Origin of the sequence: Duffyella gerundensis (genome assembly GCF_001517405.1) — a bacterium.
GTDB classification, from domain to species: domain Bacteria; phylum Pseudomonadota; class Gammaproteobacteria; order Enterobacterales; family Enterobacteriaceae; genus Duffyella; species Duffyella gerundensis.
Window position 1 is genome coordinate 1,032,150 of the sequence record NZ_LN907827.1, and the last position, 57,671, is coordinate 1,089,820.

Sequence of the window (57,671 nt, forward strand, 5' to 3'; positions counted from 1 at the left end):
CCAGTAATTCGTTTAGCTGCTGCCACTGATGCAGGCACTGCTCGTGCTCCTGCGTCAGCTCAAGCTGCTCGCGCGTCAGCTGTTGCTGCTGCATCTGCACGCCTTCCCGCAGCGCTTTTCTGGCACTGCCTTCTTCGCCCAACTGCTTCACTTCCTGTTCCAGCTGCTGCAATCGCAGCTGGTTTTCAGTGAGGGTTAAGGTCTGATAAGCGTCAATCGCCGGATGTTCACAGGCGCCGCAGAGCGGGCAGGGCGCGCCAGACGTTAGTTGGGCACGATAACCGGCGAGATCGGCAATCTGCTTTTCCAGCTCGCAGCGCTCACGCAGATCTTTTAGATGCTGATGTTTTTCTGCCCAGCGCTGACGCAGCAGCGCCAGCTGTTGTTCATGTTCCTGCTGCTGTTGCTGAAGCTGTTGCTGGCTGTGCTGCTGTTTCTGCTGGCGCGTTGTCAGCTGTCTCAGTTGCGGTGCCAGCAGGGCCAGCCGTTGCCGGGCCGGGCGCTGTTGCATCAGCCGCTCGCTGCTGGCCTGAAGCTGCTCTGGCGCATGCTGCTGGTGCAGCACCGCCAGCGCGCGCTCCGCCTCGGCTGCCTGCTGTTCGGCGATCTGCTGCTGGCTGAGCAGCGGCGCCATCGTTTGCTGCAAGGCATCAAGCTGCTGCTTGTGTTGTTGTCGATCGCGCTGCTGCTGGTTCAGCGCGGCGGTAAGTTCTGCCTGTTGCTGTTCCGCCTGCTGCAGCTGACGAAGCTGTTCACGCCAGGCGGGCAGCGCTTCGCCCCAACGCGCCAGATGCGGATGCGCCTCGCGCCACTGCTGTTGCCGCTGTTGCTGCGTCAGTAAATCCTGAAGGGTCTGCTGCTGCTCACGCTGAGCACGCTGCTGTGTTGCCACGCCAGCGGCATGATCGTCGCAGCTGGTGCGTAGCTGCGCGATCTGCTGATCGATGCGTTCTCGTTGGCTGTCCAGCGGAATCACCTGTTCAGTGAGATGCTGAACCGCTAACTGAGCGTCATACTGCTGCTGACGCCGCGCCGCCGCCAGCGCCAGCGCCTGTTGCAGTTGCTGCTGTTCCGCTTGCTGCTGTGTCATGCGCTGCTGCAATTGGCTTAGCTGCTGTTCAAGCTGCTGCAAATCCTCGTTGACCTGCTGGCGCTGTTGCCACACCGTGCGCAATGCTTCGGCCGGTGCGGCACGTGCCAGACGTTCGCGCTCGGGCGCCAGCTGTTGCCAGTGCTGCTGCGTCTGCTGCTGTTGCTGACTGGCAGCGTCGGCATCCTGCGCCAGCTGCTGCTGCTGTTCATGCCAGCGCTGCGCCTGACTGAGCTGCTCAATCTGCTGATTAAGCTGCTGTTCCTGTTCGCCCAGCACATCCAGCTGCTGTTGCAGATTAGCCACGCTGGCGCTATCCAGCAGCGCCATCGCCGAGGCGCGCGTGCGTAATGATTCCAGCGCCAGCCGTGCGCTTTTATGCCGTTCAAACACCGCTATCGACAGCTGACCATAGATTTCCGTGCCGGTCAGCTCCTCCAGCAGCTCGGCGCGTTCGCCCGCTTTAGCATTCAGAAAGGCGGCAAACTGACCCTGCGACAGCATCATCGATTTGGTGAAGCGAGCAAAATCGAGGCCAGAGAGCGTTTCGATCATCTTCAGCTTGTCGTTGACCTTATCGGCCACGATGACATTGTCATCGCAGCGCGCCAGCTCGACGCGCGGCGCCTGCAGCTTGCCATCCACCGCGCCGCGCGCGCGGTTCTGACTCCAGAAGGCGCGCCAGGCGACGCCTTTGACTTCAAATTCCACTTCGGCGAGACATTCGGCGGTATCACGGGTAATCAGTTCATTCTGCGTCTGCGATAGCGGGCCAAGGCGCGGCGTTTGATGATAAAGCGCCAGGCAGATGGCATCCAGCAGGGTGGTTTTGCCCGCGCCAGTGGGGCCGGTAATGGCAAACAGGCCGTTACTGGCAAACGGCTCGGCGCTGAAATCTATTTTCCATTCGCCGCGCAGTGAGTTGAGGTTTTTAAAACGCAGGGTCAATATTTTCATGTGGACGTCTCATCGTCATTCAGGCCATCAAGCGTTTGCGCAAAGAGCTGACGCAGCGTGGTTTGCTGCTGCTCAGAGAGCGACTCCTGCGCCAGACGCCGGGCAAAGACCTCATCGGGCTGCAGCTCGCTCAGGGTTTCGTTGAGATGGCTGGCGAAATGACGCTCGCGTTGTTCACGGCTGCGGCGAATCAGCAGCACTTCAACCGGCAGATCGGCGGTGAGCTGTTCAATGTGACGCTGCACATCATTGAGGTATTCCAGCGTGGCGATTTCAATATCCAGCCACACCGGTTGCGGATAGTCACCGTGACGGAACGGGGTCAGCTGTTGCTCAATCTCCGCCAGCGATCCTTTCAGAATCTGCATTGGCTGAAACACCGGCACCACCAGCGTCTCGATCTCATTAAGCCGATCGCCGCTGAATTCCAGCAGAAAAACGCTTTTTTCGCTGCCGCACTCGTCAAAGCTCAAAGGAATGGGCGAGCCGCTGTAACGAATAATCTCGCTGCCGCCGATGCGCTGCGCCCGATGAATGTGGCCGAGTGCAATGTAATCAGCGGGCGGAAACGCCTGCGCCGGAAAGGCGTCCAGCGTGCCGATATAGATGTCGCGGACCGCGTCACTTTTAGTCACGCCGACGGTGGTCAGATGGCCGGTGGCGACGATCGGCAGGCGATCGCCGCGGCGCTCGCGTTCGGTCAGCGCCTGCTGATAGCAGCGCTGATAGTGCTCGCTGATCGCTTCCAGCAGGCTCTGCTGTTTTTCACGACCGGACTGCCCAGCGCGGCTGCGCAGAATGTCACGCGGCCGCAAAAAGGGAATGGCGCAGAGCAGCGCGCCCGGCTGACCCTGGCGATCTTTCAGCAGCAGCACCTGATCGGCAGGATCGTCGCTGGCAGCGGCGATCACCCGGGTATTCAGGCAGGCGAGCAGTTCGCGCGACTCATTCAGGGTGGCAACGGAATCGTGATTGCCACCCAGCACCACCAACTCACAGCCGGTGGCCTGCAGCTGCACCACAAAGCGATTGTAGAGTTCGCGGGCGTAGCTCGGCGGCGAGCCGGTATCAAAAATGTCGCCCGCCACCACAATGGCATCCACCTGATGCTGCTCGACACACGCCAGCAGCCAGCTAAAAAAAGCCTGATGCTCCGGTGCGCGGCTTTTGGTGTAGAAAAACTGACCCAAATGCCAGTCGGAGGTGTGAATGATGCGCATGCTGATTCCCGGGCAATGAAAAGACACCGCCGATTATACCGACTGAAAATAAAAAGGGGCGAAGGAAAGCGGTAACAGAAGTGTTAAAAACCGTGCGGCACCCCCGTGCTTTTTTCATAAATCTGTCATAAAACTGACGCATAATGACGCCGCAAATCCCAGTGACCCGGGTCACATTCGCAGGAGCAATAATGGCTAAGCGTATTTTGGTTGTCGAAGATGAAGCCCCCATTCGTGAAATGTTGTGTTTTGTGCTGGAGCAGAACGACTACCAACCAATAGAAGCAGAAGATTACGACAGCGCGATCAATATGCTGATTGAACCCTGGCCGGACCTGATCCTGCTTGACTGGATGCTGCCAGGCGGCAGCGGCATTCAGTTCATTAAACACCTGAAGCGTGAAGCGATGACCCGGGATATTCCGGTGATGATGTTGACCGCGCGCGGTGAAGAGGAAGATCGGGTACGTGGCCTGGAAGTCGGCGCCGACGATTACATTACCAAGCCTTTTTCGCCAAAAGAGCTGATGGCGCGCATCAAAGCGGTAATGCGCCGTATTTCACCGATGGCGGTGGAAGAGGTGATTGAAATGCAGGGATTGAGCCTTGATCCTTCATCGCATCGGGTGATGTCAGAAACCACGCCGCTGGAAATGGGCCCTACTGAATACAAACTCTTGCACTTTTTCATGACGCATCCGGAACGGGTTTACAGCCGCGAACAGCTGCTGAATAACGTCTGGGGCACCAACGTCTACGTGGAAGATCGCACCGTGGACGTGCATATTCGGCGTTTGCGTAAGGCGCTGGAACTCTCCGGACACGATCGCATGGTACAAACCGTGCGTGGAACAGGGTATCGTTTCTCCGCCCGCTACTGATCCGGAGTCACACTCGTGCTGGAACGCCTCTCCTGGAAGAGATTATTGCTGGAATTACTGCTGGCGATTCTGCCAGCCGCTATTCTGGGTTTATTGCTGGGCGGTCTGGCCTGGTTTTTATTGTGTGCGGTGCTGGCCGTGCTGTTCTGGCATTTCTGGCAGTTGATGAAGCTCTCGAACTGGCTGTGGGTTGACCGCACCATGACGCCGCCTACCGGACGCGGCAGCTGGGAACCGCTGTTTTACGGGCTTTATCAGATGCAGTTACGTAACCGCCGCCGCCGCCGCGAGTTGGGCAATCTGATCAAACGCTTTCGCAGCGGAGCCGAGTCGCTGCCCGATGCGCTGGTGTTGACCACCGAAGAGGGCAATATTTTCTGGTGCAACGGCCTGGCGCAGCAACATCTGCGGCTGCGCTGGCCGGAAGATAATGGCCAGAATATCCTCAACCTGCTGCGCTATCCGGAATTCTCCCGCTATATTCGCCAGCGCGATTTTGCGAAACCGCTGACGCTGGTGATGAACAACCAGCGCCACCTCGAATTTCGCGTCATGCCTTACAGCGAAGGCCAGTGGCTGCTGGTGGCGCGCGACGTCACGCAGAAACATCAGCTGGAGGGCGCGCGGCGAAATTTCTTTGCCAACGTCAGTCACGAACTGCGTACGCCGCTTACCGTGCTGCAGGGGTATCTGGAAATGATGAACGATGCCGGCATGGCAGGACGCTCGCGGGATAAAGCGCTGCACACCATGCAGGAACAGACGCGGCGCATGGACAGCCTGGTTAAACAGCTGCTGACGCTGTCGCGTATTGAAGCCGCGCCGGTGGTCGATCTCTCTGAAAAAGTCGATGTGCCGATTATGCTGCGCCTGCTGCAACGCGAGGCGGAAACACTGAGCAGCGGCCGCCATACCATCAGCTTTGATTTTGACAGCGAGCTGAAGGTGTTCGGCAACGATGAGCAGCTGCGCAGCGCCATTTCAAACCTGGTGTACAACGCCGTTAACCATACGCCAGAAGGCACGCATATTCGCGTCAGCTGGCAGCGGGTGCGCGATGGCGTGCGCTTCAGCGTCAGCGATGACGGACCCGGTATCAGCGCAGAGCACCTGCCGCGGCTGACCGAACGTTTTTATCGTGTCGACAAAGCGCGATCGCGGGCAACCGGTGGCAGCGGCCTCGGGCTGGCGATCGTGAAGCATGCGCTCAGCCACCATAACGCCCGACTGGAGATCACCAGCCAGCCGGGTAAAGCCACTACCTTCAGCTTTACCTTGCCACCAGGCTTGATTGTGCAGGCGGATCTGGCTGAAAATGCCGTGCATTAACCCCTTGCAGGCATAACGATGAAAGCGTTGATTTTGGCTCTGCTGCTGCTGACGGGCCCGCTGGCGCAGGCAAAAGAAGGCATGCTGGCCGGCAATCTGACCAGCGTCGGTTCCGATACGCTCGGCTACTTGATGTCGCTGTGGGGCGAGGATTTTAACCGGCTCTATCCTGGCGTTAACGTGCAGGTGCAGGCGGCGGGGTCTTCTACCGCGCCGACCGCGCTGGCTGCCGGTGCCGCGCAGCTCGGCGCCATGAGTCGGCCCATGCAGGCCACGGAACGCCGCCTGTTTGAAGAAAAATATGGCTATCCGCCGCTGGCCATTCCGGTGGCGATGGATGCGCTGGTGGTGATGGTGAATCAGGACAATCCGCTGCAGCAGCTGAGCGTACAGCAGCTGGATGCGCTGTTTTCGGTCACTCGCCGCTGCGGTGGCACACATGTGCCGCAGCGCTGGGGCGATCTGCTGGCGCAGCCGCAATGGCAGAACCGCACGATTGCCCGTCAGGGCCGCAACTCCGCTTCTGGCACCTGGGGTTTTTTCAAGCAGCAGGCGCTGTGCGACGGCGATTTTCGCAACGACGTGGCGGAATTCCCCGGCTCTGCTGCTGTGGTGCAGGCGGTGGCCAGTAACCTTAACGCTATCGGCTATGCCAGCATGGGTTTTCATCTCAGCGGCGTGAAAATCGTGCCGCTGGTTGGTGACGCGGGTACGCCGGTTGCGCCCACCGTGGACGCGATCCGCAGCGGTCGCTATCCCTTTGCTCGTCCGCTCTATCTCTACGTCAATAAAGCACCGGGACATCCGCTTGAGCCGCGCACGCTCGCCTTCGTCAACTATGTGCTCTCGGCGCAAGGACAGGCGATGATTCCGCGCACCGGCTATCTGCCGCTTTCCACTGAGCAGGTGGTACAGGCGCAACGGCTGTTCAACACACCCTGACGCTCAACATGAATTAATTTCATGGGACATGAATTTTCCTCTATTGCGCCGCTGCGTACAGCATGTCAATCTGCCTCCAGACATATAGCCATCCAGATGGCTGTAAATAACAGTTGGTAATTATTTCCTGCCGCAATCACCGGCAGGAAGGATTCACTTTCAGGAGCCCGTTCATGAGCCAGTTCACCGCCCCTTTCCGTGCCGATACCGTTGGCAGCTTCCTGCGTCCACAGGCGATTAAACAGGCGCGCACGCAGTTTGCCGCTGGCGACATTGATGCCGCTACGCTGCGTCAGATTGAAGATGAACAGATTCTCGATGTGGTGAACAAGCAGCGAGCCAACGGCCTGCAGGTGGTCACTGACGGTGAGTTTCGTCGTGCCTGGTGGCACTTTGACTTTTTTGCCGGACTGGACGGCGTGGAGCTCTATGAAGCCGAGCAGGGCATTCAGTTCAACGGCGTGCAGACCAAAGCCCACGGCGTGCGCGTTACCGGCAAGCTCGGCTTCAGTCAGCACCCGATGCTGGAAGATTTCCGCTATCTGAAAAGCATCGCCGGTGATGCGGTGCCAAAAATGACCATTCCCAGCCCAAGCGTGCTGCACTTCCGCGGCGGTCGCAAAACCATTGATGCCGACGTCTATCCGAATATGGATGACTATTTTGACGATCTGGCGCTGACCTATCGCACGGCCATCGCCGCCTTTTACGAGGCAGGCTGCCGTTATTTGCAGCTCGATGACACCGTATGGGCCTATCTCTGTTCGGAAGATCAAAAGCGCCAAATCCGCGAGCGTGGCGACGATCCGGAAGAGCTGGCACGTATTTATGCCCGCGTGTTGAACAAGGCAATCGAAGGCAAACCGGACGATTTGATCATCGGTTTGCACGTCTGCCGCGGCAACTTCCGCTCAACCTGGATCTCCGAAGGCGGCTACGAGCCGGTGGCTGAGATTCTGTTTGGCAGCGTTAATATTGATGCTTTTTACCTGGAATATGACAATGAACGCGCCGGCGGCTTTGAACCGCTGCGCTTTATTAAGCCAGGCAAACAGCAGGTGGTACTGGGCTTAATCACCACCAAACAGGGCGAACTGGAAGACCCGGCGGTGGTGAAAGCGCGCCTGGCCGAAGCGGCGCAGTTTGTCGATCTGAGCCAGATCTGCCTCAGTCCGCAGTGTGGTTTTGCCTCAACTGAAGAGGGCAACAGCCTGACGGAAGCGCAGCAGTGGGCGAAGATTCGTCTGGTGGTCGATATCGCGCAACAAGTGTGGTGATGGCGTAAAGTTGTGCAGACAGGCGCGTAAACCGCGCCTTCTGTGCAACTGAATCGCTTCATATGACCGATATGCTCAGCGACTGTGTAAATAAACTACACATCATGTAATGCTTCTATTGAATAGTTTAAACGATTTCGCTAACTTTCTGCTCGCCCGCGCTATATCACTCTGCTTTTCCGATCCCGTATTGCCTTTCCCCGCTATAAACGATTTACTTGGCGCCGTTGTCCGCATATTGCACTGTGTAAATAACAGATCTGCTCGCTATTTCTGCGTTTAAAGCTCCGCATTATTTTGCCGCTTTTTCCCTGAAGGATGCTGCACGAAAACATCCACAGGCTGGACAACCCAAACATCACTCATCGCAACAACAGTACGGGCCGTCTATGAAACATCGTTTAACTTCCAGGGATATCCTCGCGCTGGGCTTTATGACCTTTGCCCTGTTCGTCGGCGCGGGCAATATTATCTTTCCTCCGGTTGTCGGCATGCAGTCAGGCGATCACGTCTGGGTGGCCGCTATCGGCTTTTTGATCACCGCGGTTGGGCTACCGGTGCTGACAGTCATCGCGCTGGCGCGCGTCGGGGGCGGCATTGACGCGCTCAGTTCGCCGATTGGTAAAGCGGCAGGCCTGCTGTTGGCCACCGTCTGCTACCTGGCGGTGGGCCCACTGTTCGCCACGCCACGTACCGCGACCGTCTCTTTTGCCGTCGGCATCGCGCCGCTGACCGGCGACGGCACCATGCCGCTGTTTGTCTACAGCCTGATCTATTTTGCGCTGGTAATCGCCATTTCGCTCTATCCGGGCAAACTGCTGGATACCGTGGGCCACTATCTGGCCCCGCTGAAAATCGTGGCGCTGACCGTGCTCGGTATCGCCGCGCTGGTTTGGCCAGCAGGCGGTTTGAAATCAGCGGCGGAGAGCTATCAGCACGCAGCGTTTTCCACCGGCTTCGTTAACGGCTATCTGACCATGGATACGCTGGGCGCGCTGGTGTTCGGCATCGTGATTGTCAATGCTGCCCGTTCGCGTGGTGTTGAGGACAGCAAGCTGCTGACCCGTTACACCATTATGGCTGGCCTGATTGCTGGCGTCGGCTTAACGCTGGTGTACCTGAGCCTGTTCCAGCTCGGTTCCGGCATCGGTTCGCTGGTGAAACCGGACGCTAACGGCGCCGAAATCCTGCATGCCTATGTGCAGCAGACCTTCGGCAACTACGGCTCGATTTTCCTTGCCGCGCTGATTTTTGTCGCCTGTATGGTGACGGCGATTGGCCTGACCTGCGCCTGTGCCGAGTTCTTTGCGCAATATTTGCCCTTATCTTACAAAACCCTGGTAATTATCCTTGGCCTCTTCTCGATGCTGGTGTCTAATCTCGGCCTGAGCCATTTAATCCAGATTTCTATCCCGGTTCTGACCGCAATTTATCCGCCGTGCATCGTGCTCGTCGTGCTGAGTTTTACCCTTAGCTGGTGGAATAAAAGTGCACGCATCGTGGCACCGGCTATGCTGGTAAGCCTGCTGTTTGGCATCGTTGATGCCATTAAAACCACCAGCTTTTCCGGCATGCTGCCAGACGTCATGACGCATTTGCCGCTGGCGGAGCAGGGGCTTTCCTGGCTGCCACCGTCACTGGTGATGCTGCTGATTGCGGCAGTGATCGACCGGGTTTTGGGTCGTCAGCAGGTTACTGCGCACCAGTAACCGGCAGTACGGTTTTACGGACCACGGGCTTGCCCGTGGTTTTTTCATTTACAGGTAACAGGTTGTTATGCAAGAGACCAATACGCTCAAACGCGGACTGAGCACGCGCCACATTCGCTTTATGGCGCTGGGATCGGCCATCGGCACCGGGTTGTTTTACGGTTCCGCCGATGCGATAAAAATGGCCGGGCCGAGCGTGCTGCTCGCCTATATTATCGGCGGCGCCATCGCTTACATCATCATGCGGGCGCTGGGCGAAATGTCGGTCAATAATCCGCAGGCCAGTTCGTTTTCACGCTACGCGCAGGAATACCTCGGCCCGATCGCCGGATATATCACCGGCTGGACCTACTGCTTCGAGATCCTTATCGTGGCGATTGCCGACGTTACGGCATTCGGTATTTATATGGGCGTCTGGTTTCCTGACGTGCCGCACTGGATTTGGGTGCTCAGCGTGGTGCTGATCATCGGCGGCATAAACCTGTTGAGCGTGAAGGTATTTGGCGAGGTGGAGTTCTGGTTCTCGTTCTTCAAAGTGGCCACCATCATCATCATGATTCTGGCCGGTTTCGGCATCATTATCTGGGGCATCGGCAACGGTGGCCAGGCGACCGGTATCCATAACCTGTGGAGCAACGGCGGCTTCTTTGCGCACGGTATCGTCGGCATGCTGCTGTCGTTGCAAATGGTGATGTTCGCCTACGGCGGCATTGAAATTATCGGTATTACCGCTGGCGAAGCGGACGATCCGGCCACCTCGATTCCACGCGCCATTAATTCGGTGCCGATGCGTATCCTGGTGTTTTATGTCGGCACGCTGTTTGTGATTATGTCTATTTATCCGTGGAATCAGGTAGGCACCGCAGGCAGTCCGTTTGTACTGACCTTCCAGCATCTCGGTATTGCCGCTGCGGCTTCACTGCTGAATTTTGTGGTGATTACCGCCTCATTGTCCGCGGTGAACAGTGATGTGTTTGGCGTCGGCCGCATGTTGCACGGCATGGCGGAGCAGGGGCACGCACCGAAAGTGTTTATGAAGGTCTCAAATCGCGGCATTCCGTGGGTCACGGTAGTGGTAATGATGATCGCCATGCTGGCGGCGGTTTACCTGAACTATCTGATGCCGGAAAGCGTATTCCTGGTCATCGCCTCGCTGGCAACCTTTGCCACGGTGTGGGTCTGGATCATGATTCTCTGCTCACAGATCGCCTTTCGCCGTAAGATTGGCCCGGAAGCGGCGAAGAAGCTGCAGTTTGCCCTGCCGGGTGGCAGCTATACCGCCGGTTTCGCGGTGATTTTCCTGCTGTTTATCATCGGGCTGATTGGCTATTTCCCCGATACGCGCGTGTCGCTCTATGTTGGCGCCGTGTGGATTGTACTGCTGCTGGCGGGATACAAGCTGGTACGTCGTCAGTCGTAATACGCTGACGGGGCGCAATGCCCCGTCGTCGTGGCGTTAAGCGGTTTCTCGTGATTAATCGTATTCCACCTGCGTGGTCGCGCTGTTATCCACAGCGGCACGCAGGTGCGTCATCATCGTGCTGTATGGGCAAAGCATGCCCGGTTCACGCTTCTCACATCCCTCTGGTGAAAACTCCTGTTCTAACGGTGGCTGCTGCGCGTTAAGCGGCGTCAGATTGCGCAGCTGATCCAGCGACTGTGCCTGAAAATAGATGCGCAGAAAGCGATCGCCGCTACGCGTATCGCGCCAGCGTTCAAACACCAGACGGCTGGCGGGCGGAATATTGCCGCGCGGATAGTTGCCAAGCTGCCAGTGAAAACCGAGCAGGGTGCGCAGATAGGCGATATTGGTGTCATGGCCGACCAGCACCAGCCAGCGGGTGGCGGGCGGGGCGTTAGCGGTGGCTTCCGACTGTAGCGCTTTGCTAACCTGATCGAGCAACACTGCACCGCGACGCTGCGCGATGTAAGGCACATCGTTGGTAAGATCGTAGTTTATGGTCAGCAGCGGCAGCAGGGCCGCGACGTCGTCGGCGCTGCGCACATGGCCGAACGCCACCTCCGACAGCGGATTGTGGTTGCTCCAGGCCAGCCGAATGCTTTCCGCCATGTCGGCCATATCGCGCAGCCCACGAATGCTGGCGCGACCGTCACCGCCTGGCTCAATTTGCCAGCGCTGGGCAAACGTCGGGCAGGGTTTGCCAGGCTGACAAACCGCCTGTTGCAAACGGGCGATATCAGCACGTAATCGATGTTGCAGCGTATTGAGATCGCCGCCGGCGGCCTGCAGGGTCGCGCGATGCACTTTGTGCGGGTCGAGCGCGGCGGCGGGCAGATGCTCACTCTGGAACAGCGGATCGTAGCCGCTGGCGACATGCACCGGCACCTTGCAGCCGGGGAAGGCGCCTTCAGCCAGCGCCTCGGCGGTAGCGCGGGTGCGCTGCAAGGGGCTGGCGCGAATATACACCGCATCATCATCGGGGCAGCCATCAGCCAGCATCCCGGACTCGCGCGCACTTTCTCCGGCATAGCGGCCGTGATTAACGGCCGCCTGATAGCCGTGCGCGGTAAGTTCGCCTGCGGCGGTCTGCCACGCTGGCCAGCGGCGATCGCTGCCCGCCTCCATTGCTTTCTGATTACCCACCGTCGGTGGCCGCACGCTGTGACGGTCGATTTCGACCACTTTTTCCAGCTGCCACGACGACGACGCCGCGGCAGCATTGATTACCAGCATGCTGGCCAGTGACAGAATCCCTGTTTTACGCATTTCTGACTCCTGCAATTTACTGCCGCGTAGTGTGAACCAGAACGGCAGCTATTGCAGTGTTCAATCCTCCTGGATTGAACAGTTCAGCGGAGGCGCGTTACGCCGTGGCGCTGCCGTCGCGTAATCCACTGGCCATCATGCGCATATCGTTGCCGGTTGGCGCCTGATGAACACGCAGACCAAAGGCGGGCAGAACGGCAAAAATATGGTCGAAAATATCCGCCTGAATCCCTTCATATTCGGCCCACGCCGTGGTGTTGGTAAAGGCGTAGATTTCCACCGGTAAACCATCTGCCCCCGGCGCCAGCTGGCGTACCATTAACGTCATCTCCTGATGAATCTGCGGATGTGCGTTAAGCCAGGCTTCCAGCCAGACACGGAAGGTGCCGACATTGGTCAGGCGACGGCCATTTAACGGTGAAGCGAGATCGTAGCCCAGCTGTGCATTGTACTGGCTGACTTCCTGCGTTTTCTGTTCGATGTACGGCACCAGAATGTGCGCGCGCTTTAGCTCGCTCATGTCGTGATCGGTGAGGAAGCGAATGCTGGTGGTATCGATATGCACACTGCGCTTGATGCGCCGCCCGCCCGATTCAGCCATGCCCCGCCAGTTTTTGAAGGAGTCGGAAATCAATGCATAGGTGGGAATGGTGGTGATGGTTTTATCCCAGTTTTGCACCTTCACGGTAGTCAGATTGATGTCGATAACGTCGCCATCTGCGCCATATTTTGGCATCTCCAGCCAGTCGCCGATCTTCAGCATATTGTTGGCAGAGAGCTGAATACCGGCCACCAGGCCGAGAATAGGATCTTTGAATACCAGCATCAGCACCGCGGTCATGGCACCGAGACCGGTGATCAATACCAGCGGGGATTTGCCGATCAGCACGGAGACGATCATGATGATCATCAGGATCGCCGCAATCAGCTTCAGGCTCTGAAAGATGCCGCGCAACGGCAGCTGCTGCGCAATCACGCTGTTAGCGGAAAGCGTCAACAGTACATCCAGCAGCGAGAAGAACACCAGCAGGGCGAAAATCATCATCCAGATTTGTGAGAAGACGATCAGCGCGTTGTGGATCTGAATGCTGTCATAGAGGAACAGCTCAGTTTGTAACTTCAGCAAAATGCCCTGTGCCAGCAGCGCGATGCGGCTGAACAGTTTGCACTGCATCAATGATTTTGCCCACTGATAACGGCCCGCTTCGGCGCGGCGGCGCAGGAATGGCAGTACGCTGCGGTGCAGAATGCTGTTGACCAACAGCGAGATCAGTAAAATAACCGCCAGCACCGCGGCCAGCGCAATAGGTTCGGCGTAGGGGATGGAAAACGCATCCAGCCAGTAGTGAATATAAGAAAGCATAAGTTCCCTGATAAATGTGCGAAAGCAATAAAGGCGGCAAGTCTACCCGCCCCGATGGGCGGATCGACAACAGACCGGTCTGGTTTTCTCAGTTATCAGGGCGATGCAGTTACAGCGTTTTTTGTTGCGCGTCGATCATCATGCGGGGATAAAACTGCCAGAAAAGGCGTTCAAGCAGGGCGTAGTTATCAACGAAGTCGTCATAAGAATCGCGCAGCGCCGCCAGCTTTGGCCGGCGGTTGGCCATACCGTTCAGCACCGGTTGCAGATAGGCGGCATCGGCATAGCGTTCCATCCAGCGCTCACGCCAGAGAATGTGATTGAGCTGCTGAAAGCCTTCGGGCGTACCGGCCAGCTGCGGCATAACTTCCGCTTCCGCCTGAGATAAAAAGTCGCGCAGACTCTGGGTTGGGCTGATCTGCTGCCAGTGGCGAGCGAGAAAATGGTCCCAGATGACGTCTAAGGTGATCGGCGCGACGCGCCGGGTCAGCGCCCGGAAATGGCTGCGCGCTTCACGCACTTCAGCCAGTGAATCCGTGCGGGCATCGATGCGTCGGTGCAGCGCAATGCCCTCGGCAATGGCATCGGGCCACTGAGGCACCGGGTTGCCGCGAATGTAATCTGCCATCAGATTGCCCAGCAGGGCGCTGTCGGCAAGACGAGCCAGATGCAGATGGGCGAGAAAGTTCATAGTGTTGGCGCGATCTCCTGTCAGGAATGGTTCAGAATGTTGAGCTTTTCCGCTAGACTATGCCGCCTGTTTCACACCAGTAAAGAAATAATCTATGCGCGTCGCTGATTTCGCTTTTGACCTACCTGATTCTCTTATCGCCCGCTATCCGCAAACCGAGCGTAGCGGCTGCCGTTTGCTGTCGCTGGATGGGCCGAGCGGTGAGCTGACGCACGGTCGTTTTACCGACGTGCTGGATAAGCTTAATCGTGGCGACCTGCTGGTTTTTAACAATACGCGGGTGATTCCGGCGCGCGTATTTGGCCGCAAGGCGAGCGGCGGTAAAATTGAAGTGCTGGTTGAACGCATGCTGGATGACAAACGTGTATTGGCACATGTGCGCGCTTCCAAAGCGCCGAAGCCGGGCGCGGCGTTGCTGCTGGGCGAAGATGAGAGCGTGAAAGCCACCATGGTCGCGCGCCACGATGCGCTATTTGAGATCGTTTTTGAAGACGATCGCGCGGTGCTGGATATTCTGAATGCGGTAGGGCACATGCCGCTGCCGCCTTATATCGATCGCCCGGACGAAGCCTCCGATCGTGAGCTTTACCAAACGGTATACAGCGAGCGCCCTGGCGCCGTTGCCGCTCCGACCGCCGGCCTGCATTTTGATGAGCCGCTGCTGGCGGCACTGCGCGAAAAAGGCGTAGAGATGGCGTTTGTTACGCTGCACGTTGGCGCTGGGACTTTTCAGCCGGTACGCGTGGATACCATTGAAGAGCACATCATGCATGCCGAATATGCCGAAGTGCCGCAGGAGGTTGTGGATGCGGTGCTGGCCTGTAAGGCGCGCGGTAACAAGGTTGTCGCGGTAGGTACCACTTCGGTGCGCTCGCTGGAAAGCGCGGCACAAGCCAGTGAACAGGCGCTAATTGCCCCGTTCTTTGATGACACCAAAATTTTCATCTATCCGGGCTATCGCTATCAGGTGATCGACGCGCTGATTACCAATTTCCACCTGCCGGAATCGACGCTGATCATGCTGGTTTCCGCCTTCGCCGGTTATCGTCATACCATGCACGCCTATCAACAGGCGGTGGCCGAAGCCTATCGCTTCTTCAGCTACGGCGATGCGATGTATATCACCATGAATCCTCAGGCGATCGACGAAAAGGTCGGCGACTGATTCTCCCGGCAGGGCGTTTCCTGCCGATATCAACATTTACATCAGACTGTTTCTCTGGTGGAGGTAACGTGAAGTTTGAACTGGATACTACAGACGGGCGCGCACGCCGTGGCCGCCTGATTTTTGATCGTGGCGTAGTCGAAACCCCTGCGTTTATGCCGGTCGGCACTTACGGCACGGTGAAAGGCATGACGCCGGAAGAAGTGCTGGAAACCGGCGCGCAAATTATTCTCGGTAACACGTTCCATCTCTGGCTGCGTCCGGGGCAGGAAGTGATGAAGCTGCACGGCGATCTGCACGATTTTATGCAGTGGAAAGGGCCGATTCTTACCGACTCCGGCGGCTTCCAGGTATTTAGCCTGGGCGATATCCGTAAAATCACCGAAGCGGGCGTGCATTTCCGCAATCCGATTAACGGCGATCAGATCTTCCTCGACCCGGAAAAGTCGATGGAAATTCAGCACGATCTTGGCTCTGATATCGTGATGATTTTTGATGAGTGTACGCCGTATCCGGCCGACTGGGATTATGCCAAACGGTCAATGGAGATGTCGTTACGCTGGGCGCAGCGCAGTCGCGATCGCTTTGATTCCCTTGGAAATAAAAATGCGCTGTTCGGCATTATTCAGGGCAGTGTTTACGAAGATTTACGAGATGTCTCCGTTAAAGGACTGGTAGAGATCGGCTTTGATGGGTACGCTGTGGGCGGCCTGGCGGTCGGTGAGCCAAAAGAGGATATGCACCGCATTCTTGAGCACGTTTGTCCGCAGATTCCCACTGACAAACCGCGCTATCTGATGGGCGTCGGCAAGCCGGAAGATCTGGTGGAAGGCGTGCGCCGCGGCGTCGATATGTTCGACTGTGTCATGCCAACCCGCAATGCGCGCAATGGCCATCTTTTTGTGACCGATGGCGTGGTGAAAATCCGCAATGCGAAGCATAAAGCTGATACCTCCCCGCTGGATGCGGAGTGTGATTGCTACACCTGTCGCAATTACAGCCGTGCCTACTTGCATCATCTCGACCGCTGTAACGAAATACTGGGCGCGCGTCTGAACACCATTCACAACCTGCGTTATTACCAGCGTTTGATGGCTGGTTTACGTCAGGCTATTGAAGAAGGTAAATTAGAGCGCTTCGTGACCGAGTTCTACGAGCGGACGGGCAAAGCAGTTCCGCCTTTAAACGTCTGATAATTAATCAATGAGGGAAATTTAATGAGCTTTTTCATTTCTGACGCCGTGGCTGCAGCAGGCGCTCCGTCACAGGGAAGTCCTTATTCTCTGGTAATCATGCTGGTTGTATTTGGTCTGATCTTCTATTTCATGATTCTGCGCCCGCAGCAAAAGCGTGCTAAAGAGCACAAGAAGCTGATGGATTCCATCTCCAAAGGTGACGAAGTGCTGACCACCGGCGGCCTGGTGGGTCGCGTGACCAAAGTTGCTGAAACCGGTTACGTTGCGATTGCCCTGAATGACACCACCGAAGTGGTTGTGAAACGTGATTTCGTGGCTGCCGTCCTGCCGAAAGGTACGATGAAAGCGCTTTAATTCTTTGTTTTCCCATAGGGAACTGCCGTGTTAAACCGTTATCCTTTGTGGAAGTACATCATGCTGATCGTCGTGCTCGTGGTCGGTCTGCTGTATGCGCTTCCCAACCTCTATGGTGAGGATCCGGCTGTTCAGATCACTGGTGCGCGCGGAAGCGCCGCCAGTGAGCAAACGCTGGTTCAGATCCAGAACGCATTAAAACAAGACAATATTCAGAGCCGATCGCTGGCGCTGGAAAATGGTGCCATTCTGGCCCGCTTTGCCGACACGGATGTGCAGTTACGCGCCCGTGAGGCGATTACTAAGGTACTTGGCGACGACTATGTTGTGGCACTCAACCTTGCACCGGCCACGCCGCGCTGGCTGAGCATGCTGGCGGCTGAGCCGATGAAGCTTGGTCTCGATCTGCGTGGCGGCGTGCACTTCCTGATGGAAGTGGATATGGACACCGCACTGGGGAAACTGCAGGAGCAGACCACCGACACGCTGCGCAGCGATCTGCGTGACAAATCCATTCCTTATACCAACGTACGCAAAATCCCTGACTACGGCGTGGAAATTCAGTTCCGCAACGCGGCAGCGCGTGACGATGCGGTAACCTGGTTGACATCGCGCCATCGCGATCTGGTGATCAATAACAGCGGCAGCAACGCGCTGCGTGCGGTGATGACCGATGAGCGCCTGCGTGAAGCACGTGAATATGCGGTACAGCAGAACATCACTATTTTGCGTAACCGTGTGAACCAGTTGGGCGTGGCTGAGCCGCTGGTGCAGCGTCAGGGTTCCGATCGTATCGTGGTTGAGCTGCCGGGCATTCAGGACACGGCGCGGGCGAAAGAGATTCTTGGCGCAACCGCAACGCTGGAATTCCGCCTGGTGAACACCAACGTGGATGCTACCGCAGCCGCTAATGGCCGCGTGCCTGGCGATTCTGAAGTGAAATCCACCCGTGAAGGCCAGCCGGTTGTCCTCTACAAACGCGTTATCCTGACGGGCGATCACATCACCGATGCGACCTCCAGCATGGATGAATACAACCAGCCGCAGGTCAATATTTCACTGGATGGTGCAGGCGGTAACGCCATGTCGACCTTTACCAAAGACAATATTGGTAAACCGATGGCAACGCTGTTCGTTGAGTATAAAGACAGCGGTAAAAAAGATGCTAACGGCCGTACGATTCTGGCTAAGCAGGAAGAAGTGATTAACGTGGCGAACATTCAGTCTCGTCTCGGCAACAGCTTCCGTATTACGGGTATCAACAACGCCAACGAAGCGCGCCAGCTTTCGCTACTGCTGCGTGCGGGTGCGCTGATTGCACCGATTCAGATTGTTGAAGAACGTACTATTGGTCCAACCATGGGCCAGCAGAACATCAATCAGGGTCTGCAAGCCTGCCTGTGGGGGCTGATCGCGTCCATCGTGTTTATGGTGGTGTACTACAAAAAGTTCGGTGTGATTGCAACCACGGCGCTGGTGGCGAACCTGGTGCTGATTGTCGGCATTATGTCTCTGTTGCCTGGCGCGACGCTAACCATGCCCGGCATTGCCGGTATTGTGTTAACGCTGGCGGTCGCGGTGGACGCCAACGTGTTGATCAACGAACGTATTAAAGAAGAGTTGAAAAACGGTCGCAGCATTCAGCAAGCGATTCATGAAGGCTACAAAGGTGCGTTCTCCAGTATCATTGATGCCAACGTGACCACGCTGATTACGGCGATTATTCTTTATGCTGTGGGCACCGGCTCTATCAAAGGCTTCGCGATCACGACCGCCATTGGCGTTCTGACCTCGATGTTTACGGCGATTGTCGGCACGCGCGCTATCGTTAACCTGTTGTATGGCGGCAAGCGCGTCAACAAGCTGTCAATCTGAGGAGTAACGACGTGTCAGAGCAACACAGTGTTGAACAACTAAACTATGGCCGTAAAGTTCATGACTTTATGCGCTGGGATAAACTGGCCTTTACGCTTTCCGCCCTGTTGTTGATCGCTTCGGTGATCGTCATGGGCGTGCGTGGCTTCAACTGGGGGCTCGATTTCACTGGCGGTACCGTCATTGAGATCACGCTCGAACAGCCTGCAAATCTTGATACCCTGCGCGCTGCGCTGGAAAAATCAGGTTTTGCGGAACCGCAGGTGCAGAACTTTGGCAGCAGCCGTGATGTGATGGTGCGTCTGTCGCCGAATGCCGGCAATGCGGGTCAGGAGCTGGGTAATAAAGTGGTGACGGTGGTCGATCAGGCCAGCGGTCAGAATGCTACGGTGAAGCGTATTGAGTTTGTTGGCCCGAGCGTGGGCAGCGATCTGGCTCAGGCAGGTGGCATGGCGCTGCTGGCCGCGCTGATCAGCATCCTGATCTACGTGGGCTTCCGCTTTGAGTGGCGTCTGGCGCTGGGTGCCGTACTGGCACTGGCGCATGACGTGATCATCACCATGGGCATCCTGTCGCTGTTTCATATCGAGATTGACCTCACGATCATCGCCTCGTTAATGTCAGTGATCGGTTACTCGCTGAATGACAGTATCGTGGTATCGGATCGTATTCGTGAGAACTTCCGCAAGATTCGCCGCGGAACGCCTTACGATATCGTCAACGTCTCGCTGACGCAGACGCTGAGCCGCACCATCATGACCTCGGCGACGACGCTGGTGGTGGTATTGATGCTGTTTATCTTTGGTGGTGCGCTGCTGGAAGGCTTCTCACTGACCATGCTGATCGGCGTGTCAATCGGTACCATTTCATCTATCTACGTTGCCTCGGCACTGGCGCTGAAGCTGGGTATGAAACGTGAACATATGCTGATTCAGAAGGTGGAGAAAGAGGGCGCTGACCAGCCTTCGATTTTACCCTGATAAGATGCAGTAAAAAAGAAAACGGGCTACGCAGGTAGCCCGTTTTTTTATGGTTGTTTTTCGGCGCTAGCTGCAGGCGAAGTAACCACCAGATCGTGAACCCGTACATAAATCAGCTGTTGGGGCATCACACCGCTAAGGCGCAATGGCACTTCTGCGTCAGGCTGCGGCATCAGCGAAGAAGGGATGGCGATCTCCTGCGACAGGCTTTCAGCCTGCAAAGGCTTGCCGCTGGCGGCATCGAGCTGCCCCCACTGAATTTTCGCCGTCATGCCAGGTAGCGAGGCGGCATCGGCGCTGCGCAAATGCAGTATCGCCCGCGTACCGTTGGCTTCCTGCGCGACGTGGCTCAGCGACAGCCGAATCTTACCGGCATTGCTTAACAGCTCGACCGGCGTGTTGGCGGCGGGAACCAGCCACGCGCCGCTGGTCGAGTTGAGATTAAGCTGGCTTTGCCGTTCAATGGCTGATGCCTGATTAGTCAGCTGTCGCACCTGCTGATTGAGCTTGCCCGCTTCATTATGCAGCTCGGCTACGGCGGGTTGCGGTGGCGAACTGCAGGCAGAAAGCGCCAGCATCATGGTCAACGGAACGATCGTGCGTTTCATCACCGGCTCGCTTATTGTGGAATACGCAGCGTCTGGCCTGGATAAATTTTATCCACGCTAGTCAGCATCGGTTTGTTGGCTTCAAAAATTTTGTTGTACTGGTTGGCATCGCCGTACATTTCTTTCGAAATTGCGCTCAGCGTATCGCCTTTCTTCACCTGATAGAACCGTGCTTCAGGTTCACTCTGGGTGGTTTTGATCTGATCATCCACCGCGGTGATACCTGCAACGTTGCCCGCTGCGATCAGGATTTTCTCTTTCAGCTCTTGTGACAGGCCTTCACCGGTGACCACAGCTTTGCCATCCTCCACTTTCACGTTGACGTTTTCAGCGCCGGGTAAGCCGAGTTTATTGATGTGTTCCTGCAATTTCTTACTCTGATCGTCGCTGCCATGCACCGCGTCCCAGAGTTTTTCACCCGCTTCTTTTACAAAGTTAAATAATCCCATCTTAAGCTCCTTGGTTGACTGGCGCGTTTGCGCATCAATCAGTATAAACGCTTTCAGCACCTTTTGCCGCTTAGCCAAACGGGCGAAAAGCGTGGCAAAGATTTCTGTTAGCCCTGACTTCGCGTTACACTGTGTCTCAATTTTAGCTTGCTCCAGGAAAGATCATGCATTGCCCATTTTGCTCAGCGGTCGATACCAAAGTGATTGATTCCCGTCTGGTTAGCGAAGGTTCATCGGTGCGTCGTCGTCGGCAGTGCCTGATGTGCCACGAGCGGTTTACGACTTTTGAAGTGGCGGAATTAGTGATGCCGCGAGTGGTAAAAAGCAATGACGTTCGCGAACCCTTTAACGAAGATAAGCTGGGCAGCGGCATGATGAAGGCGCTGGAAAAACGACCGGTTAATTCTGACGATGTTGAGAATGCGATAAGCCACATCAAAACGCAGCTGCGTGCCACCGGAGAACGTGAAGTGCCGAGCAAAATGATCGGTAACCTGGTGATGGATGAGCTAAAAAAACTCGACAAGGTCGCCTATATTCGTTTTGCGTCGGTGTATCGAAGCTTTGAAGATATCCGCGAATTTGGCGAAGAGATTGCGCGGTTACAGGACTGACCTATGCATGATGAATTTTACATGGCGCGGGCGCTGGAACTGGCGCGGCGCGGAATATTTACCACTACGCCCAATCCCAACGTTGGCTGCGTTATTGTGCGCGACGGCGAGATTATCGGCGAAGGCTGGCATCAGCGCGCGGGCGAACCGCATGCGGAAGTGCATGCGTTGCACATGGCAGGCGATCGCGCACGCGGTGCTACCGCTTACGTTACCCTTGAACCCTGCAGCCACTTTGGCCGCACGCCGCCCTGTTGCGATGCGCTGATTGCCGCAGGCGTCAGCCGCGTTGTGGCCGCGATGCAGGATCCCAATCCGGAAGTGGCGGGGCGTGGTTTACACCGCCTGCAGCAACATGGCATTGAGGTCAGTCACGGCCTGATGAACGCCGAGGCTGAAGCGCTAAACCGCGGATTTCTGAAGCGTATGCGCACCGGTTTTCCGTGGGTGCAGTTAAAGCTCGGCGCGTCACTTGATGGCCGCACGGCGATGGCCAGCGGCGAAAGCCAGTGGATAACTTCTGCCGAGGCGCGACGCGATGTTCAACGTTTGCGGGCGCAGAGCAGCGCTATTTTAAGCAGCAGCGCGACGGTGCTGGCAGATGATCCTTCGCTGACCGTGCGCTGGGATGAACTTAGCGCCGCAACGCAGCAGCACTACGGCACATCATCGCTGCGCCAGCCGATCAGAGTGATCGTCGACGGCCAGAATCGGGTAACACCAGAGCACAAGCTTATTCAGCAACCCGGCGAAACCTGGCTGGCACGCGCAGAAAGTGATGCGCAGCCATGGCCCGACAGCGTGCAACAAATGATGGTACCGCGCTATCAACAACGACTGGATCTGGTGGCGATGATGATGCTGCTGGGTAAACGCCAGATCAACAGCGTGTGGGTCGAAGCCGGTGCCACGCTGGCGGGTGCGCTGCTACGCGCCGGTGTCGTGGATGAACTGATCGTTTATATGGCGCCTAAGCTGCTGGGCAATGATGCCCGTGGCCTGTGCGCGCTGCCCGGGCTGGATCGGCTGGCCGATGCGCCACAGTTTGTCTTTAGCGATATGCGCCAGATTGGGCCCGATATCCGCCTGACGCTGAAATCAATTTGAGCACGTGGAAAGCGTAAGCAGACCGCAGAAGAGTATGATAGAATCCGCCCCCCTGCGGGGCCATAAACAGAACCCTGAAAGGAAAACTATGAAGATTATCGAAGCTGCCGTTGCCACGCCTGACGCGCGTATTGCCATTGTGATTGCGCGTTTTAACAACTTCATTAACGACAGCCTGCTGGATGGCGCTATCGATGCCCTGAAACGCATCGGTCAGGTACAGGATGACAACATCACCGTTGTCTGGGTACCCGGCGCTTATGAACTGCCACTGGCGGCGCGCGCGCTGACCACCACCGGTAAATATGACGCGATTATCGCGCTCGGTACGGTTATCCGTGGCGGCACTGCCCACTTTGAATATGTTGCGGGTGAAGCCAGTTCCGGCATCGCCAGCGTCGCTATGGACAGCGCTATCCCGGTTGCCTTTGGCGTGCTGACCACCGAAAACATTGAGCAGGCGATTGAACGCGCCGGCACCAAAGCGGGTAATAAAGGCGCTGAAGCTGCGCTGACCGCACTCGAAATGATTAATGTACTGAAAGCCATCAAGGCCTGATTTTTGTAAGGGGAATTTTGTGAAACCTGCTGCTCGTCGCCGCGCCCGTGAATGTGCTGTCCAGGCGCTTTACTCCTGGCAGTTATCTCATAACGACATTGCTGATGTCGAATATCAGTTTCTGGCGGAACAAGACGTTAAAGACGTCGATATTACCTATTTTCGCGAGTTGCTGACCGGTGTAGCGACCAACAGCGCTTATCTCGATGGTTTGATGAAGCCTTACCTGTCACGTCAGCTCGAAGAGCTGGGTCAGGTTGAGAAAGCTATCCTGCGTATTTCTCTGTATGAACTGAGCAAACGCAGCGATGTGCCGTATAAAGTGGCGATCAACGAAGGGATTGAGCTGGCTAAAGTATTTGGTGCCGAAGACAGCCATAAGTTTGTCAACGGCGTGCTGGATAAAGCCGCTCCACACATTCGCCCAAACAAAAAATAGTCTAACGCCCTTAAACCTTCGCATTGCAGGAAGGCAAGACGCCTCTCCAGTCCCGTTGCAGAGTGATATTTGTAACCGGGAAACAGATGCAGCCAACGTGCCTGCAGCTCAAGGTTTGACGGGAACAATGAGGCCAGAATTTCTGGCCTTTTCTCTTTAGAACCCGGAATAAAACCATGGCATGTGGCGAATTTGAACTCATCGCGCGCTATTTCAATCGTGTAACCAGCTCGCGCCGTGATGTTGAAAAGGGCATCGGTGACGATTGCGCGTTGCTCAACGTCCCGGAAAAACGCACGCTGGCGATCAGCACCGATACGCTGGTTGAGGGCGTACACTTCCTGCGTGATATTCATCCTGCTGATTTAGGCTACAAAGCGCTGGCCGTAAACCTCAGCGACTTAGCCGCAATGGGCGCCGATCCGGCGTGGTTAACGCTAGCGTTGACCCTGCCCGACATCGATGAAGCCTGGATTGCCGCCTTCAGCGACAGCCTGTTTGAATCGCTGGATTACTACGATATGCAGCTGATTGGTGGCGATACCACGCGCGGGCCGCGCAGCATTACGCTCGGTATTCACGGGCTGATTCCCGCCGGTAAGGCGCTGAAGCGTTCCGGCGCCCGGCCGGGGGACTGGATTTTTGTCACCGGTACCCTGGGCGACAGCGCGGCTGGGCTGGCGCTGCTGCAGCACCATGTACGCATTGACGATCCGGCGGTGCATGAGGCGTTAATCAAACGCCATTTGCGGCCAATGCCGCGTATTCTGCAAGGCCAGGCGCTGCGTAACCTGGCCAGCGCTGCCATCGATATTTCGGATGGACTGATCGCCGATCTCGGTCATATCCTGCAGGCCAGCGGTTGCGGTGCGCGACTTAATCTTGATGCCATGCCGCTTTCTTCCACATTGCGCGATCATTTCACGCCTGAGCAGAGCCTGCGTTGGGCACTGAGCGGCGGCGAAGATTATGAACTCTGCTTCACGGTGCCGGAGATCAATCGCGGCGCGCTGGATGTCGCGCTGGGCCATCTTGGCGTGCCTTATACCTGTGTGGGCCAGATGACTTCAGAGTCAGAAGGACTGGTGCTGCTACAGCAGGGCGATGCGGTGAAACTTAACCTGAAAGGATTCGACCATTTTGACTCGTGATAAAGATGTGGCGCGCAGCCGCCTGAAAATGAGCAATCCCTGGCATTTGCTGGCAACCGGATTTGGCAGCGGCCTCAGCCGTTATGTGCCGGGCACCATGGGTTCGCTGGCCTCGATTCCGTTCTGGTATCTGATGACCTTTTTGCCGTTGCAGATCTACTATTTGCTGGTGTTGATCGGCATTTCGGTGGGCGTTTATCTCTGTCATCGTACGGCAAAAGATATGGGCGTTCACGATCATGGCAGCATTGTCTGGGATGAGTTTATTGGCATGTGGATAACGCTGATGACCATTCCGGCAATGAAATGGCAGTGGGTGCTGATTGGCTTTATTACCTTTCGTATCTTCGATATGTGGAAGCCCTGGCCTATTCGCTGGTTTGATCGCAATGTGCATGGCGGTATGGGCATCATGGTTGATGACATTATCGCCGGGGTCATCTCTGCGGCGCTGCTTTATCTGATGGGACACTACTGGCTGTTCTGATCCGGTAAAATCTGGGCCGATGTTATCGGCCCTGATATCGTTAACTGCTCATCATTAGTCGAAGCCGGTGACTGCATGCGGCTGATAAATGGATTCCAGGCTCGCCATCTCTTCTTCGCTGAGTGATACCTCAACTGCCTTTACCAAATCTGCCAGCTGTTCAGCGCGTGACGCGCCGATAATTGGCGTGGTAACCGCCGGTTTATGCAGCATCCAGGCAAGTGCAATCTGCGCCCGGCTCACCCCTTTTTGCTCAGCCAATTCGGCTACGCGTTGAGCAATCAGCGCATCATTTTCTTCGGCGGAGTTATACAGGGTTTTGCCATATTCGTCGGAAGCGGAGCGGGCGGTATTTTCGCCCCAGGCGCGGGTAAGACGTCCACGAGCCAGCGGACTCCATGGCATCACGGCAATGCCTTCAGCCTGACACAGCGGATGCATTTCACGCTCCTCTTCACGCTGAATCAAATTATACTGATCCTGCATGCTGATAAAGCGCGTCCAGCCGTGCAGATCGGCGGTATACAGCGCCTTGCTGAACTGCCATGCGAACATGGACGATGCGCCGATATAGCGCGCTTTACCGGCTTTGACCACGTCATGCAGCGCCTCCAGCGTCTCTTCCAGCGGCGTTTCATAATCCCAGCGATGAATCTGTAGTAAATCGACATACTCCATGCCCAGCCGGTTCAGGCTGTCATCAATCGATTGCAGGATATTTTTACGCGACAGGCCGCGCGAAAGGTTGCTCATTGGGAAGAAGACTTTGGTGGCAACCACCACCTCTTCACGTCGCGCATAGTCACGCAGCGCGCGGCCGACAATCTCTTCACTGCTGCCATCTGAATAACTATTAGCGGTATCAAAGAAGTTGATGCCTGCATCAAGCGCCTGCCTGATTAACGGCCTGCTGCTGACTTCCGGCAAGGTCCACGGATGGTTACCGCGCTCGGGTTCGCCATAGGTCATACAACCCAGACAGAGTTGGGAAACCTGCAGATCGCTGTGGCCAAATTTGAGGGTATTCATGATTGCTCCTGTGCGTTGCGAACGGCTCTCCAGCCAAATATTCACTAAGCATAGCAGCTGCTCTGCTCCCCGAATGGGGAGCAGACAAGGAGATTACTGCGCGAGCCAGTCGGTGATTTGCTGCTGAATGCCTTTAGCATCAAGCAGATAATCCTGCCGAATTTCGTCCTGTGTGCCCTGCGGAATAAACTCGTCAGGCAGGCCGATGTTCAGTACCGGCACCAGAACGCGTTTCGCCATCAGATACTCAATCACGCCGCTGCCTGCACCACCCTTGATGGCACCTTCTTCCAGCGTGATCAGCGCTTCATGACTCGCTGCCAGCTCAAGAATCAGCGCTTCATCCAGCGGTTTCACGAAGCGCATGTCGACCAGCGTCGCATTCAGCGCCTCGGCGGCCGCGGCCGCTTCCGGCAGCAGGGTGCCGAAGTTAAGAATCGCCAGCTTCTCGCCTTCACGACGCATAACGCCTTTGCCCAACGGCAGTTCGCGCATCGGCTCCAGCGGCACGCCAATGCCGTTACCACGAGGATAGCGCACGGCGCTCGGACCCGCGCTGTAATGGTAGCCGGTATACAGCATTTGCCGGCACTCATTCTCATCGCTTGGCGTCATGATCACCATGCCGGGGATACAGCGCATAAAGGCGATATCAAAGGCGCCCTGATGCGTCTGACCATCGGCGCCCACAATACCGCCGCGATCGATAGCAAACAGCACCGGCAGCTTTTGAATCGCCACGTCATGAATCAGCTGATCGTAGGCGCGCTGCAAAAAGGTTGAGTAAATTGCCACGACCGGCTTATAACCACCGATAGCCAGGCCTGCGGCAAAGGTCACCGCGTGCTGTTCGGCAATCGCCACGTCAAAGTATTGCGCCGGGAAATCACGAGAGAATGCCACCATGCCAGAACCTTCGCGCATGGCTGGCGTCACCGCCATCAGCTTGCTGTCGGTCGCTGCTATCTCAGAGAGCCAGCTGCCAAACACTTTTGAATAGCTGGGATGGCTTTCCGCGCTTTTCGGCAGCAAACCGCTGGCTGGGTCGAATTTCGGCACCGCATGCCAGGCGATCGGATCGTTTTCAGCAGGCGCATAGCCTTTGCCTTTTCTGGTCATGATGTGCAGGAACTGCGGGCCCTTTAGCGCGCGCATGTTAGTCAGCGTCTGCACCAGCGTCAGCACATCGTGACCGTCAACCGGGCCGATGTAGTTAAAACCGAGCTCTTCAAACAGCGTACCGGGCACCACCATGCCTTTAAGGTGCTCTTCGGTGCGTTTCACCAGCTCCTTAATCGGCGGCAGGCCGGTCAGCACTTTTTTACTGCCCTCACGCAGACGAGAATAGGTTTTACCCGACAGGATTTGCGCGAGGCGATTATTAAGCGCACCGACGTTTTCTGAGATCGACATTTCGTTGTCATTCAGAATAACCAGCAGATCCGCTTTAATGTCGCCGGCATGATTCATCGCTTCAAACGCCATACCGGCAGTGATTGCGCCATCGCCAATAATGCAGGCGGTACGACGGCCCTGGCCCTCTTTTTCCGCCGCCACGGCCATGCCCAGGCCGGCGCTGATCGAGGTCGAAGAGTGGCCAACGTTCAGCACGTCATATTCACTTTCGTCACGCCACGGGAACGGATGCAGACCGCCTTTTTTGCGGATGGTGCCGATGCGATCGCGGCGGCCGGTCAAAATCTTGTGTGGATAAGCCTGATGGCCCACATCCCAGATCAGATGATCAAAAGGCGTGTTATAGACGTAATGCAGCGCAACGGTCAGTTCCACCACGCCGAGGCCGGAAGCAAAGTGCCCGCTGGACTGGCTTACGCTATCCAGCAGGTATTGCCGCAGCTCGCCACACAAGGTTGGCAGCTTCTCTTTAGGCAATAAACGTAACTCCTGAACGCTTTCTGCTAACGCCAGTGTCGGGTATTTTGCTGTATCAAAACTCATCAGTGACTCATTATGGTTATTTGTCGCGTTCAATTATGAAGCTTGCCAGTGCCTGTAATGGCATCGTATTGAAAGATTGCGCCGCAAGCGTTTCCAGTGCACCTAATGCTTCCTGATAAAGATCCCAGGCTTTTCCGCGCGCATTGTCGAGACCCATTAACGCAGGATAGGTGCTTTTACCTAATTCTTCATCCGCGCCCTGACGTTTACCGAGCACTGCCGTATCGCCGACCACATCAAGAATGTCGTCCTGCACCTGAAAGGCCAGGCCGATAGCGTTGGCGTAACGATCCAGCGCGGGCATGGCCGCTTTCCCGGTTTCACCGGCGGCAAGGGCGCCGAGTCTTACCGCTGCGCGGATCAGCGCACCCGTTTTAAGTCGATGAATTTGTTCCAGCTGGGCGAGGTCGACCTGCTTGCCCTCTGCCAGCAAATCCAGCGCCTGGCCACCGCACATGCCCGCCACGCCACTGGCTTGAGCAAGCTCTGAAACCATTGCCAGACGATATTCGGCGCTGACGCCGGGCATCGGTTCATCGGTAAGGATAGAAAATGCCAGCGTTTGCAGCGCATCGCCTGCGAGAATCGCCGTATCTTCGCCAAACTTGATGTGGCAGGTAGGCTGGCCACGGCGCAGACGATCGTCATCCATAGCCGGAAGATCATCGTGAATGAGTGAGTAAGCGTGAATGCACTCAATGGCGGCGGCAGGCGCATCAAGGCTGGCGGAATCTGCCTTCAGCATTTCGCCGGTAGCATATACCAGAAAAGGACGCAGCCGCTTACCACCTAATAATGCCCCATATTCCATGGCATTCACCAGTGGAGAATCCTGAAAAGGCAGTGGCGCTAACAGGCGAGAGAGCGCGTCGTTTACGCGTTGGTGATAAACATGCAATAAATCAGAAAAATGCATTATTCATTTTCCGCTGTAAAAGGGGTCAGCTCACCATTTTTGTCGTCGCTGAGGAGGATCTGTACGCGCTGTTCCGCCTGTTGTAGTGTCTGTTGCCCAACTCTGGCCAGCTGCACGCCGCGCTCAAATTCGTTGAGGGCATCTTCCAGTGGCAAATCGCCACTTTCGAGGCGTTGAACAATTTGCTCCAGCTGTTGCAGAGAGCTTTCAAAGCTGACGGGCGTTGCGGCTTTTTTTGGCATAGTGGGTCTCATTTCACAAATAAATGTCGTTCTGCTGCGGTCATGGTAGCTGACGGGAAATAATTAGCAAAACAATCAATAGCGGCCGTTGCTAAAGCGCCGCCAGGGGAATGGTGATACAATACTGCTCCCCGGATGCTTACAGCCGCTGGCTGTAACGCAATCCTATGATTTTACCAGCTAAGTGCTTCGTCTTTTAGCACTTATTTGCTCAACGAACCCGTGCCGCCATGAAGTTTATCATTAAGTTATTCCCCGAAATTACTATCAAAAGTCAGTCCGTGCGACTGCGCTTTATCAAAATCCTGACCAGCAACATTCGCAATACGCTTAAAGAAGTGGATGACGAGTTGGCGGTTGTCCGCCACTGGGATCATATCGAGGTGCGCACTAAAAAAGTGTCGATGCGCGAAGCGCTAATCGACGAGCTGCAGCGTATTCCCGGTATTCACCACGTGCTGGAAGTGGAAGATCGCGCCTATACCGATATGCATCATATCTTTGAGCAGACGCTGGAGTTATACCGCAGCCGCATCGAAGGTAAAACGTTCTGCGTGCGCGTTAAACGACGCGGCCAACATGATTTTAGCTCGCAGGATGTTGAGCGTTATGTTGGTGGCGGCCTGAATCAGCATGTCGAGAGCGCATCGGTTAAGCTTAACCATCCTCAGGAAACGATCAACCTTGAGATCGATAACGATCGCCTGATGCTGGTCAACGGCCGTTATGAAGGCATTGGCGGCTTCCCGATTGGCACGCAGGATGATGTGCTGTCGCTGATCTCTGGTGGATTCGATTCCGGCGTCTCCAGCTACATGCTGATGCGTCGCGGTTGCCGCGTGCATTATTGCTTCTTTAACCTGGGCGGCGCCGCGCATGAGATTGGCGTTCGTCAAGTCGCACATTATTTGTGGAACCGTTTTGGTCGATCTCACCGGGTGCGCTTTGTCGCCATCAACTTTGAGCCAGTGGTCGGCGAGATTCTTGAGCGGGTGGAAGATGGCCAGATGGGCGTGGTGCTGAAACGCATGATGGTGCGCGCCGCCTCGCTGGTAGCTGAACGCTATGGCGTGCAGGCGCTGGTCACCGGCGAAGCGTTGGGCCAGGTTTCCAGCCAGACGTTAACCAACCTGCGCTTAATCGACAACGCCAGCGATACGCTGATTTTGCGCCCGCTGATCTCCCACGATAAAGAGCACATCATCAACGTTGCCCGGGCAATCGGCACCGAAGACTTCGCCCGTACCATGCCAGAATATTGTGGGGTAATCTCCAAAAGCCCAACGGTGAGAGCAGTGAAGGCGAAGATCGAAGCGGAAGAGCAAAATTTCGACTTCTCCATTCTGGAGCGGGTGGTGCAGGAAGCCACGAACGTTGATATCCGCGAGATTGCCGAGCAGACGGAAGAAGAAGTGATCGAAGTGGAAACCGTGGCTTCATTCGGTGACAGCGATGCGGTGCTGGATATTCGTTCTATTGATGAGCAGGATAGCCGCCCGCTGAACGTGACAGGCGTCGAGATCAAATCGATGCCTTTCTATAAGCTTGGCAGCCACTTTGCCGATCTCGATCAGAGTAAAACCTGGTTGTTATACTGCGATCGCGGCGTGATGAGCCGACTGCAGGCGCTCTATCTGCATGAGCAGGGCTTCAAAAATGTTAAGGTTTATCGGCCCTGATCGGTTCACCCTGGCCGCCGTATAGCAAAAACGGCGGCCAGAGTAGATGCAGCATCGTTACTCGCGATAGTCATAAATGCCGGGCGGCAACACCAGCTGCGCGGCAACTTCCTGAGCCATCTCTTTTCCCACCAGCAGATCAATCATCTTCAACGCGAAATCCATTGCCGTACCCGGACCCTGGCTGGTTAGCAGGTTAACCCGACGATCCCACACCACGCGTCTCTCCATCCATTGCGCTTCCGGAATGGTCTCTTTTAAACCAGGAAAGCCGGTCATGTTACCTACCGGGAACAGCGCGTGCGGAATCAGCACCGTGCCGGTAGCGGCGCAAATTGTTGCCACGATACGTCCGGACTGATGAAAGTGACGCACTGTTTCTATCAGCAGGGGACTGTCGCGAAAGGTTTCGGCTCCCCGTAAACCGCCGGGCAAAATGATGGCATCGAACTCACCATCGGCAACGGCCACCAGCGGCGCATCTGCCAGCAGGCGGACGCCACGTGAACAGGTGATTTCCAGCGAGCCATCGCTCTCCACGCTTGCAGTAGTCACCTTGATGCCACCGCGCACCAGCAAATCGATAGTAGTGACGGCTTCGGTTTCTTCACTGCCATGTGCCAGGCAAACCAATACGTTCACGCTCATACCACGACTCCTTGTTTTTAACGAGTTCATAAAGTCGCCGATTTTCCGGCGCGGTCAGACCCTGTGCCCGTGCGCGGCGCAACAGGTAACCGGTAATGTATTCGATTTCAGTTCGTCGCTGAGCACGAATGTCTTGCAGCATAGAAGAGGTGTTAGCCGCGGTGCTTTGCATCACGGCGATCGCATAATCCTGTAGGCTTTCTGATGATGTATGTTCACCTTCACGCACCATCACCTCAGCGATTTCGTCACACAGCAAGGCAATCTGCTCGCGATGCACCAGCAGATCGCCGTTCTGGCAGTTATGCTCCACGCTGAGCGGGTTGATCACACAGTTAACCGCCAGCTTATTCCAGCTGGCTGAGGCGATATGGTTATGCCAGGCTACATCCGGCAGGGCATGGTGAAGCACTTCTGCCAGATCGCTTAAGGTTGCGCCTTCAGCATTAGCCGGACCAATATGCGTGACGCCTGCGGCAACATGCACGACGACGGTATCGTCATGCCTGGCAGCGTGAGTGGTGATCCCGTTTAAGAGCGGCTGGGCGATGGCGCCTAGCTCTTCCAGCGTACCCATGCCGTTGTGTAACAACAGTATTGCGCAGCCAGACGATAACAGCGGCTCAAGGTTCTTCACCGCGGTGGAAACCTGCCAGGCTTTTAGCGTAACCAACAGCAGGTCGCTTTCGCTGAGAAAAAGCGGATCGTTAGCAATAAAGGTTTGATTCAGCGTGACGCCGTCTGGCGTGATGACATTTGCCGAACAGTAAGGCTGCGCCACACGGAGCCAGCCCTGAACTTCATGGCCCTGGCGTTGAAGCGCCGTCAGCCAAATTTGCCCGAGGGCGCCACAACCCAGCACGGTAATTTTCATGGTTTCTCCTGCGGGTGGGGGTTACGTAGCCTGTTAAGTATAGCTTTCGCGACAGACGGTTTTTTTGGCTGCGCAAGGCGGGTATTATGCATGTCACTTTAGCCTCAGGAGAAAAAAATAATGCCATCTTTCGATATCGTTTCCGAAGTTGATCTGCAGGAAGTGCGTAACGCAGTGGAGAACGCCAATCGTGAGCTCGCAACGCGCTTTGACTTCCGTAACGTGACGGCCAGTTTTGAACTGAACGAGAAGAACGAAAGCATCAAGGTTCTGAGTGAGTCTGATTTCCAGGTTAAGCAACTGATCGAAATCCTGCGCGAGAAGTTGTTGAAGCGTGGTATTGAAGGTGCAGCGATCGAAGTGCCCGAAGAGATCGAACACAGCGGTAAAACCTGGATGCTGGATGCCACCCTGAAAAAAGGCATCGAAGCGGATATGGCGAAGAAAATTGTTAAGCTGATCAAAGAGAGCAAGATCAAAGTGCAGACGCAGATTCAGGGTGAATCACTGCGTGTCACCGGTAAGTCACGCGACGATCTGCAAAGCGCTATGGCGCTGGTAAAAAGTGGGAATCTGGGGCAGCCGTTTCAGTTTAAAAATTTCCGCGACTAAAATATCAGGCCCCGCTGAACGGGGCCGATTTTCAGGCGCTGGCGATTAAGGCTTCCAGCTCCAGTCGATTAGTCACTTTGCTGTCTATTTTAACGTAGGCGCTGCGCTCTTCCGGCACGATAAACACCGAGTTGACCCCTTCCTGCGCCTTCAGGCGTGCTTCAAGATCACGCTGTTGTAACGCTTTTTCGCTCAGTACAATACGCAGGCTGCTGACATAAGGCGGCTCACTCATGGTGGTGCTGACCAGCAGCCATACTGCGGCAACAATGGCACCTGCTAAAAATACCGTTTGTGCATCAAACTGGCCAAACAGCCAGCCGCCCATGCTGCCGCCAATGGCCACACCGATGAACTGGCTGGTGGAATAGATGCCCATCGCTGTGCCTTTATAGCCCGCGGGCGACTCTTTGCTGATCAACGACGGTAAGATGGCTTCCATCAGGTTGAAAGCAAAAAAGAATAACTGGACGCCAACCACCAGCGTCCAGAAGTGGTTACCTGCGCCCCACAGCACAATTTCAGCGATCAGAATTAGCGCAACGCAGCTGACAAAAACGCGCTTCATCCGGCGCTTAACTTCAGCGTAGATGATAAAAGGCACCACGCCCGCAAAAGCAATCAGCATGGTTGCCAGATAGACTTTCCAGTGCTGATCGGCGGGAAAACCCGCCTGCTCAAACTGGCCGGGCAGGGCAACAAAGCTGGACATCAGCAAAACATGCAGGCAGAGAATGCCAAAGTTAAGCTTCAGCAGGCGGGTATTGGCTAATACTTTGCGGAAGCTGCCTTTCACCATGCCCGATTCGCGGTTAAGCAAATGCTGTGGCGCACTCGGCACCACGAACAACGTGATAAGAATGCCGCACGAGGCCAGCACGGCAATCATCCAGAACAGCGCATGCAGTCCGTAATGATGAGTGACCACCGGTCCCACTACCATGGCAATGGCGAAGGTAATGCCAAAGCTAATGCCGATAAAGGCCATCGCCTTGGTGCGATTTTGCTCGCGCGTCAGGTCGGAAAGTAACGCCATCACGGCTGCGGCAATCGCCCCGGAGCCCTGCAACGCACGACCTAAAATCACGCCCCATATTGACGTGGTGTTTGCCGCAATGATGCTGCCAAGGACGAATATCAGCAGACCACCCACAATCAACGGCTTACGACCGATGCGATCTGAGAGCAGTCCAAAAGGAATTTGAAAAATAGCCTGAGCCAGACCGTAAATGCCGATAGCCAATCCGATTAACGTTTCGCTGGCACCCTGCAATGCCATGCCGTATGTCGTTAATACGGGAAGAACCATAAACATACCCAGCATGCGTAATGAGAAAACCGTGCCTAAGCCCCAGGTGGCACGCAGCTCCACTGGAGTCATTTTATTATCGTTCATTACTACCTCAGTTAATTTGCTGGCACTATTTTAAGGAGCAGGGCAGGGCGGGTAAAATAATAGTTTTTAAGCAGTGGTAACAAAAAGAAAGGGCGCGATAATCGCGCCCCCTGATGATATTGCTTTGTGCGATTACCACACGTAGGTCAGCATATCTTTCGATGCAGGCGTCATGAAGTCAATCGACATCATCACGCTCAGTGCCGTAATGGCGACAATGGAGAAAACAAACAGTTTACGCGCCCAAACACGATCGTTTGAGGTTTTGTAACCGGAAAGCGCCATGCCTAACCACCAGACACTGACTGCCGCCGCGACGATCAGATACTTATAACCCGCATAGCCGCCAAGCGTCAGCATCAGCGTGGCAATCATAAACGCCAAAATGTAGAGCGTAATATGATTTTTTGCCACCGAAATGCCTTTCACTACTGGCAGAACCGGGATATTAGCTGCCTGATAATCTTTGAAGCGGAAAATCGCAATGGCGTAAGAATGTGGCATCTGCCACAGACTGAAGATAGCCAGCAGGATCAGCGCACCGGTATCAAAGTTGCCCGTTACTGCACAGTAACCGATAACCGGAGGCGCCGCGCCTGACAGGCTGCCAATCAGCGTGCCATAAACGGAATTACGCTTCATATAGAGGCTGTAAATGCCGACATACACCACGAAGCCCATCACCGCCAGCCACATGGCCAGCGGGTTTGCTCCGAGATAGAGTAACGCAAAGCCAGCAATACCTAACGCGGTTGCATAAACCAGGCTTACTTTCGGAGAGATAAGGCCTTTCACCAGCACTCGATTCTTGGTCCGCTCCATTTTGCGGTCGATGTCGCGGTCAATCACGTTGTTGAATACACAACCTGATGCAACCACTAGCGAAACACCTACCAGGGTGGAGAGAAACAGGACGTAATCAATGCTGCCTTTGGACGCCAGCAAAAATCCGCCAATGACAGAAATTAAATTCCCGAAAATAATTCCTGGTTTTGTTACTTGCAGGTATTGCTTAATCATTACATGCGACTCTTTAGTGAACCATCATGTTGTAGTTGAGGTTCCACATAATCCACAGCGAGCCTACAACAACGATCAGAATGATGAGTGCCGAGAAAACGATGGCGACCATGTTCCAGCCGCCTTCAGTTTTCGTATCCAGGTGCAGGAAGTAAATCAGGTGAACGATAACCTGAACAACCGCACAAGCGACAACGACACCAATAATCGTGGTATGTGATGCGCTGCCATCCATTACCATCCAGAACGGAATACCGGTCAGGATGATAGAAAGGATGAAGCCAACCATATAGGACTTCACGGTGCTATGTGGGACAACATGTTCGTTGGTTGAGTGACTCATTACATGGCTCCCATCAGATAAACAATGGTAAATACACAAATCCATACCACGTCAAGGAAGTGCCAGAACAAGCTCAAACACAGAATACGTGTACGGTTTGTTGAGGTCAGGCCACGTTTGGAGATCTGGAACATCAGTACCAGCATCCAAATCAGACCAGAAGTCACGTGCAGACCATGCGTACCTACCAGCGTAAAGAAGCCAGAGAGGAAACCACTGGTGTTCGGACCGTAACCTTCAGCAATCAGATGATGGAATTCATAGATTTCCATACAGATGAAGCCAAGACCGCACAGGAACGTCAGCGCAAGCCAGGCATTCACGCCACCTTTCTTGTCATGGTTCATTGAGATAACGGCCATGCCATAGGTGATGGAGCTTAACAGCAGAAGCGCTGTTTCACCGAGCACAAACGGTAACTCAAAGATGTCTTTCCCTGCCGGGCCACCGGCAGTGTTATTCATCATTACTGCATAGGTCGCAAAAAGGGTTGCGAAGATAATGCAGTCACTCATGAGGTAGATCCAGAAGCCAAAGATCTTATTGGCTCCTGCATCGTGATGCCCATGCTCCGCATGGGCGTCGTCGTGATGATGTTTAATCGCAGTTTCAGTTGACATTATTTCAGACCTGCTTTGCTGATTTCGTCAAAGTGCTGTTTCTCCAGCTGCTCGATCACTTTAACCGGCACGTAGTAGTCCACGTCTTCGTCAAAGCTCTTCACAATCCAGGAAACAATAATGCCCAGGAAGGACAGACCCGCCAGCCACCAGATATGCCAGATCATAGCGAAACCAAACAGCGTAGCGAACGCGGCGATAACAATACCGGCACCACTGTTCTTCGGCATATGAATCTCTTCATATTTAGCCGGTTGAGTATAAGCTTCGCCTTTCTCTTTCATTTCCCAGAACGCATCGCGCTCGTGAACATGAGGCACTACAGCAAAGTTATAGAACGGTGGTGGTGAAGAGGTTGCCCACTCCAGCGTACGGCCGCCCCATGGATCGCCAGTCAGGTCACGGTTCTGATCGCGGTCACGTACCGATACCCAGAACATGGTCAGCTGACAAAGGATACCGCAAGCGATCAGCGCTGCACCGACTGCGGCAATAACCAGCAGTGAGTGGAACTGAGGATCGATATCCTGGCTCAGACGACGTGTCATGCCCATAAAGCCCAGCACGTACAGCGGCATAAAGGCAACAAAGAAGCCGATAATCCAGAACCAGAACGCGCGCTTGCCCCAGGTTTCATTCAGGGTAAAGCCGAACGCTTTCGGGAACCAGTAGGTCACACCAGCCATACAACCAAACACCACACCACCAATAATCACGTTATGGAAGTGTGCGATCAGGAACAGGCTGTTATGCAGCACGAAGTCTGCGCCTGGTACTGCCAGCAGAACACCGGTCATACCACCGATAGAGAAGGTGACCAGGAAGCCAACTGTCCACAACATCGCAGAGTGCATCTGAATGCGGCCCTGATACATGGTGAAAAGCCAGTTAAAGATCTTAACGCCGGTTGGGATAGCGATAATCATCGTCATGATACCGAAGAAGGCGTTGACGTTTGCGCCTGCACCCATCGTAAAGAAGTGGTGCAACCAAACGATAAACGACAGCACGGTAATGGCGATGGTAGCCCAAACCAGTGAGGTGTAGCCAAACAGACGTTTCTTGGAGAAGGTCGCAGTGATTTCAGCGAAAACACCGAATACCGGCAGAACAAGAATGTACACTTCCGGGTGACCCCAGACCCAAATCAGGTTGACGTACATCATCATGTTACCGCCCATTTCATTGGTGAAGAAATGGAAGTCGAGGTAACGATCAAGCGTCAACAGCGCCAGCGTCACGGTAAGCACCGGGAACGCAGCAATGATCAGGACGTTAGTACAAAGTGCTGTCCAGGTGAAAACCGGCATTTTGAACAGGCTCATGCCTGGTGCACGCATTTTCAGGATAGTCACAAAGAAGTTCACGCCGGTCAGGGTGGTACCAATACCGGAGAGCTGCAACGACCAGATCCAGTAATCTACCCCTACGCCAGGACTGTACTCCGCACCCGAGAGCGGCGGATAAGCCAGCCAACCGGTCTGTGCGAATTCGCCCACACCCAGTGACAGGTTAACCAGGATCACACCAACAGCGGTGAACCAGAAGCTCAGGTTATTCAGGAACGGGAAAGCAACGTCGCGCGCACCGATCTGCAGAGGAACAGCCAGGTTCATCAGGCCGACCACGAATGGCATCGCTACGAAGAAGATCATGATAACGCCGTGGGCGGTAAAGATCTGATCGTAGTGGTGCGGTGGCAAAATGCCCGCTTCACCTGCGGATGCCAGCACCTGCTGGGTACGCATCATAATTGCATCGGCAAAACCACGCAGCAGCATGACAAATGCCATGATGATATACATGATGCCTAATTTTTTGTGGTCAACCGAGGTTAACCATTCCGACCAAAGATATTGCCATTTACCAAAGTAGGTGAGGGCAGCAACAACCGCCAGGCCACCTAGAATGATACCGGCAACCGTAACCATGATAATCGGTTCATGATACGGCACTGCATCCAGTGTTAATTTTCCGAACATCGTTTTATTCCTCGGCTCCCGCCGTCGCGGATTTACTCATGTCCATACCTTCGTGCTTTGGCATGTCCATTTTCCCGTGGCTCATCTTGAACTTGTTGATGATTTGCACAAACAGTTCAGGGTTCGCTGAAGAGAAATATTCAACCGGATGGTTTTCGCTTGGCGCTGCCAATTTCTCGAAATCCTCCATGTTGGCCAGGGCATTAGGTGCAGCTTTCACTTTCGCAACCCACTGCTGGAATTCAGCATCGTTCTGAGTAGCAATCGCTTTGAACTTCATGCCTGAGAAACCACGGCCGCTGAAGTTAGAAGAGATGCCGTCAAAAGTACCGGGTTCGTTCGCAATCAAATGCAACTTGGTCTGCATACCGGCCATGGCATAAATCTGGCTGCCAAGGGTAGGAATGAAGAACGAGTTCATGACGCTATTGGAAGTGATTTTAAAGCTAACTGGGGTGTTCGCCGGGAAAGCAATCTGGTTCACAGTTGCAATACCTTGCTCCGGATAGATGAACAGCCATTTCCAGTCCAGGGCGACAACATCGATCTCAACCGGTTTCACGTCAGAAGCCAGCGGTTTGCTCGGCTCCAGGGCGTGGGTTGATTTCCACGTTAACACACCAAGGAAGATGATGATCAGGATCGGAATCGTCCAGACCACGGCTTCAACTTTGTTCGAGTGCGACCAGTTAGGGCTATATTTGGCATTCGTATTGGACGCCCGATATTTCCAGGCAAACACGACGGCCATCAGAACTGCTGGAATAACAACAATCAACATCAAGCCAAAGGCTGTCAGTATCAGTGAACGTTGCTCCAATGCAATCTGACCTTTAGGATTTAACAATGCATTATCACAGCCACTTAGCAATAAAGTGCCCGCGATTAATGACAAAATCCCCAAACTTTTATTGTATTTCTTGAGTCTCATTTAACGACCTCAATGACAAGGGCTCTATTGTCGTTTAAGTGTGGCGGCATTTTACGGGAAGGTTGCATTACTGTAAACCAGCTTAAGATTGCGTCAGGGTGCCGTTGACACCTTTTGCTAAGAGCATCACAGATGTTTCGCAGCGTGACAAAATCTCAATTCTGGCAAGCAGTTGAGTATAATATAACAAAAACTAATGAAGAAAATGCAGTAAAAAACATCTAAATTATAAACGATGAAACCAGGACATGATTATTTAACATCTGTGTATCATTTGGGAGACAATAATTATACAAATATAATAACGCTCCGGTTGAAAATAAGCCCTTATGCACATTTGCCCGCTTTGAAGTTATTTTAAAAATATTTTGTTCTCAAAACTTTATTAATTTTTGCGGTTGCGCAATGTGCATTTTAAGCTAGTCGTAACGTTAATTGTAACGGGTGCGCCGTAACGCAACATAATCCAGAACTGAGCCGACAATAATGCTGGCAAGAACCAACGCTAAACCGCTGCTGAACAGCGCACTCAGCAGATGGTCAGCGAGAGAAAAATGCAACATATTGGCTATCAATAGCATAAGCCAGATCAACAGCAGCAGCGCACCCAGCATCAACAGCTTCAGACTCAAGCGATACGCAATGGTTAACTCAACGCGAGGCAAAAATGCGCCTGTTTTTTGGCTCAGCGTCAGTGTATCGCGGCATGCCCACAGCAGCAGCAATCCTGGCAGCGCGGCCACTACCGAGAAGGCATAAAATAGTGGCCACCCCCACAACTCGACAAACCAGCCGGCAGCGGGCCCAACATACACCCTGCCTACGGCCGAAAGGGCGGAAAGCAGAGCAAACTGGGTTGCAGAGAAATTCTTATTACACAGCGTCATTAACAAGGCGACAAAGGCCGCTGTGCCCATGCCACCACACAGGTTTTCAATAAATACCGCGCCGCCCATGGTCCACAGGTGCTGCGGCGTCACGGCCAGCAACCAGTAAGCGAAGTTAGAGACGGCCTGTAGCAGGCCAAATATCATCAGCGCACGGAATAACGACAGGCGCTGCATCAACACGCCGCCGTACAAAGCGCCGATGATGGTCGCCAACAGCCCAAGACTTTTATTGACCAGACCCACATCCCCCGCCTGGAAGCCCAGACCGCGAATCAAAAATGTGGTGGTCAGGCTGGCGGCGAATGCATCGCCAAGCTTGTAAAGAATGATTAATGACAGCATAAGCCAGGCGTTGTTGCGGCTAAAGAAGTCGCGCAGTGGAGCGACGACGGCCTGTTCCAGCGTTCTGGGCTGGCTGCTGACCGCTTGAGGTTCATCAGCCATCAAGGTAGCGAAGATTGCAGGCAGCATTAACGCTGCCATCAGCCAGTAGGTTAACTGCCAGCCAAGCCAGCGATCAGCCAGCCACAGCGCTAACCCGCCAGAAACCAGCATCGCCAGCCGATAGCCTAATACGGTTAATGCCGCGCCGCTGCCTCGCTCTTGCGCAGGCAAGATATCCGTTTTCCATGCGTCAAAAACGATATCCTGCGAGGCTGAACAAAAGGCAATCGCCACGGCGACAGCTGCCATCAGCGTGAGATCCTGCGAAGGACGCAAAAAGCCCATTGTGACAATGCCTGCCAGCAAGGCGAATTGCGTCAGCAACAGCCAGCCGCGCCTACGCCCAAAAAATGGCGGCGTGTAGCGATCCATAAAAGGTGCCCACAGAAATTTGAAAACATAGGCCTGACCGACCAGAGAAAAAAAACCGATGGTCTTCAGGTCTATGTTTTCCACCGTCATCCACGCTTGCAACGTGCCCGCGGTCAGCGCCAGCGGTAGACCGGAAGCGAATCCCAGCATTAACAAGATGGCCGCTTTGGGCTGGGTAAACATGCGCAGATAAGAAGGGGTCATACAAACCTTAACAGACATGCCCGGCACAGGCCGGGCACAGGAGATAATTAGCGGGCGTTTTGCTTAATAAAACTGTTCACACTGGTATCTTGTGCCATATCGCTGATGACATCGCCAAGCGTGGCGTTAACGGCATTAGTGATTTTAGCGTTGGTTGCGCTAAACGCGCCTTCTACGCTGTAGGTCTGGCGATAGTTTTTGACCTGCTTGTTACCATTCTTCGCGGTAGCGATAATAGACACGTCCGCTTTAGTGGTAATGCTGTAACGCACGCTACCTTGCGTAACGTCGGCATAGAGGTTGTTAACCACGATTTGCAGATCCACCGCGCCATTCGGACCGACCATGTAACCGCGTGAGGTCATCTGTTTTTCCAGCACTTCCTGCAGCAGGAAACGCAGATCGCGCGAAGGCGTCAATGTCACCAACTGGCCATCGCGGTTAACTTTGGCCAGTGCCTGATCGGCACGCTGGTCAGCGCCGTTGATGCTGACAGTAATACCGGTCAGGCTTGGGTCCTGCTGTGGCAGTTCAATTTTAGGCTGAACGTTCAGCGTATTCGTGGTGCTTGCACAACCAGCCAAAATCAAGGCCAGCAGTGGGAAAAGTAATTTCTTATACATGCTTATTGTCTCTTTAGGCTGTGTTAATGGTCTGCAAAACTGCCGTCATCATATCATTGCCGCGCAGGTAAGGAAGCCCCGATAGCATGTAAATTCATCATCTTGCGGCATCTGCAACAGCGCAAAGTTCAGCGCTTTTACCAACCTGTAGCGCGCATATCGCCTGCTATCGCATGAGCACGTCACAGATTATTTTCGCTTCGCTGATACGGATAAAGTATAAAACCAACTAATATTGAATGAGATGGGGCGCCGTAGAGAGCCATGAGGAGTGACACTATGATTCGCGAGCAAATAGAAGAAAAGTTGCGTGTAGCGTTTCAACCAATACATCTGGAAGTACATGATGAAAGCTACCGTCATAATGTACCGGCGGGTTCAGAAAGCCACTTCAAAGTGGTGATTGTCAGCGATGAGTTTACCGGGCAACGATTTCTGGCACGTCATCGCGCTATCTATGGCCTGTTGTCAGAAGAGTTGGCGGGCAGCGTCCATGCTTTAGCGTTACATACTTACACGGTAAAAGAGTGGGAAGGATTACAGGATACAGTACCGGCATCGCCGAATTGCCGAGGCGCGGGAACGCTGGCGTAACCGGCGACGATGCAATAAACGGCCTGCGGGCCGTTTTTTTGTCGCCGTGCTTTTCGTCGTTTTTGCGGCACAGACCGTGAAATAGCTGGAAAAGCAGCGGGTTTGCGTTCTCGACTCATTAAGGTGATGTCGCTATAATGCTGCGTCTATTTTTCCGGAATGTCTTCGGGATGCTACTGGTAACAGGGATTGTGATTCTGATGACAGAAGCGCTCCCGGTTATTGGATACGGCGCATTTTCACTATGTGTGGTGTCTGAAGTTGACCGAGCACGTGATTTTTTGAGGTAACAAGATGCAAGTTTCAGTAGAAACCACTCAGGGCCTTGGCCGTCGCGTTACGATTACTGTCCCTGCTGACAGCATTGAAAGCGCAGTGAAAAAAGAGCTGGTTGAAGTAGCTAAGAAAGTCCGTATTGATGGTTTCCGCAAAGGTAAAGTGCCGATGACCGTTGTGTCTCAGCGTTACGGCGCGTCTGTTCGTCAGGACGTACTGGGCGATCTGATGCAGCGTAACTTTGTCGATGCAATCATCAAAGAAAAGATTAATCCAGCTGGCGCACCTAATTATGTGCCGGGTGAATATCAGCAAGGCGGCGATTTCACTTACTCCGTTGAGTTTGAAGTCTATCCGGAAGTAGAGCTGAAAGATCTGGAATCTATCGAAGTAGAAAAGCCAGTTGTGAACGTAACTGATGAAGATGTTGACGCCATGCTGGAAACCCTGCGTAAGCAGCAGGCTACCTGGAAAGAGACCGATAAAGCTGCGACCACTGAAGATCGCGCGACCATCGATTTCACCGGTTCGGTCGATGGTGAAGAGTTTGAAGGCGGCAAAGCCACTGATTTCGTTCTCGCTATGGGACAAGGCCGCATGATCCCAGGCTTTGAAGAAGGTGTTGCTGGCCATAAAGCAGGCGAAACCTTCACGATCAACGTTAAATTCCCGGACGATTACCATGCTGAAAACCTGAAAGGGAAAGATGCTAAGTTTGAAATCGTGCTGAAGAAAGTTGAAGAGCGTGAGCTGCCTGAACTGACTGAAGAGTTCATTTCTCGCTTTGGCGTTGAAGATGGTTCCGTTGCCGGTCTGCGTGCTGAAGTACGTAAGAACATGGAACGTGAACTGAAAGGCGCTGTGCGTAACCGTGTAAAAACCCAGGCGATTGACGGTTTAGTGAATGCTAACGAAATCGATGTGCCAGCTGCGCTGGTTGACAGCGAGATCGACGTGCTGCGTCGTCAGGCTGCACAGCGTTTCGGCGGCAATGAAAACCAGGCACTGGAATTACCGCGCGAACTGTTCGAAGAGCAGGCAAAGCGTCGCGTTGTTGTCGGTCTCCTGCTGGGCGAAGTTATTCGCACTCACGAACTGAAAGCAGACGAAGCACGTGTGCAAACGCTGATCGAAGAGATGGCGTCTGCCTACGAAGATCCACAGGAAGTCATCGAGTTCTACAGCAAAAACAACGAGCTGATGAACAACATGCGCAACGTTGCCCTGGAAGAGCAGGCTGTTGAAGCGGTACTGGAAAAAGCGAAAGTGACTGAAAAAGCCACCAGCTTCCAGGATCTGATGAATCAGACTGCTACAGCCTGATAATCCGCACGACCTGCTACTCAGCCCGCTACTGCAAAGTAGTGGGCTTTTTGCTTTTATGGCTCAGGGAAAGCGCTCTTTTATCAGCTATTCGTTTAATTATCCGGCAAAATAACCGTTAAGCTGATTTTCAAGGTTAGCGATTAATGAAAACGTTGTTATGCTTGAAATAACTGAGCTCGATCCCCAGATCCCTCTGTACAGAAGCTGTAACTACGCTGGCTGATTAACCGTGCTACTGGCATCGGCTACGGAGCGGGAGCATAGTCTTGCTGTCTCTCCTCGAGTAGAATCGGTTGAGTTGTGGCCAAATGAAATTTATCCAGGAGATGGTAATGTCATACAGTGGCGAACGTGAATTTACTGCACCAAATATGGCGCTGGTGCCGATGGTGGTTGAACAAACCTCCCGTGGCGAGCGCTCATACGATATCTATTCTCGCCTGCTTAAAGAGCGCGTGATCTTTCTGACCGGCCAGGTTGAAGATCACATGGCGAACCTGATCGTCGCCCAGATGCTGTTTCTCGAAGCAGAAAATCCCGAAAAAGACATCTACCTCTATATTAACTCCCCAGGCGGTGTTATTACTGCGGGCATGTCAATTTATGACACGATGAAGTTTATCAAACCTGATGTCAGCACTATCTGTATGGGCCAGGCCTGTTCAATGGGTGCATTTTTGCTGACTGCGGGCACTAAAGGTAAACGTTTTTGTCTACCTAACTCGCGGGTCATGATTCACCAGCCGTTGGGCGGGTATCAGGGCCAGGCGACCGACATTGAAATTCATGCGCGTGAAATTTTGAAAGTGAAGCAGCGTATGAATGAGCTGATGGCGGAACATACCGGCAAGACATTGGCTGAAATTGAGAAAGATACCGAGCGGGATCGTTTCCTCTCAGCCAGCGAAGCGGTAGAGTATGGCCTTGTCGATTCCATTCTGACGCATCGCGAATAAGGCCCGGTTCGTTTATCCGTTCTATAGTTAACGGAGTAAACGCTCACGAGGCGTATGAATATTGGCCGCCGCATGTCGCGGCCAGCACCGCATTTTCCTGCGGGAGAAGATAAAAGAAGAGGTTAGCTGATGACAGATAAGCGCAAAGACGGTTCAGGGAAGTTGCTGTACTGCTCTTTTTGCGGCAAAAGCCAGCATGAAGTGCGTAAGCTGATTGCCGGGCCGTCAGTGTATATCTGCGATGAGTGTGTCGATCTGTGTAACGACATCATTCGCGAAGAGATAAAAGAAGTGGCTCCGCATCGCGAGCGTAGCGCATTGCCAACGCCACATGAAATCCGCCATCACCTCGACGATTATGTTATCGGCCAGGAAAAGGCGAAAAAAGTGTTGGCTGTAGCGGTATATAACCATTACAAGCGCTTGCGTAACGGCGATACCAGTAACGGCATTGAACTGGGCAAAAGTAACATTTTGCTGATCGGTCCTACCGGTAGCGGTAAAACGTTGTTAGCTGAAACGCTGGCTCGACTGCTGGATGTGCCTTTTACCATGGCGGATGCCACCACGCTGACCGAAGCCGGTTACGTGGGTGAAGATGTGGAAAACATCATCCAGAAGCTGCTGCAGAAATGTGACTACGATGTGCAGAAAGCGCAACGCGGAATCGTTTATATCGATGAAATTGATAAGATTTCTCGCAAATCTGACAACCCGTCTATCACGCGTGACGTGTCGGGCGAGGGCGTTCAGCAGGCGCTGCTGAAGCTGATTGAGGGCACCGTGGCTGCGGTTCCGCCACAGGGTGGCCGTAAGCATCCTCAGCAGGAATTCTTGCAGGTTGATACCTCCAAGATTCTGTTTATCTGCGGCGGCGCATTTGCAGGTCTCGATAAAGTGATTTCGCAACGCGTTGAAACCGGCTCAGGTATAGGTTTTGGTGCTACGGTGAAAGGCAAGTCTGAGAAAGCATCTGAAGGCCAGTTGCTGGAGCAGGTTGAGCCGGAAGATCTGATCAAGTTTGGCTTGATTCCTGAGTTCATTGGTCGTCTGCCTGTAGTGGCAACGCTTAACGAACTTAGCGAAGAAGCGCTGATTCAAATTCTGCGTGAGCCAAAAAATGCGCTGACTAAACAATATCAGGCGCTGTTTAATCTTGAAGGCGTTGAGTTGGAATTCCGTGACGAAGCTTTGACGGCGATTGCCAAAAAAGCGAACTCGCGCAAAACCGGTGCCCGTGGCTTAAGATCAATTGTTGAAGGCGCATTACTCGATACCATGTACGATCTGCCTTCGATGGATGATGTTGAAAAAGTGGTTATTGATGACTCCGTCATTGAGGGGCAATCTGCACCTATGCTTATTTATGGCAAACATGAAGCTCAGGCTTCTGGCGAATAAATAATCACCACAATCCAGCAAGATAGTTAAAAAAGGGGAAATTCGTTTCCCCTTTACTATTTCTCGCCCGCTGAACATTGAATGTCTGCTCATCATCCCCATATACTCAAATACCTGTGGGTTAAACTGCACATTCCCTGCATTATGCGGTGCCCATCACCTGGCGGAAAATTAAACTAAGAGAGAGCTCTATGAATCCTGAGCGTTCTGAACGCATTGAAATCCCCGTGTTGCCTCTGCGCGACGTGGTGGTTTATCCGCACATGGTAATTCCGTTGTTTGTTGGTCGGGAAAAATCGATTCGGTGCCTCGAAGCCGCAATGGATCACGATAAAAAGATCATGCTGGTTGCACAGAAAGAGGCTTCAACGGATGAACCTGGCATTAACGATCTCTTCTCGGTAGGGACCGTTGCATCCATTTTACAAATGCTCAAGCTGCCCGATGGCACGGTTAAAGTGCTGGTTGAAGGTCTGCAGCGGGCAAATATCACCTCATTAACGGATAACGGCGAACATTTTGTCGCTGAAGCCGAATATCTGGTTGCGCCAGAGATTGAAGAGCGCGAACAGGAAGTGCTGGTCCGTACGGCCATCAATCAGTTTGAAGGCTATATCAAGCTGAACAAAAAGATTCCACCAGAAGTCCTGACCTCGCTGAACAGCATCGATGACGCTGCACGTCTTGCCGATACCGTTGCGGCACATATGCCGCTCAAGCTGGCAGATAAACAATCTGTGCTGGAAATGGCTGACGTCAACGAACGTCTGGAATACCTGATGGCGATGATGGAGTCGGAAATCGACCTGCTGCAGGTTGAAAAGCGCATCCGTAATCGCGTCAAAAAACAGATGGAAAAAAGCCAGCGCGAGTACTATCTGAATGAGCAGATGAAGGCTATTCAGAAAGAACTGGGCGAAATGGATGATGCGCCGGATGAAAATGAAGCGCTGAAGCGCAAGATTGACGCGGCTAATATGCCGAAAGAAGCGCGCGAAAAAACAGAAGCAGAACTGCAGAAGCTGAAAATGATGTCGCCGATGTCTGCTGAAGCAACCGTGGTTCGCGGCTATATCGACTGGATGGTTCAGGTGCCGTGGAATGCGCGCAGTAAAGTCAAAAAAGACTTACGCAAGGCGCAGGAAACGCTGGATACCGATCATTACGGTCTGGAACGGGTCAAAGACCGCATCCTGGAATACCTTGCTGTACAAAGCCGCGTCAGCAAAATCAAAGGGCCTATTCTCTGTTTAGTAGGACCACCGGGCGTGGGTAAAACCTCGCTGGGCCAGTCGATTGCTAAAGCAACCGGCCGTAAGTATGTGCGCATGGCTTTGGGTGGCGTACGTGATGAAGCGGAAATTCGCGGGCATCGTCGCACCTATATTGGTTCGATGCCGGGCAAGCTGATTCAGAAAATGGCGAAGGTTGGCGTTAAAAACCCGCTGTTCCTGCTGGATGAGATTGACAAAATGTCTTCAGACATGCGCGGCGATCCGGCTTCCGCATTGCTGGAAGTGCTTGACCCAGAACAGAACATTGCGTTTAACGATCATTATCTGGAAGTCGATTATGACCTTTCAGACGTGATGTTTGTGGCAACTTCTAACTCCATGAACATCCCGGCGCCGCTGCTGGACCGTATGGAAGTAATTCGTCTTTCGGGTTATACCGAAGATGAGAAACTTAACATCGCCATGCAGCATTTGCTGCCGAAGCAGATTGAACGTAATGCCCTGAAGAAAAACGAAATTACTGTTGATGAAAGTGCAATTGTCGGCATTATTCGTTATTACACGCGCGAAGCTGGCGTACGTAGTCTTGAGCGCGAGCTGTCCAAACTGTGTCGTAAAGCAGTGAAAGCGCTGCTGCTGGATAAGAGCAAAAAGCACATCGAGATCAACGGTGACAACCTGAAGGATTATCTGGGCGTCCAGCGTTTCGATTATGGTCGTGCAGAAAGCGAAAACCGTGTAGGGCAGGTTACCGGCCTGGCGTGGACGGAAGTGGGTGGCGATCTGCTCACTATCGAAACGGCCTGTGTGCCGGGTAAAGGTAAACTGACCTATACCGGTTCGCTAGGTGAAGTGATGCAAGAGTCCATTCAGGCTGCTCTGACCGTAGTCCGCGCGCGTGCTGACAAGCTGGGCATCAATGGTGACTTCTACGAAAAACGTGATATTCACGTTCACGTACCAGAAGGCGCCACGCCTAAAGATGGCCCGAGTGCGGGTATCGCCATGTGTACCGCATTGGTCTCCTGTCTGACCGGGAATCCAGTGCGCTCTAATGTGGCTATGACCGGTGAAATCACTTTACGTGGTCAGGTGTTGCCGATCGGCGGTTTGAAAGAGAAACTGCTGGCTGCGCACCGTGGCGGCATCAAAGTTGTGCTGATTCCGGATGAGAACAAGCGCGATCTGGAAGAGATTCCGGACAATGTGCTTGCCGATCTGGAAATCCATCCGGTTAAGCGCATCGAAGAAGTGCTGACGCTGGCTCTGCAAAATGCCCCTTATGGCATGCAGGTCGCGACCGCAAACTAACGATCGTCGCAAAAACAGTGAAAAAGCCGAGCTGGCAAGCCATTTGAGCTTGCCAGCTTTTTTTTGTGCCGCTACCTTAGATTGCTGTTGAAGCGGCGAATAAGATGATTACCGTTGTTTCGATATCTCAGGCTTGATATAACTTGCTGCGCGTTCGCACCGGGCAGGATTCTGCGTGCGAAGTGAATAATAAAAGAGGGGATGAAGAGAGTGAATAAGTCACAATTGATCGACAAAATTGCTGCGGATGCTGATATTTCTAAAGCTGCTGCTGGACGTGTATTAGATGCATTCGTCAGTTCTGTTTCTGATTCACTGAAAGAGGGTGATGAAGTTGCGCTGGTTGGTTTTGGCACATTCTCTGTGCGTGAACGTGCTGCACGTACAGGCCGTAACCCACAGACCGGTAAAGAATTGACCATTCCGGCAGGCAAAGTACCGGGCTTCCGCGCCGGTAAAGCGCTGAAAGACGCAGTTAACGTAAAGTAAAATAAACCACCCGCTAAATTCTTTGGTGGAGTGAGGACTGACAACGCGTTCTCATGTAACATACGGGCACATCTACAGATGTGCCTTTTTTATTTGATGCGTAACGTTCTGATTATGCCTCAGTAAAGCTGCAGCTGATTTGCAGCAGCGTTGGCCTTGCCGACGCAGGGTTTACATTCACACTACAGCGGAGTGTTGTCATACCATGATGGACAATTTACGCGCGGCCTCGAATCATGTCGTGCTCAAAATTCTTTTGGCGCTGATTATCCTGTCTTTTGTGCTGACCGGCGTGGGCAACTACGTGATCGGTGGCGGTGACTTCGCAGCGAAGGTCAACGGCGATGAAATTAGCCGTGCTGAAATGGAACGTGCCTTCAGCAACGAGCGTAGCCGTCAGCAGCAGATGCTGGGCGAACAGTTTTCGCAACTGGCCAGCAACGAAGGTTACATGCAACAGATTCGTCAGCAGGCGCTTTCTCAGCTGATCGATGAAAAGCTGTTAGACCAGTACGCCAGCAAACTGAATCTGGCCATCAGCGACGATCAAATCAAGCAGGCTATCTTTTCCCAGCCCGCATTCCAGACGAATGGAAAATTTGATAACGAGAAATATAACGGTCTGATTACCAGCATGGGTTTTACCGCCGACCAGTATGCGCAGGCGCTGCGCAAACAGTTGACCACTCAACAACTGATTGGCGCAGTGGCCAACACCGATTTTATGCTGAAAGGCGAGGCTGACAATCTGATTGCTCTGGTTTCACAGCAGCGTATGGTGCGTCAGGCAACGATTGATGTCGCTAAATTAGCGGCTCAGCAGTCAGCCAGCGATGAAGAAATTAATAACTACTATCAGCAGAATAAAAACAACTTTATGGCACCGGAACAGTTCCGCGTCAGCTACATAAAGCTGGATGCCGCCGACATGCAGGAAACGGTCAGCGATGCGGATATTCAAAGCTGGTACGACGAACACAAGGCAGATTACGGTCAGCCTGAACGTAAGCGCTATAGCATTATTCAGACTAAAACCGAAGCCGATGCTAACGCGCTATTGCAGCAGTTGAAACAGGGCGCTGATTTTGCCCAGCTGGCGAAAACGAAATCAGCTGATCCTATCTCTGCGCGCAAAGGCGGCGACATGGGCTGGCTTGAGCCTGAAACCACGCCGGATGAGCTTAAGCAGGCTGCGCTTACCACCAAAGGTCAGCTTTCTACAGCCATCAAATCTTCTGTGGGATATTTGATTGTTCGACTGGATGATATTCAGGCTGAGCAGGTTAAACCGCTGTCTGAAGTTCGTGATGCTGTCACCGCCAAAGTGAAGCAGGAAAAGTCAGTTGACGCATTCTATAAGTTACAGCAGAAAGTCAGCGATGCTGCCAGCAACGATAATGCATCGCTGGTGGGTGCAGAGCAGGCTGCCGGAGTAAAAGCGGTAGAAACCAACTGGTTTAGCCGTGACAGTCTGCCAGAGGCTCTAAACTTTAAGCCAGTTGCCGATGCGATTTTTAATGGCGCGCTGATTGGTCAGGATAGTTCTCCTGGTAATAATTCAGACATTATTACCGTGGAAGGCGATCGTGCATTTGTGCTGCGCGTTAGCGAGCATAAGGCGGAAACAGTGAAGCCACTGGATGAAGTCAAAGCGGATATTGCCAGCACCATTAAGCGTGAAAAAGCGCAGAAGCAGGCGAAAGCACAGGCTGAGGCGATTATTGCTGAGCTGAAGTCTGGCAAGCAGGATGCCTTCGACAAGGCGGGTCTGAAGTTTGCCGCTGCGCAGCCGCTGACTCGTAGCGGTCAGGATGCTATTTCACAGGCGGCATTCTCGTTGCCTCAGCCGGAAAAAGGCAAGTCATCCTACGGCATCAGCGAAGATATGCAGGGCAACGTTGTGCTGATGGCACTGGACGACGTGCGCGCCGGCTCGCTTCCTCCGGCTCAGGTCGAGCAGATGGTGAAGGGCGTAACACAAAATAATGCGCAAATCGCCTTTGAAGCGTTGCTCGATAACCTGCGCAAAGAAGCCAAAATCAAGTACGGCGCAGCCGCACAAATGCAGTAACGCTCACAAAAAGCGTGTTGACTCATGCAAGACAAAAGGCCGCTTTCGCGGCCTTTTCCATATCTCAAGATTGTGGTTTGTTGCTCCGTTTCGCCTGTCGTATGGTCATCGTGCTGTCACACACACGGAGGAATCACAGCATGTCCCATCATTTTGTTAAAGCTATTACCCTGAGCGTTTTCCTGTTGGCAGGCACCGCGCATTCGCTGCATGCCGCTGAAGCTAAAACGGATGTCGCCGTTGCGGAGTCAGCTGCGACAGTCAGCATTAATGGTGCCAGTGCCGAAGAACTGGCATCAGCAATGAACGGCGTTGGACTGAAAAAAGCCCAGGCTATTGTTAGCTATCGTGACCAGTACGGGCCTTTTACTGAGATCGAACAGTTAAAAGAAGTGCCAGGTATTGGCAGCGCACTGGTTGAGCGTAACGTTATGCGCTTAAAATTGTGAAGCTGACCACAACATAGCGTCTACTACCGCGTAGGGCGCTGCTAACCTTTAACAGGTCATACTAGTGGGTGTGGCCTGTTAACAGGAGCGGAGCATATGCAAACAACAATAAAAGTGCGTGGCTATCACCTTGATGTCTATCAACATGTTAATAACGCACGTTATCTTGAGTTTTTGGAGGAGGCACGCTGGCAATGGATAGAAGAGAGCGCGCAAGCGCAATGGCTTACTGAACAACGGCTTGCATTCGTTGTGGTTAATATCAACATCAATTACCGGCTGCCAGCAAAACTGCATGATGAACTGATAATCACCAATAACGTTGAGAAGGTCGGCAGTCGCAGCGGCATTCTTGCACAAAGAGTGTTACTGGCTGCGACCAATGAGCTGGTCGCAGATGCGTTAGTCACCTTTGTCTGCATCGATATGAAGAGCCAGAAAGCCGTACCGCTGGAAGGAGAATTGAAGCAACATATTGAGGCGATGCAGGTACAACAGTCCTGATCGCCGGATCTTTTATTGCAGGCCAGTTTTTTGTTTCAGCGTTTGCATAACTGTGCTCTGATTCGCCTGATACTCCTGCAAACCTCTGGCCCGCAGATGACATGCCGCGCATTCACCGCAGCCGTCGCCCTGAATGCCGTTATAACAGGTCAAGGTTTCATTGCGGATTAAAGGTAACTGCTGCCAGTAATCAGCAAGGGCCCAGGTTTCTGCTTTGTTAAGCCACATTAGCGGCGTCTCGAAGCGGATATCACGCGCCATACCGAGCGTAATCGCATGGTTAAGGGCTTTGACAAATTCGTCGCGGCAGTCGGGATAACCGGAGAAATCTGTTTCGCAAACACCGGTAATCACCGCTTCCGCTTCAACTTGCCAGGCATAGACAGAAGCCAGCGTCAGAAAAAGGATATTACGCCCCGGCACAAAGGTGCTGGGTAAGCCGCTGGCATTGGGATCCCATTGCGGTACAGGAATATTGTCGCGGGTGAGGCTGCTGATAGCCAGTTCGTTAAGCAGATTAACATCCAGCACCTTATGCGCACGCGCGCCCAACTTCTTTGCTAGCTGCTGTGCTACGGTAATCTCTTCCCGATGGCGTTGCCCGTAGTCAAAAGTGACGCAATGCACTTCGTCATATTGCTGCAAAGCCTGAATCAGGCAGGTAGTGGAATCCTGCCCGCCACTGAATACAACCACAGCGCGTTTCATAATAATGTCCGTTACGATTTTTGTGGGCTTATGGTACTGCGTGATATCGATGAGGGAAAGCTATGAAGGCCGGTGGGCTGTCATAATCATCTTGATGGCGTAGTGCGAAACGGAAGTTTGCTCATGGGCCACAATACGGGCGACGACTCTGCTTTGCGCGGCCAGCGCATGGCCAGTGAAAGCATTTATCCATGTAAGTCGGTTTTAGCCCACTGTGCCTCAAAAAGCATGGCGGTCGGATCTCTGCCGCTGCCTTTAACATGTAAACTAGTGCCAGTAGAATAAGATAAACCAGCCTGCAGGCATGCAGGTGAATCAAGGGCAGCGAGCAGCGTGCCCGTCCAGATGCGGTAATACATCCGAGGTAAGGATCGCCGAACAGTACAACAAGGCTTCCCGTCAGTAAGGGAAACGAATAACAGGCAACCGCGTTTCTCTTTTAGCAGATGTCACGCAGGAAATATGATGTGAGATTGTTCAGACAACTGAGTTGGTTTTTTATTCGCGAATGGCGCCGTTATCTGGGTGCAGTGTCTCTGTTAATCCTGATCGCTATCCTGCAATTATTGCCGCCTAAAATTGTCGGCCTCATTGTGGATGGTGTAACGCAGCACAGCCTTTCTGGCAGCAAAATTTTGATGTGGGTAGGCGCCATGTTGGTGACCGCCATTGTGGTCTATCTGCTGCGCTATGTCTGGCGGGTGTTGCTGTTTGGCGCATCCTACCAGCTGGCGGTGGAGCTACGGGAAGATTTTTATCGGCAGCTAAGCCGCCAGCATCCCGCTTTCTATCTTCGTCATCGTACCGGCGATTTGATCGCACGCGCGACAAATGATGTTGATCGGGTTGTCTTTGCCGCAGGTGAGGGCGTCTTGACCTTAGTGGATTCACTGGTCATGGGCTGTGCCGTGCTGATCGTTATGAGCGTGCAACTGAGCTGGCAGCTAACCCTTTTGGCTTTGCTGCCTATGCCCATTATGGCAATAGTCATCAAGCGTTATGGCGATCAGCTGCATCAACGTTTCAAGCTGGCTCAGGCGGCTTTTTCCAACCTGAACAACCAAACGCAGGAGAGTCTGACCAGCATCCGCATGATCAAATCATTTGGGCTGGAGGATCATCAATCACAGCAGTTTGCCTCGATCGCACGCGACACCGGAGAAAAAAATCTGCGCGTAGCGCGGGTTGATGCACGCTTCGATCCCACCATATTTATCGCTATCGGCTTTTCTAACCTGCTGGCTGTCGGCGGCGGCAGCTGGATGGTATGGCACGGTTATATGACGCTGGGCGAGCTAACCAGTTTTATCATGTACTTAGGCCTGATGATCTGGCCAATGCTGGCACTGGCATGGATGTTCAACATCGTAGAGCGCGGTAGCGCCGCATGGAGCCGAATTCGGTCTTTGCTTTCCGAAGCGCCAACGGTTACCGAAGGTGCGCATAACCTACCGGAAGGGCCGGGGCTATTGCAGGTTGCCATCCGCCAGTTCACTTATCCTGGTGCGGAAACGCCAGCATTGCGTAACATAAATATTATGCTCAAGCCCGGTCAAATGCTGGGACTCTGCGGGCCAACTGGCTCGGGAAAAAGCAGCTTGCTTAGCGTGCTGCAGCGTCATTTTGATATTGAGCAAGGTGATATTCGCTACCACGGTCTGGCGCTCACTGAATTACGTATCGACAGCTGGCGCAGTCGACTGGCAGTAGTCAGCCAGACGCCTTTTCTGTTCTCAGACAGCATTGCTAATAATATTGCGCTGGGTCGACCTGGCGCCACGCAGCAGGAGATCGAAGCGGTGGCCAGGCTGGCCAGCGTTCATGATGACATTCTGCAACTGCCGCAGGGCTATGAGACCGAGGTCGGCGAACGTGGCGTGATGCTTTCAGGCGGGCAAAAGCAGCGTATCTCCATTGCCCGTGCGCTGCTGCTTAACGCCGAAATTCTGATCCTGGATGATGCATTATCAGCGGTTGATGGTCGGACCGAACACCAAATTCTGCATAACCTGCGGCGCTGGGGTAAGGGTAGGACGGTAATCATCAGCGCGCATCGTTTATCAGCCTTAACCGAAGCCAGCGAAATTTTAGTGATGCAACACGGCGTAGTAGCGCAGCGTGGGCAACATGAAAAATTAGTGGCTGAAAGTGGTTGGTATCGTGACATGTATCGCTACCAACAAATTGAAGCGGCACTGGATGAAGATGATGTCAACGAGGGAACCGTACATGTCAAATAAGACCCGCATGTGGCCTGCGCTGAAGCGGTTGCTCTCTTACGGCTGGCCATGGCGCAAAACGTTGGGCCTCGCGGTGTTGATGCTGTGGGTTGCAGCAATTGCTGAAGTCACAGGCCCCCTACTGATCAGCTACTTTATCGATCATATGGTAGCGCGGCACAACGTTCCAGTTGCTTTGGCGGCCGGACTGGCACTGGCCTACGTGCTGCTGCAGATCCTCTCGGCCGCTTTACACTACTTTCAGGCGCTACTTTTCAACCAGGCGGCGGTGGGCGTGGTGCAACGGCTACGTTCACAGGTCATGGATGCAGCGCTTCGCCAGCCACTCAGCGCTTTTGACAATCAGCCGGTAGGCCAGCTGATTTCCCGCGTGACCAACGATACGGAAGTCGTGCGCGATCTTTATGTCACCGTCGTCGCCACGGTGCTGCGCAGCGCAGCGCTGATCAGTGCCATGCTGGTTGCGATGTTTTCGCTTAACCAACATATGGCCTTGGTTGCGATCACCATCTTTCCGCTGGTTATTGCGGTGATGTTTATCTATCAGCGTATCAGCACGCCGATTGTTCGCCGGGTGCGCAGTTATCTTGCCGATATCAATAATGGCTTTAACGAAGTCATCAGCGGCATGAGTGTGATTCAACAGTTTCGCCAGCAGGCGCGTTTTGGCGAGCGCATGGGCAATGCCAGCCGCTCGCATTATCTGGCGCGTATGCAAACGCTCAGGCTGGATGGCTTTTTGTTGCGTCCGCTGCTAAGTCTGTTTTCTGCGCTGATTCTGTGCGGCCTGATGCTGCTGTTTAGCTTTTCTGGCTCAGGTGCGTTCGAAGTCGGTGTGCTGTACGCTTTTATCAGCTATTTAGGCAGGTTGAATGAACCCTTGATTGAGCTGACCACCCAGCAATCGATGCTGCAACAGGCGGTTGTCGCGGGCGAGCGCATTTTTGAGCTGATGGATGCACCGCAGCAACATTACGGTAACGATGATCGCCCGCTTAGCGATGGTCGCATTGATATTGAAAAGATCTCTTTTGCCTATCGTGACAATCGCAACGTGCTGCAGGATATTTCGCTGTCGGTTCCGCCGCGTTCTTTTGTTGCGCTGGTGGGCCATACCGGAAGCGGCAAAAGTACTTTAGCCAGTCTGTTAATGGGCTATTACCCGTTGCGGCATGGTGAAATTCGTCTCGATGGCCGTCCTTTACACACGCTGAGTCATGCGGTGCTGCGACAGGGTGTGGCGATGGTGCAGCAGGATCCCGTAGTACTGGCAGAAAGCTTCCTTGAGAATATCCGTCTTGGGCGTGATATTGCAGAAGAGCAGGTCTGGCAGGCGCTGGAGACGGTGCAACTGGCTGAGCTGGCGCGCAGTCTGCCTGAAGGCATCCATACCCAGCTTGGTGAGCAGGGGAATACCCTGTCAGTGGGCCAGAAACAGCTGTTGGCGATGGCCAGGGTCCTGGTGATGTCACCGAAGATCCTCATTCTTGATGAAGCCACGGCCAATATCGATTCCGGCACTGAGCAGGCAATCCAGCGTGCGCTATATGCGGTACGTCAGCGCACTACGCTGGTGGTGATTGCCCACCGCCTTTCCACCATTGTTGATGCTGATACGATTATGGTTCTGCATCGTGGGCACGCGGTAGAGCAGGGCAGCCATCAGGCACTATTGGCAAAACGTGGCCGCTATTGGCAAATGTATCAACTCCAGCTTGCCGGAGAAGAGCTCGCCTCCGGCGTTGCACAGGAAGCGTAACGCCAAATTGCACCTTTTTTGAGCGTTAGAATGACATTGTTCATTGGTGATGCATCAATCTCCACTCCTTTGCATCTTTTTGGTGCACTTCTTCCCCTCTCTGCCTGACACTGGCGCTGCGCTGTGACGAAAGTTCCAGCGCAGGCCGCAATTTTCCTCGTTTGAAAATTAAAAAATCCTCTTGCCGGTTTATGGCACAGCACTTGCTTAATCTTCAGCGTCTCGGCGACATCAACATTTACCTGGCTGGAGGAGTTCGTATGAAACTGGTTACCGTGGTAATCAAACCGTTCAAACTGGAAGATGTGCGCGAAGCGCTGTCATCGATCGGTATTCAGGGGCTGACCGTCACCGAGGTGAAAGGGTTTGGTCGTCAGAAAGGCCATGCAGAACTGTA

The 57,671-nt window shown here is 53.8% G+C and carries 53 protein-coding genes (2 of these 53 cut by a window edge); 31 read left to right on the top strand and 22 right to left on the bottom strand.

Going from position 1 to position 57,671, the window contains the following annotated elements; translation table 11 throughout:
• Together EM595_RS04650 and sbcD are read right to left on the bottom strand one after the other, a co-directional pair.
• Nucleotides 1-2,047, bottom strand: partial view of an SbcC/MukB-like Walker B domain-containing protein gene (locus EM595_RS04650; RefSeq protein ID WP_067428307.1) — the 5' portion only. It extends 1,619 nt beyond the left edge of the window; the window shows 2,047 of its 3,666 coding nt (coding positions 1-2,047); the start codon lies at nucleotides 2,045-2,047; its stop codon lies beyond the left edge, outside the window.
• On the bottom strand, nucleotides 2,044-3,267 hold the full coding sequence (gene sbcD / locus EM595_RS04655) for an exonuclease subunit SbcD (RefSeq protein ID WP_067428310.1): 1,224 nt from the start codon (nucleotides 3,265-3,267) through the stop codon (nucleotides 2,044-2,046). Before sbcD ends, EM595_RS04650 begins: the two co-directional genes overlap by 4 nt.
• Before the next feature lie 191 nt (nucleotides 3,268-3,458).
• Between sbcD and phoB the strand changes: the two genes are divergently transcribed.
• The 6 genes from phoB (at nucleotide 3,459) to proY (ending at nucleotide 10,825) form a co-directional block, all read left to right on the top strand.
• Complete coding sequence (phoB, locus tag EM595_RS04660; protein ID WP_067428313.1) at nucleotides 3,459-4,148, top strand: phosphate response regulator transcription factor PhoB; 690 nt, start codon at nucleotides 3,459-3,461, stop codon at nucleotides 4,146-4,148.
• Nucleotides 4,149-4,163: 15 nt separating this feature from the next.
• Nucleotides 4,164-5,477 (top strand): phosphate regulon sensor histidine kinase PhoR, encoded by a 1,314-nt coding sequence (gene phoR, locus EM595_RS04665; protein WP_067428316.1) that lies wholly within the window; start codon nucleotides 4,164-4,166, stop codon nucleotides 5,475-5,477.
• A gap of 18 nt (nucleotides 5,478-5,495) precedes the next feature.
• Nucleotides 5,496-6,419 (top strand): PstS family phosphate ABC transporter substrate-binding protein, encoded by a 924-nt coding sequence (locus tag EM595_RS04670; RefSeq protein WP_067428319.1) that lies wholly within the window; start codon nucleotides 5,496-5,498, stop codon nucleotides 6,417-6,419.
• A 173-nt stretch (nucleotides 6,420-6,592) separates the two neighbouring features.
• Nucleotides 6,593-7,696, top strand: a complete 1,104-nt coding sequence (locus tag EM595_RS04675; RefSeq protein WP_067428321.1) for a cobalamin-independent methionine synthase II family protein — start codon at nucleotides 6,593-6,595, stop codon at nucleotides 7,694-7,696.
• 389 nt (nucleotides 7,697-8,085) lie between these two features.
• Nucleotides 8,086-9,405 (top strand): branched-chain amino acid transport system II carrier protein, encoded by a 1,320-nt coding sequence (gene brnQ, locus EM595_RS04680; protein ID WP_067428323.1) that lies wholly within the window; start codon nucleotides 8,086-8,088, stop codon nucleotides 9,403-9,405.
• 67 nt (nucleotides 9,406-9,472) lie between these two features.
• The gene (gene proY, locus EM595_RS04685; RefSeq protein WP_067428325.1) at nucleotides 9,473-10,825 is read left to right on the top strand and encodes a proline-specific permease ProY; all 1,353 of its coding nucleotides are present in this window, start codon (nucleotides 9,473-9,475) and stop codon (nucleotides 10,823-10,825) included.
• 54 nt (nucleotides 10,826-10,879) lie between these two features.
• Here proY and EM595_RS04690 read toward each other — a convergent pair whose 3' ends face one another.
• The 3 genes from EM595_RS04690 to EM595_RS04700 form a co-directional block, all read right to left on the bottom strand.
• On the bottom strand, nucleotides 10,880-12,133 hold the full coding sequence (locus EM595_RS04690) for a histidine-type phosphatase (protein WP_067428328.1): 1,254 nt from the start codon (nucleotides 12,131-12,133) through the stop codon (nucleotides 10,880-10,882).
• Nucleotides 12,134-12,230: 97 nt separating this feature from the next.
• On the bottom strand, nucleotides 12,231-13,496 hold the full coding sequence (locus EM595_RS04695) for a mechanosensitive ion channel family protein (RefSeq protein ID WP_067428330.1): 1,266 nt from the start codon (nucleotides 13,494-13,496) through the stop codon (nucleotides 12,231-12,233).
• A gap of 109 nt (nucleotides 13,497-13,605) precedes the next feature.
• A complete protein-coding gene (locus EM595_RS04700; RefSeq protein ID WP_067428332.1) occupies nucleotides 13,606-14,187 on the bottom strand; it encodes an ACP phosphodiesterase in 582 nt (193 codons plus the stop codon).
• 94 nt (nucleotides 14,188-14,281) lie between these two features.
• Between EM595_RS04700 and queA the strand changes: the two genes are divergently transcribed.
• The 5 genes from queA to secF all read left to right on the top strand — a co-directional run bounded on the left by queA (nucleotide 14,282) and on the right by secF (nucleotide 19,757).
• Nucleotides 14,282-15,352, top strand: a complete 1,071-nt coding sequence (gene queA / locus EM595_RS04705; RefSeq protein WP_067428335.1) for a tRNA preQ1(34) S-adenosylmethionine ribosyltransferase-isomerase QueA — start codon at nucleotides 14,282-14,284, stop codon at nucleotides 15,350-15,352.
• Between the two features lie 68 nt (nucleotides 15,353-15,420).
• Entirely contained in the window at nucleotides 15,421-16,545 is a 1,125-nt protein-coding gene (gene tgt, locus EM595_RS04710; RefSeq protein ID WP_067428338.1) for a tRNA guanosine(34) transglycosylase Tgt, read from the top strand.
• A gap of 24 nt (nucleotides 16,546-16,569) precedes the next feature.
• Nucleotides 16,570-16,902, top strand: a complete 333-nt coding sequence (yajC, locus tag EM595_RS04715) for a preprotein translocase subunit YajC (protein ID WP_067428341.1) — start codon at nucleotides 16,570-16,572, stop codon at nucleotides 16,900-16,902.
• Between the two features lie 27 nt (nucleotides 16,903-16,929).
• Entirely contained in the window at nucleotides 16,930-18,777 is a 1,848-nt protein-coding gene (gene secD / locus EM595_RS04720; protein WP_071852485.1) for a protein translocase subunit SecD, read from the top strand.
• 68 nt (nucleotides 18,778-18,845) lie between these two features.
• Entirely contained in the window at nucleotides 18,846-19,757 is a 912-nt protein-coding gene (gene secF / locus EM595_RS04725) for a protein translocase subunit SecF (RefSeq protein ID WP_222938526.1), read from the top strand.
• Between the two features lie 47 nt (nucleotides 19,758-19,804).
• Here the strand turns inward: secF and EM595_RS04730 are convergent, their stop codons facing one another.
• Nucleotides 19,805-20,365: a SadB/YajI family lipoprotein gene (locus EM595_RS04730; protein WP_067428350.1), complete on the bottom strand. Its 561-nt coding sequence runs from the start codon at nucleotides 20,363-20,365 to the stop codon at nucleotides 19,805-19,807.
• A gap of 11 nt (nucleotides 20,366-20,376) precedes the next feature.
• Entirely contained in the window at nucleotides 20,377-20,814 is a 438-nt protein-coding gene (gene lysM / locus EM595_RS04735; RefSeq protein WP_067435158.1) for a peptidoglycan-binding protein LysM, read from the bottom strand.
• A gap of 164 nt (nucleotides 20,815-20,978) precedes the next feature.
• Between lysM and nrdR the strand changes: the two genes are divergently transcribed.
• The 6 genes from nrdR (at nucleotide 20,979) to pgpA (ending at nucleotide 25,171) form a co-directional block, all read left to right on the top strand.
• On the top strand, nucleotides 20,979-21,428 hold the full coding sequence (nrdR, locus tag EM595_RS04740; RefSeq protein ID WP_067428353.1) for a transcriptional regulator NrdR: 450 nt from the start codon (nucleotides 20,979-20,981) through the stop codon (nucleotides 21,426-21,428).
• A gap of 3 nt (nucleotides 21,429-21,431) precedes the next feature.
• Nucleotides 21,432-22,535 (top strand): bifunctional diaminohydroxyphosphoribosylaminopyrimidine deaminase/5-amino-6-(5-phosphoribosylamino)uracil reductase RibD, encoded by a 1,104-nt coding sequence (ribD, locus tag EM595_RS04745; protein ID WP_067428356.1) that lies wholly within the window; start codon nucleotides 21,432-21,434, stop codon nucleotides 22,533-22,535.
• An 88-nt stretch (nucleotides 22,536-22,623) separates the two neighbouring features.
• Nucleotides 22,624-23,094 carry a 6,7-dimethyl-8-ribityllumazine synthase gene (gene ribH / locus EM595_RS04750; RefSeq protein WP_067428359.1) on the top strand — a complete coding sequence of 157 codons (471 nt, stop codon included), beginning with the start codon at nucleotides 22,624-22,626 and terminating at the stop codon, nucleotides 23,092-23,094.
• A 19-nt stretch (nucleotides 23,095-23,113) separates the two neighbouring features.
• Nucleotides 23,114-23,533 (top strand): transcription antitermination factor NusB, encoded by a 420-nt coding sequence (nusB, locus tag EM595_RS04755; protein ID WP_067428361.1) that lies wholly within the window; start codon nucleotides 23,114-23,116, stop codon nucleotides 23,531-23,533.
• A 176-nt stretch (nucleotides 23,534-23,709) separates the two neighbouring features.
• On the top strand, nucleotides 23,710-24,684 hold the full coding sequence (gene thiL / locus EM595_RS04760) for a thiamine-phosphate kinase (protein WP_067428364.1): 975 nt from the start codon (nucleotides 23,710-23,712) through the stop codon (nucleotides 24,682-24,684).
• On the top strand, nucleotides 24,671-25,171 hold the full coding sequence (gene pgpA / locus EM595_RS04765) for a phosphatidylglycerophosphatase A (protein ID WP_264273058.1): 501 nt from the start codon (nucleotides 24,671-24,673) through the stop codon (nucleotides 25,169-25,171). Before thiL ends, pgpA begins: the two co-directional genes overlap by 14 nt.
• A gap of 54 nt (nucleotides 25,172-25,225) precedes the next feature.
• Here pgpA and EM595_RS04770 read toward each other — a convergent pair whose 3' ends face one another.
• From EM595_RS04770 to xseB, 4 genes are all read right to left on the bottom strand, one after another.
• On the bottom strand, nucleotides 25,226-26,200 hold the full coding sequence (locus EM595_RS04770) for an aldo/keto reductase (RefSeq protein ID WP_067428367.1): 975 nt from the start codon (nucleotides 26,198-26,200) through the stop codon (nucleotides 25,226-25,228).
• Between the two features lie 93 nt (nucleotides 26,201-26,293).
• Nucleotides 26,294-28,159, bottom strand: coding sequence for a 1-deoxy-D-xylulose-5-phosphate synthase (dxs, locus tag EM595_RS04775; RefSeq protein ID WP_067428368.1), 1,866 nt, complete (start codon nucleotides 28,157-28,159; stop codon nucleotides 26,294-26,296).
• A 16-nt stretch (nucleotides 28,160-28,175) separates the two neighbouring features.
• Nucleotides 28,176-29,075: a (2E,6E)-farnesyl diphosphate synthase gene (ispA, locus tag EM595_RS04780; protein WP_067428370.1), complete on the bottom strand. Its 900-nt coding sequence runs from the start codon at nucleotides 29,073-29,075 to the stop codon at nucleotides 28,176-28,178.
• Entirely contained in the window at nucleotides 29,075-29,317 is a 243-nt protein-coding gene (xseB, locus tag EM595_RS04785) for an exodeoxyribonuclease VII small subunit (protein ID WP_067428373.1), read from the bottom strand. The genes ispA and xseB overlap by 1 nt, the downstream gene beginning before the upstream one ends.
• 230 nt (nucleotides 29,318-29,547) lie before the next feature.
• Between xseB and thiI the strand changes: the two genes are divergently transcribed.
• Nucleotides 29,548-30,996 (top strand): tRNA uracil 4-sulfurtransferase ThiI, encoded by a 1,449-nt coding sequence (gene thiI / locus EM595_RS04790; protein ID WP_067428376.1) that lies wholly within the window; start codon nucleotides 29,548-29,550, stop codon nucleotides 30,994-30,996.
• 57 nt (nucleotides 30,997-31,053) lie between these two features.
• Here the strand turns inward: thiI and yajL are convergent, their stop codons facing one another.
• Complete coding sequence (gene yajL, locus EM595_RS04795) at nucleotides 31,054-31,644, bottom strand: protein deglycase YajL (RefSeq protein WP_067428379.1); 591 nt, start codon at nucleotides 31,642-31,644, stop codon at nucleotides 31,054-31,056.
• Entirely contained in the window at nucleotides 31,604-32,518 is a 915-nt protein-coding gene (gene panE, locus EM595_RS04800; RefSeq protein WP_067428381.1) for a 2-dehydropantoate 2-reductase, read from the bottom strand. Before panE ends, yajL begins: the two co-directional genes overlap by 41 nt.
• A gap of 120 nt (nucleotides 32,519-32,638) precedes the next feature.
• Between panE and EM595_RS04805 the strand changes: the two genes are divergently transcribed.
• Nucleotides 32,639-33,130, top strand: coding sequence for a YajQ family cyclic di-GMP-binding protein (locus tag EM595_RS04805; protein ID WP_067428383.1), 492 nt, complete (start codon nucleotides 32,639-32,641; stop codon nucleotides 33,128-33,130).
• A 31-nt stretch (nucleotides 33,131-33,161) separates the two neighbouring features.
• On the opposite strand, the gene EM595_RS04810 is transcribed toward EM595_RS04805, so the two are convergent.
• From EM595_RS04810 to EM595_RS04845, 8 genes are all read right to left on the bottom strand, one after another.
• Entirely contained in the window at nucleotides 33,162-34,526 is a 1,365-nt protein-coding gene (locus EM595_RS04810; protein WP_067428386.1) for an MFS transporter, read from the bottom strand.
• A gap of 132 nt (nucleotides 34,527-34,658) precedes the next feature.
• Nucleotides 34,659-35,546 carry a heme o synthase gene (gene cyoE / locus EM595_RS04815; RefSeq protein WP_067428389.1) on the bottom strand — a complete coding sequence of 296 codons (888 nt, stop codon included), beginning with the start codon at nucleotides 35,544-35,546 and terminating at the stop codon, nucleotides 34,659-34,661.
• A 13-nt stretch (nucleotides 35,547-35,559) separates the two neighbouring features.
• The gene (locus EM595_RS04820) at nucleotides 35,560-35,889 is read right to left on the bottom strand and encodes a cytochrome o ubiquinol oxidase subunit IV (protein ID WP_067428392.1); all 330 of its coding nucleotides are present in this window, start codon (nucleotides 35,887-35,889) and stop codon (nucleotides 35,560-35,562) included.
• Nucleotides 35,889-36,509: a cytochrome o ubiquinol oxidase subunit III gene (locus EM595_RS04825; RefSeq protein WP_067428400.1), complete on the bottom strand. Its 621-nt coding sequence runs from the start codon at nucleotides 36,507-36,509 to the stop codon at nucleotides 35,889-35,891. Before EM595_RS04825 ends, EM595_RS04820 begins: the two co-directional genes overlap by 1 nt.
• The gene (cyoB, locus tag EM595_RS04830; RefSeq protein ID WP_067428403.1) at nucleotides 36,509-38,491 is read right to left on the bottom strand and encodes a cytochrome o ubiquinol oxidase subunit I; all 1,983 of its coding nucleotides are present in this window, start codon (nucleotides 38,489-38,491) and stop codon (nucleotides 36,509-36,511) included. The genes EM595_RS04825 and cyoB overlap by 1 nt, the downstream gene beginning before the upstream one ends.
• 4 nt (nucleotides 38,492-38,495) lie before the next feature.
• A complete protein-coding gene (cyoA, locus tag EM595_RS04835) occupies nucleotides 38,496-39,422 on the bottom strand; it encodes a cytochrome o ubiquinol oxidase subunit II (RefSeq protein WP_067428406.1) in 927 nt (308 codons plus the stop codon).
• A gap of 431 nt (nucleotides 39,423-39,853) precedes the next feature.
• A complete protein-coding gene (gene ampG, locus EM595_RS04840; RefSeq protein ID WP_067428409.1) occupies nucleotides 39,854-41,332 on the bottom strand; it encodes a muropeptide MFS transporter AmpG in 1,479 nt (492 codons plus the stop codon).
• Nucleotides 41,333-41,379: 47 nt separating this feature from the next.
• Entirely contained in the window at nucleotides 41,380-41,955 is a 576-nt protein-coding gene (locus EM595_RS04845; RefSeq protein ID WP_067428412.1) for a lipoprotein, read from the bottom strand.
• 279 nt (nucleotides 41,956-42,234) lie between these two features.
• On the opposite strand from EM595_RS04845, the gene bolA reads away from it, so the two are divergent.
• The 9 genes from bolA to EM595_RS04890 all read left to right on the top strand — a co-directional run bounded on the left by bolA (nucleotide 42,235) and on the right by EM595_RS04890 (nucleotide 52,567).
• The gene (gene bolA, locus EM595_RS04850) at nucleotides 42,235-42,549 is read left to right on the top strand and encodes a transcriptional regulator BolA (RefSeq protein WP_067428415.1); all 315 of its coding nucleotides are present in this window, start codon (nucleotides 42,235-42,237) and stop codon (nucleotides 42,547-42,549) included.
• Nucleotides 42,550-42,843: 294 nt separating this feature from the next.
• A complete protein-coding gene (gene tig / locus EM595_RS04855; protein WP_067428417.1) occupies nucleotides 42,844-44,148 on the top strand; it encodes a trigger factor in 1,305 nt (434 codons plus the stop codon).
• 335 nt (nucleotides 44,149-44,483) lie between these two features.
• Entirely contained in the window at nucleotides 44,484-45,107 is a 624-nt protein-coding gene (gene clpP / locus EM595_RS04860; protein WP_067428420.1) for an ATP-dependent Clp endopeptidase proteolytic subunit ClpP, read from the top strand.
• Nucleotides 45,108-45,236: 129 nt separating this feature from the next.
• Entirely contained in the window at nucleotides 45,237-46,508 is a 1,272-nt protein-coding gene (gene clpX / locus EM595_RS04865) for an ATP-dependent protease ATP-binding subunit ClpX (RefSeq protein WP_067428423.1), read from the top strand.
• Between the two features lie 191 nt (nucleotides 46,509-46,699).
• Nucleotides 46,700-49,054 carry an endopeptidase La gene (gene lon / locus EM595_RS04870; protein WP_067428426.1) on the top strand — a complete coding sequence of 785 codons (2,355 nt, stop codon included), beginning with the start codon at nucleotides 46,700-46,702 and terminating at the stop codon, nucleotides 49,052-49,054.
• 210 nt (nucleotides 49,055-49,264) lie between these two features.
• Entirely contained in the window at nucleotides 49,265-49,543 is a 279-nt protein-coding gene (gene hupB, locus EM595_RS04875) for a nucleoid-associated protein HU-beta (protein ID WP_067435164.1), read from the top strand.
• Between the two features lie 205 nt (nucleotides 49,544-49,748).
• Nucleotides 49,749-51,614, top strand: coding sequence for a peptidylprolyl isomerase (ppiD, locus tag EM595_RS04880; protein WP_067428429.1), 1,866 nt, complete (start codon nucleotides 49,749-49,751; stop codon nucleotides 51,612-51,614).
• 140 nt (nucleotides 51,615-51,754) lie between these two features.
• Nucleotides 51,755-52,063, top strand: a complete 309-nt coding sequence (locus tag EM595_RS04885; RefSeq protein ID WP_067428437.1) for a helix-hairpin-helix domain-containing protein — start codon at nucleotides 51,755-51,757, stop codon at nucleotides 52,061-52,063.
• Between the two features lie 96 nt (nucleotides 52,064-52,159).
• Nucleotides 52,160-52,567, top strand: coding sequence for an acyl-CoA thioesterase (locus EM595_RS04890; protein WP_067428439.1), 408 nt, complete (start codon nucleotides 52,160-52,162; stop codon nucleotides 52,565-52,567).
• 12 nt (nucleotides 52,568-52,579) lie between these two features.
• Here the strand turns inward: EM595_RS04890 and queC are convergent, their stop codons facing one another.
• Nucleotides 52,580-53,275 (bottom strand): 7-cyano-7-deazaguanine synthase QueC, encoded by a 696-nt coding sequence (gene queC, locus EM595_RS04895; RefSeq protein WP_067428441.1) that lies wholly within the window; start codon nucleotides 53,273-53,275, stop codon nucleotides 52,580-52,582.
• A gap of 467 nt (nucleotides 53,276-53,742) precedes the next feature.
• Here queC and EM595_RS04900 point away from each other — a divergent pair, with 467 nt between their 5' ends.
• From EM595_RS04900 to glnK, 3 genes are all read left to right on the top strand, one after another.
• The gene (locus tag EM595_RS04900; protein ID WP_067428444.1) at nucleotides 53,743-55,515 is read left to right on the top strand and encodes a SmdA family multidrug ABC transporter permease/ATP-binding protein; all 1,773 of its coding nucleotides are present in this window, start codon (nucleotides 53,743-53,745) and stop codon (nucleotides 55,513-55,515) included.
• Nucleotides 55,505-57,274: a SmdB family multidrug efflux ABC transporter permease/ATP-binding protein gene (locus tag EM595_RS04905; RefSeq protein WP_067428447.1), complete on the top strand. Its 1,770-nt coding sequence runs from the start codon at nucleotides 55,505-55,507 to the stop codon at nucleotides 57,272-57,274. Before EM595_RS04900 ends, EM595_RS04905 begins: the two co-directional genes overlap by 11 nt.
• A 260-nt stretch (nucleotides 57,275-57,534) precedes the next feature.
• Nucleotides 57,535-57,671, top strand: the 5' end (the start) of a protein-coding gene (glnK, locus tag EM595_RS04910; protein WP_067428451.1) for a P-II family nitrogen regulator. 202 nt of this gene lie beyond the right edge of the window; the window shows 137 of its 339 coding nt (coding positions 1-137); it begins with the start codon at nucleotides 57,535-57,537; the stop codon falls past the right edge of the window.

Bases quoted from the DNA above. Each gene is read 5' to 3' on its own strand.
- EM595_RS04690 (WP_067428328.1), bottom strand. From the start codon at position 12,133: ATGCGTAAAACAGGGATTCTGTCACTGGCCAGCATGCTGGTAATCAAT.
- EM595_RS04825 (WP_067428400.1), bottom strand. From the start codon at position 36,509: ATGTCAACTGAAACTGCGATTAAACATCATCACGACGACGCCCATGCG.
- nrdR (WP_067428353.1), top strand. From the start codon at position 20,979: ATGCATTGCCCATTTTGCTCAGCGGTCGATACCAAAGTGATTGATTCC.
- brnQ (WP_067428323.1), top strand. From the start codon at position 8,086: ATGAAACATCGTTTAACTTCCAGGGATATCCTCGCGCTGGGCTTTATG.
- EM595_RS04700 (WP_067428332.1), bottom strand. From the start codon at position 14,187: ATGAACTTTCTCGCCCATCTGCATCTGGCTCGTCTTGCCGACAGCGCC.
- bolA (WP_067428415.1), top strand. From the start codon at position 42,235: ATGATTCGCGAGCAAATAGAAGAAAAGTTGCGTGTAGCGTTTCAACCA.
- queC (WP_067428441.1), bottom strand. From the start codon at position 53,275: ATGAAACGCGCTGTGGTTGTATTCAGTGGCGGGCAGGATTCCACTACC.
- panE (WP_067428381.1), bottom strand. From the start codon at position 32,518: ATGAAAATTACCGTGCTGGGTTGTGGCGCCCTCGGGCAAATTTGGCTG.
- secF (WP_222938526.1), top strand. From the start codon at position 18,846: ATGCGCTGGGATAAACTGGCCTTTACGCTTTCCGCCCTGTTGTTGATC.
- EM595_RS04730 (WP_067428350.1), bottom strand. From the start codon at position 20,365: ATGAAACGCACGATCGTTCCGTTGACCATGATGCTGGCGCTTTCTGCC.
- lysM (WP_067435158.1), bottom strand. From the start codon at position 20,814: ATGGGATTATTTAACTTTGTAAAAGAAGCGGGTGAAAAACTCTGGGAC.
- proY (WP_067428325.1), top strand. From the start codon at position 9,473: ATGCAAGAGACCAATACGCTCAAACGCGGACTGAGCACGCGCCACATT.
- clpX (WP_067428423.1), top strand. From the start codon at position 45,237: ATGACAGATAAGCGCAAAGACGGTTCAGGGAAGTTGCTGTACTGCTCT.
- thiI (WP_067428376.1), top strand. From the start codon at position 29,548: ATGAAGTTTATCATTAAGTTATTCCCCGAAATTACTATCAAAAGTCAG.
- EM595_RS04770 (WP_067428367.1), bottom strand. From the start codon at position 26,200: ATGAATACCCTCAAATTTGGCCACAGCGATCTGCAGGTTTCCCAACTC.
- cyoA (WP_067428406.1), bottom strand. From the start codon at position 39,422: ATGAGACTCAAGAAATACAATAAAAGTTTGGGGATTTTGTCATTAATC.
- ampG (WP_067428409.1), bottom strand. From the start codon at position 41,332: ATGACCCCTTCTTATCTGCGCATGTTTACCCAGCCCAAAGCGGCCATC.
- ispA (WP_067428370.1), bottom strand. From the start codon at position 29,075: ATGCATTTTTCTGATTTATTGCATGTTTATCACCAACGCGTAAACGAC.
- sbcD (WP_067428310.1), bottom strand. From the start codon at position 3,267: ATGCGCATCATTCACACCTCCGACTGGCATTTGGGTCAGTTTTTCTAC.
- queA (WP_067428335.1), top strand. From the start codon at position 14,282: ATGCGCGTCGCTGATTTCGCTTTTGACCTACCTGATTCTCTTATCGCC.
- phoB (WP_067428313.1), top strand. From the start codon at position 3,459: ATGGCTAAGCGTATTTTGGTTGTCGAAGATGAAGCCCCCATTCGTGAA.
- ppiD (WP_067428429.1), top strand. From the start codon at position 49,749: ATGATGGACAATTTACGCGCGGCCTCGAATCATGTCGTGCTCAAAATT.
- EM595_RS04675 (WP_067428321.1), top strand. From the start codon at position 6,593: ATGAGCCAGTTCACCGCCCCTTTCCGTGCCGATACCGTTGGCAGCTTC.
- ribH (WP_067428359.1), top strand. From the start codon at position 22,624: ATGAAGATTATCGAAGCTGCCGTTGCCACGCCTGACGCGCGTATTGCC.
- dxs (WP_067428368.1), bottom strand. From the start codon at position 28,159: ATGAGTTTTGATACAGCAAAATACCCGACACTGGCGTTAGCAGAAAGC.
- EM595_RS04695 (WP_067428330.1), bottom strand. From the start codon at position 13,496: ATGCTTTCTTATATTCACTACTGGCTGGATGCGTTTTCCATCCCCTAC.
- lon (WP_067428426.1), top strand. From the start codon at position 46,700: ATGAATCCTGAGCGTTCTGAACGCATTGAAATCCCCGTGTTGCCTCTG.
- EM595_RS04810 (WP_067428386.1), bottom strand. From the start codon at position 34,526: ATGAACGATAATAAAATGACTCCAGTGGAGCTGCGTGCCACCTGGGGC.
- EM595_RS04805 (WP_067428383.1), top strand. From the start codon at position 32,639: ATGCCATCTTTCGATATCGTTTCCGAAGTTGATCTGCAGGAAGTGCGT.
- EM595_RS04670 (WP_067428319.1), top strand. From the start codon at position 5,496: ATGAAAGCGTTGATTTTGGCTCTGCTGCTGCTGACGGGCCCGCTGGCG.
- yajL (WP_067428379.1), bottom strand. From the start codon at position 31,644: ATGAGCGTGAACGTATTGGTTTGCCTGGCACATGGCAGTGAAGAAACC.
- EM595_RS04885 (WP_067428437.1), top strand. From the start codon at position 51,755: ATGTCCCATCATTTTGTTAAAGCTATTACCCTGAGCGTTTTCCTGTTG.
- ribD (WP_067428356.1), top strand. From the start codon at position 21,432: ATGCATGATGAATTTTACATGGCGCGGGCGCTGGAACTGGCGCGGCGC.
- EM595_RS04845 (WP_067428412.1), bottom strand. From the start codon at position 41,955: ATGTATAAGAAATTACTTTTCCCACTGCTGGCCTTGATTTTGGCTGGT.
- cyoB (WP_067428403.1), bottom strand. From the start codon at position 38,491: ATGTTCGGAAAATTAACACTGGATGCAGTGCCGTATCATGAACCGATT.
- cyoE (WP_067428389.1), bottom strand. From the start codon at position 35,546: ATGATTAAGCAATACCTGCAAGTAACAAAACCAGGAATTATTTTCGGG.
- yajC (WP_067428341.1), top strand. From the start codon at position 16,570: ATGAGCTTTTTCATTTCTGACGCCGTGGCTGCAGCAGGCGCTCCGTCA.
- EM595_RS04890 (WP_067428439.1), top strand. From the start codon at position 52,160: ATGCAAACAACAATAAAAGTGCGTGGCTATCACCTTGATGTCTATCAA.
- EM595_RS04820 (WP_067428392.1), bottom strand. From the start codon at position 35,889: ATGAGTCACTCAACCAACGAACATGTTGTCCCACATAGCACCGTGAAG.
- EM595_RS04905 (WP_067428447.1), top strand. From the start codon at position 55,505: ATGTCAAATAAGACCCGCATGTGGCCTGCGCTGAAGCGGTTGCTCTCT.
- thiL (WP_067428364.1), top strand. From the start codon at position 23,710: ATGGCATGTGGCGAATTTGAACTCATCGCGCGCTATTTCAATCGTGTA.
- tig (WP_067428417.1), top strand. From the start codon at position 42,844: ATGCAAGTTTCAGTAGAAACCACTCAGGGCCTTGGCCGTCGCGTTACG.
- xseB (WP_067428373.1), bottom strand. From the start codon at position 29,317: ATGCCAAAAAAAGCCGCAACGCCCGTCAGCTTTGAAAGCTCTCTGCAA.
- clpP (WP_067428420.1), top strand. From the start codon at position 44,484: ATGTCATACAGTGGCGAACGTGAATTTACTGCACCAAATATGGCGCTG.